The organism is Pseudomonas sp. PA15(2017), assembly GCF_001945395.1.
Lineage (GTDB): Bacteria > Pseudomonadota > Gammaproteobacteria > Pseudomonadales > Pseudomonadaceae > Aquipseudomonas.
Genome location: NZ_MSXV01000058.1, coordinates 250317 through 305238, shown reverse-complemented (window position 1 = coordinate 305238; position 54922 = coordinate 250317). Strand labels below are relative to the sequence as shown.

Here is a 54922-nt window from a genome sequence, read left to right as displayed (position 1 = left end):
GTGAGGCGGGGCAACTGGCTCATCTGGTCGATTACCTCTTGTGGCCATTGGCGGTATTGACCCTGCTGCTGGGTGTGACTGGCGCGCTGGCGGCGCGTAGCCTCGGCCGGCTGATCGGCTACCTGGTGATCGTGTCGGTCGGTACCCTGTTGGCGGGTGTCGCACTTGGCAGCGTGCAGAGCCTCGGTGCAGCGCTCTACTACCTGATTCACAGCACCTGGATCTGTGGAGGCCTGTTCCTGCTGGCCGATATGCTGGCCCGTCAGCGCGGCGAAATCGGCCTGCGTCTGCGCAAGGGGCCGCAGCTGCTGCAAGCCAAATTGCTCGGCGGGCTGTTCTTCATCGGCGCGATTTCGGTCGCCGGCTTGCCGCCGTTCTCCGGTTTCCTGGGCAAGCTGATGCTGCTGCGCTCAGTGGAAACCGGCTGGCAGGCTTTGGTGCTCTGGCCGGTGGTGCTGGTGGGCGGCCTGGGCATGATCATCGCCCTGGTGCGTGCCGGCAGCACGTTGTTCTGGCGTTGTACGGGCGAGCCTGCGCCAAATGCCGAGTTCGATCGCGTCCGCGTGCTGGCGACCATCTGCCTGCTGGCGGGCGGTCCGCTGCTGGTCGCGGCAGCGCAGCCGGTTCACGCGTACACCCAAGCCGTCGCCCAGCAGTTGCTGGATGTAGACAGCTACCTGCAGATCGTGCGCGGAGGTGAGCGATGAGCCTGTCCCGTCTATTTCCCCATCCCATGCTCACCGTGCTGCTCACGGTGATCTGGCTGTTGATGGTCAATGCACCCAGTTTCGGCCATTTGCTGCTGGGCGCGTTTCTCGGTTGGGCCATCGCTCTGCTGTGCAGCGGCTTCATGCTTGACGTGCCCAGGCTGCGCCGCCCGTTGCTGCTGTGCCGCTACCTGCTGATGGTGCTTTGGGACATCGTGATCGCCAACCTGCACGTTGCCCGCCTGGTACTCGGGCCCACGCGCAAGCTGCGCCCGGCGTTCGTCGAGGTGCCCATGGAAATCGAGAACGAATTCATGCTCTCGGTGCTGGCCTGCATCGTGTCGCTGACACCTGGCACCGTGTCCTCGGGCCTGAGCAGCGATCATAAGACCCTGCTGCTGCACGGCCTGGATGTGGCCGACGACCAGGCGCTGATCGCCGAGGTCAAGTCACGCTACGAAGCCCCGCTGATGGAGATTTTCGAATGCTCGCCTACGTGATTCCCTTCTGCATGGCACTGATGGGCGTCGCCGTGACGCTCAACGTGATCCGCCTGGTGCGCGGCCCGGACATGCCCGACCGGGTGCTGGCGCTGGACACGCTGTATATAAACGCCCTGGCGTTGATCGTGGTGTTCGGCATCTGGCTGCAATCGGATCTGTTCTTCGAGGCGGCACTGCTGATCGCCGTCATGGGATTCGTCGGCACCGTGGCAGTGGGCAAGCACCTGCTGCACGGCGAAATCATCGACTGAGGAGGTTATTGCCATGCCATTCTGGATCGAAGCACTGGTGGCGTTCTTTCTGCTGGTCGGCTGTTCGTTCGCACTGATCGGCGCCATCGGCCTGTATCGCCTGCCAGACTTCTTCACCCGCCTGCACGGCCCGACCAAGGCCACCACGCTGGGAGTTGGCAGCATGGTGGTGGCGTCAATGATCTTTTTCAGCAGCCATACGGAAGGGCTGAGCTTCCACGAACTGCTGATTACCCTGTTCCTGTTCATCACCGCACCGGTCAGCGCGCACATGCTTGCCAAATCGGCGATGCAGGAGAAGGTCAAGCTGGTACGGCGTACCCGCGGGCGTCCCTGGGAATCCTGAACCGGGCTGCTACCTTGCTGCCCAACTGTGCCTGCCGGCAGAGTCGAGCAGAGCCTAGACTGCGTCTGTTCCCATTCCTTGTGAGGTTCGGCAGATGCAGTGGCAGCCAAGGGCGGCAACCGCCGCCGATATCGAAGCGCTCCTTGCGCTGATCCTCGAACATGGCCCCAACCCCTGGAACCACCTGCCGCCGGCCGAAGTGGCTGCTCACCTGCAGGGCATCGCCGATGGCAGCAGCCATGCGCTGCTGGCCGTGAAGTAAGGCGCGCTGCTGGGGTTCGTCAGCCATGTGCGTACCCGGCGCTTTCGTTCTCACCAGCCTGACAGTCGTATCGATGCCGAGCACGCTTACACCTGCGAGGCAGTGACCCATCGTGATGCCGCGGGGCAGGGCATCGGCTCGGCGTTGCTGCGCCAGGTGGTGGCGGACATCCAGGCAGCTGGCATTGCCGATATCTACATCGACCGCCATGAGGAAAACGCCGCCTCGGCCGGGATGATGCGCAAGGCCGGCTTCGTCGAGATCGCCTCTTTCGCCGATCCCGAGCGCCGCCCCAATGGCTCGCGGAACACCACTCTGTGCCGCTGGCAGGCGCCTTAGTGGGCCTGTTCGGCCATCAGCGCACGTGCCAGACCTTCGGCGACACGGATTCCGTCGACGCCTGCCGACAGGATGCCGCCGGCATAGCCCGCGCCTTCCCCGGCCGGGAACAGACCGCGTACGTTGAGGCTCTGCAGGTCTTCTCCACGAGTGATGCGCAGTGGCGATGAGGTGCGCGTTTCGATACCGGTCAGCACCGCGTCGTGCAGGTCAAAGCCCCTGATCTGTTTGGCAAAAGCCGGCAGCGCCTCGCGAATCGCTTCGATGGCGAAGTCCGGCAGCGAGGGGGCCAGGTCACCGAGCTTGATGCCCGGCTTGTAGGAAGGCTCGACGCTACCCAATGCGGTGCTCGGCTTGCCGGCGATGAAGTCACCGACCAGTTGGCCAGGCGCCTCGTAGTTGCTGCCGCCGAGTACGTAAGCGTGGGATTCCAGGCGCTCCTGCAGTTCGACGCCAGCCAGCGGGCCGCCGGGATAATCCTGCTCCGGGGTGATGCCGACCACGATGCCCGAATTGGCATTGCGTTCGTTACGTGAGTACTGGCTCATGCCGTTGGTGACGACCCGGTGCGGCTCGCTGGTGGCCGCTACCACGGTGCCGCCCGGGCACATGCAGAAGCTGTACACCGAGCGGCCGTTCTTGGCGTGGTGCACCAGCTTGTAATCGGCTGCACCGAGTTTCGGGTGGCCGGCATATTTGCCGAGGCGTGCACGGTCGATCAGCGACTGCGGGTGCTCGATGCGAAAGCCCACCGAGAATGGCTTGGCCTCCATGAATACGCCACGCTCGTGCAGGGCACGGAAGGTGTCGCGCGAGCTGTGGCCAAGGGCCAGGATGACGTGGCGGCTGTGCACCTGCTCGCCGTTCTCCAGTTCGACACCAACCAGTTGGCCATCTTCGATCAGCACGTCGCTGACGCGCTGCTGGAAGCGCACTTCACCGCCAAGGGCCTTGATCTCTTCGCGCATGGTGGCCACCACACCGGTCAGGCGGAAGGTACCGATATGCGGCTTGCTGACGTAAAGGATCTCCTCCGGCGCACCAGCCTTGACGAACTCTTCCAGCACCTTGCGCCCGTAGTGGTTGGGGTCCTTGATCTGGCTGTACAGCTTGCCGTCGGAAAAGGTGCCGGCGCCGCCCTCGCCGAACTGCACGTTGGACTCGGGATCGAGCACTTTCTTGCGCCACAGGCCCCAGGTGTCCTTGGTGCGCTGGCGCACTTCCTTGCCACGTTCCAGCACGATGGGCCTGAGGCCCATCTGCGCGAGGAGCAACGCCGCGAAGATGCCACATGGGCCGAAGCCGATCACCAGCGGGCGCTGGGCAGGGTGCTGTTCGGCGCTGACGCTCAGCGGCTTGTAGCTCACGTCCGGGGCGATGCCGAGATTGCGGTCATTGGCCAGGCGTGCCAGCAGCGCGGCCTCGTCGCGCACGTTGAAATCCAGGGTGTAGATGAACGGCATGTCGCCAGACTTCTTGCGGGCATCGTAGCTGCGCTTGAACACGCTGAATGTGAGCAGTTCGTTGTCATCGATGCCCAGGCGCTCGACCAGGGCCGGGCGCAAGGCGTCATCGGCGTGATCGAGGGGCAGTTTCAGTTCGGTGATGCGCAGCATGAGATCGTCCTTTCAGGGCCGGAGGCAACCCGGCAGCTTTTTCGAGGGCGGCGATTATGGACGAAAAACCTCAGACAGGCTGCAGTTCGCGTAATGCAGTCGACGGGTAGCTACGTGATCCGATGTGTCGCGAGTCTTCAGCGCCACGTCACTGAACAGACGCTCATGGTACGCAAGGGAAGCTCGCATGCATTCGAACAGGACGCTCAAACTGGGGTATTTGGCAGGATTGATCACGCCCTTGTGGCTGATTCTGGGCGTGGCCGCCGCCGGTTCTCTTTATCCGGGTTACAGTCACATCGATCAGGCCATGAGCCAGTTGGGTGCCGAAGGTGCACCCACGCAAAGCCTTTCGCCAGTGATCAACAATTTCCCACTCGGTGTGCTGTTTATATTGTTCGGTACCGCCGTGGCGCTGAGTTTCCGCAGCCGTTGGGCGCGCCTGAGCGGCCTGCTGATCATGCTTCATGGCCTGGGCAGCTTCGGCACGGGCTACTTCGCCTGTGACCCGGGTTGTGCGCCCGAGAACCCTTCGGCCAATCAGAACCTGCACAACCTGGCAGGGCTGATCATGGCTTTCAGCCTGTTGCTGGCGGGTGCGCTCTGGGTATGGCTGGGCCGCCGCCTGCTCACCTCGCCAGGCTTCGCCGTGTTTTCGCTGTTCTGCACGCTGGCATCCCTTGGCGCCTTGCCACTGATGGCCGCTGCACTGGAGAGCGGTCACGGCTTTGGCCTGTATCAGCGCATCAACTACGGTGCATCGCTGCTGTGGGTTGCCGGGCTGGCATGGATGCTGATGCGCCGTCCCTGCACCTGACTCGCGTTTGCTTACGATTTGTCGATGTTCCCCATCCGCGGAGTTGCTAGGGTCTTAAGCCTATCTTCTGTAGGTATATCGAGGTGCGTGATGAGCAGACGACCCTGGACCGAGGGAACGCCGGCGAGTGTGTTGCTGGCCACTGACCTCAGCGTGCGTTGCGACCGCGCGTTGGACCGTGCGGCGCAACTGGCCGGTGAATGGCAGGCGCTGCTGGTCGGCGTTAATGTGCTGGAAGGCGCCCAGGCGCCGGATCTGGTATTGGGCTGGGTGGGTGATCGGGATGACGCCAGCCTGGCACGTTTCGCCGAGCAGCAGTTGCAGGAGGATCTGTCGGGCCTGGACGTGCAGGTGCGTCTGCGTGTCGAACGGGGTGAGCCCGTCCAGAGCATTGCCAAGGCGGCACGAGAGACCGGTAGCGCACTGGTGATCACCGGCGTGGCGAGCAACGCGTTATGGGGCCGCCTGCTGCTCGGCTCGACGGTCGAGTTGCTGGCCCGGCAATTGCCGCAGCCCTTGCTGGTGGTGCGCCGCCGGCCGCGGGGGCGCTACGAGCGCATCCTCGTGGCTACCGATTTCTCCGATTCGTCGCGCCATGCGTTGCATGCGGCTGCGTGCTACTTCCCGGATCGCGAGCTGGTGCTCTATCACGCCACCGAAGCGCCGATGTCCGACCGTATGGAACGAGTGATCGATGAGCGGGCACGCCAGCACATCGAGGAGGGCGATTACGCCGCCTTCCTTGCCGCCGGCGAGCTGCCGGAGGAGGTGCGCAAGCGTACCCGCATTGTCATCGAACAGGGCTCGCTGGCCGCTTCACTGAATCACTACGTGCGTGAGCATGGCGTCGATCTGGTAGTGATGGGTACCCATGGGCGCAGTGGGCTGATGAACGTGCTACTGGGCAGTGCAGCCAGCGAACTGCTGCAGTGGGTGCCGTGCGATACCCTGATCGTGCGCGCGCCGCGCGCTGACGACTAAGCGCTGGTGCGCGCGTTCATCCATTGCTGTCGCTGCTCGGCAGTATGAAAGGTCCAGGCCACGAAGCGGCTCTGCTTCTGGCCCTGGCTCATTTCCACGGTGCGGGTGTCCACGGCGCCGACCTTCTTCAGCGTGGCGTGTACGCCGGGCAGGTTGCCGGCCTTGGAGATCAGCGTGCTGAACCACAGCACCTGGTCACGATGCTCGGCGCTTTCGCCGATCAGACGCACCACGAACGCTGCTTCGCCACCTGGGCACCACAGCTCGGCTGCCTGGCCGCCAAAGTTGAGCACCGGCAGTTTGCGCTTGGGATCGAGCTTGCCGAGGTTGCGCCATTTGCGCTTGCTGCCGCTACTGGCTTCGGCTGCCGAGGCGTGGAACGGCGGGTTGCAGAGGGTCAGCTCGAAGCGTTCGTCGCTCTGCAGTAGGTTGGTGAAGACGTGCCCGGCATCGGCTTGCAGGCGTAGTTCGATCTGATCGTGCAAGCCAGTGTTCGCTTGCACGATGGCCGTTGCCGAGGCAATGGCCTCGGGCGCGATGTCCGCGCCCAGAAAACGCCAGCCGTACTCGCGGTTACCCAGCAGCGGGTAGATGCAGTTGGCGCCTACGCCGATATCCAGTGCCCGTACCGCTGCACCGCGGGGAATTTCACCACCGTTGTCATCGGTAAGCAGATCAGCCAGATAGTGCAGGTAATCGGCACGCCCCGGAATCGGCGGGCACAGGTAATCCGTCGGAATGTCCCAGTGCGTGATGCCATAGAACTGCTTGAGCAGTGCGCGATTGAATACCTTCACCGCTGCCGGGTTGGCGAAATCGATGCTCTGATTGCCATACGGATTGATGATCACGAACGCCGCCAGCTCCGGGCTGGCCTTGATCAACGCCGGGAAGTCATAGCGGCCCTGATGACGGTTGCGTGGGTGCAGCTGACCCTTTTCGGGTGACGGGGCGGGCGATTTCGGCGGACGTTTGGCGGGCATGCTGATGGGTCACACAAAGGGTGGTGGCGTATTTTCCCACAGGCGCCAGTGTCGCGCTTGCCCGCGTTGCACTGACCTCCCGCCAAACCCAGGAGCCGCCATGCGCAGCAGGCAGGACGCGCACTGACCCAGGTCAAGAGCCCGGCAACAGTCCAGCCCTAGACTGGCGCTATCTGGAGAAATGACAGGGAGGCCGAACATGGCCTATCTCAGTTGGAGCGATGATCTGAACACCGGTATTGCGGTGATCGATGGCCAGCACCGGCGCATTGTCGACATGATCAACGAGCTGTATGCCGCGCAGCAGAATGGCGTGCCGGAGGGTGTGGCACTGGTGATCGAGGAGCTGGTCGACTACACCACCTCGCACTTTGCCTTCGAGGAAGCGATGCTCGAAGAGGCAGGCTACGTGTTTACCAAGGCTCACAAGCGGGTGCACGACATCTTCATCAAACGGGTCGACGACTACCGTGCGCGTTTCAAGCAGGGCGAAGACGTCTCCGACGAATTGCGTAGCCTGCTCGGGCGCTGGCTGTTCGGCCATATCCGCAACGACGATCAGAACTACGTGGCCGCCGTGACTGAAAATTTGCGTCGCCTCGCTGCCGACAAAGCCGAAGACGGTTGGCTGAGCCGTGCCAAACGGCGCTTCTTCCGGGCGGCATAGAGATTGTCGCAGGCCATTGGCGCGCTTCTGGGGGCGCGCGCGATGCGTGGGAAATCACCGGCACGGCCCGTTCCCACAGCCCATGCGCCAATGTCCGGTCGCACCACTAAAGCGGAAATATCCACGGCACCATCACCACGCTGACGATCATCACCAGAATGCTGAACGGCACGCCGATACGCACGAAATCCCCAAAGCGATACTGACCAGGCCCCAGCACCAGGGTGTTCACCGGCGAAGAAATGGGTGTCATGAACGCTGCCGAGGCGGCGAGGGCGACGGTTATTGCGAATGGTAGCGGCGATACGCCCAGCGCCTGAGCGGTGGCGATGGCCACTGGCGCCATCAGCACGGCAGTCGCGGTGTTGGAGATGAACAGGCCGATCAGGGCGGTAACCGCGAACAGGCTGGCGAGGATCACCCGTGGCCCGGCGTTGCCGAGGGCGCCTACCAGACCGTTCACTGCCAGGTCGATGCCGCCGGTTTTCTGCAGGGCCAGGGCGAACGGCAGCATGCCGACGATCAGGATCAGGCTCGGCCAGTGGATGGAGCGGTAGGCGCTGGGCATGTCGATACAGCGGAAGGCACCCATCAGCAGGCAACCGATCAGCGCGGCCATGACGTTGGGTACCAGGCCGCTGATCATCAGCGCGACCATCACCGCCAAGCTCAGCAGGGCATAGGGCGCCTTGCGCGCGGCGGGCGCCACCTCGTCCACTTCGGCGGGCAGGCTGAGCACCAGAAAGTCACGGTTGAGGCTTTGCAAGTGGTGAATCTGCTTCCAGCTGCCGGCCACCAGCAGGGTGTCAGCGTGGGTCAGTTTTTCGTCCACCAGCAGGCCTTCCAGCGCCTGGCCGTGGCGACGCAGGCCGACCACGTTGAGCTTGTAGCGGCTGCGCAGCCCCAGCTCCTGAATGCTCTTGCCCGGCAGGTGCGACTCCGGCGGCATGGCTACCTCGGCCAAGCCCAGTTCGTGAGAATGCACGCTGTAGTAGGAGTTGCGCAGCGGCAGCGCTTCCAGGCCCAGTTCCTGATAGGCGCCGAGTACCGCAATGGCCGGGCTGGCCAGGTCGACCAACAGGACGTCGCCGGGCAGCAGCTGGGTGTTGCCGGTGGCCATCAGCAACAGGGTGCGAAATTGCCGCTGGCGCTCCACCGCAATCACGTTGATGCCATAGTGCGAACGCAGTTGCAGCTCGTCCAGCGCCTGGTTGGCCAGTGGCGAGTCGGCACGCACCCGCAGGCGCCGCTCGCGCTCGTTGAGACGATAACTGGCGGCCAGATCGGCGAGCGTCAGGCGTGGCGGTGCCGAGGCGTCGCTATCGACGTCACGCTGCAGCCAGCGCCGCGTGGCAAGCATGTAGAAAACCCCAAGCACCAGCACGGCGAGGCCGATGGGCGTGAAACTGAAGAAACTGAAACCCGGCAGGCCGGCACGCAGCAGCTCGCTGTGCACCACCATGTTCGGCGGCGTGGCGACCAGGGTCAGCATGCCACTGATCAGGCCGGCGAAGGCCAGGGGCATCATCAATCGCCCCGGCGCGATCTTCAGCCGCGCTGCCACACCGAGTACCACCGGAATGAAGATCGCCACCACGCCGGTCGAACTCATCACCGAGCCCAGCCCGGCCACGGCCACCATCAGCAGGATCAGCAAGCGGGTTTCGCTGCTGCCGGCCTTGGCCACCAGCCAGTCGCCGAGGCGATAGGCGATGCCGGTTCGCACCAGACCTTCGCCGATCACGAACAGTGCGGCGATCAGGATCACACTGGGGTCGGCGAAACCGGCCAGGGTTTCCTGGATGGTCAGCACGCCGGTCAGCGGCAGGGTGACGAGGATCATCAAGGCGACCACGTCCATGCGCGGTTTGTTGATGACGAATAGCACAACGGCCGAGAACAGCAGACCGAGTACCATCAGCAGATCGAGGTTCATTTGCGCTCCTTGCCGGGGGATTTTCAGAGCCTGCTTTCAACGCAGCGGTGTCGACGCGCAGCAGCCTTTGAGCAGGTTCTCAGGGATAGCCCAGCACCGCCTTGATCTTCTGCAGGTTGGCGGCGATCCAGCGCTTGTCGATGGCGCCCCAGTCGCGGATCAGATAATGGCCGGCATTGTTGCGCTCGCCATCCAACTGCTGGAATTCGCAGCGGATATCCAGTTCCTCCAGGGCGCTCAGGGTGTCCTGGGCAGTGCGCCGGGGCATGCCGGTGGCGGCCATCAGGGCGGGCACGCTATCGGCACTGCCGCTGTCGATCAGCCAGGCGACGTAGAGGCGGCGGTAAAAGCTGGTCTTGGTCTTGCTCACGTCCATTTGCATCGTCCGATCATGTGAAGAGTCGAGAGCATACTGCCTGATGCGACACGGCATGCCCATAAACGAAAACGGCCCGCCGGGTTGTTACCGCGGCGGGCCGTTTCTTCGCTGCACTGGCTTACAGGCTGGCGATCTTGCCGCGCTGCTCCAGCAGATTGGTCAGGGCCTGTTCGGCCTCGGCCAGCTTGGCGCGTTCCTTCTCGAGCACTTCGGCCGGTGCCTTGGCGACGAAACCTTCGTTGGCCAGCTTGCCGCCGACCCGCTTGGCTTCGCCTTCCAGGCGCTGGATTTCCTTGTCCAGACGCGCCAGCTCGGCTTGCTTGTCGATCAGGCCGGCCATGGGTACCAGCACCTGCATGTCGCCGACCAGGGCGGTAGCGGACATCGGCGCCTGTTCACCGGCAGCCAGTACCTTCACCGACTCGAACTTGGCCAGCTTGTTGAGCAGCGGGGCGTTGTCGTCGAGGCGGCGCAAGTCTTCGGCATTGGCGTTGGCGAGGATGACGTCGATGCGTTTGGCCATGGAGATCTTCATCTCGCCACGGATCTGTCGTACGCCGAGCATCAGTTGCTTGACCCATTCGATGTCGCCTTCGGCGGCCGCATCGATGCGCGTTTCATTGGCCACTGGCCACGGCTGCAGCATCAGCGTATCGCCGCTGACACCGGCCTGGCCCTTGATACGCTGCCAGATTTCTTCACTGATGAAGGGCATGAACGGGTGCGCCAGGCGCAGGATCACTTCCAGCACGCGTACCAGGGTGCGGCGGGTGCCACGCTGGCGCTCGATGGGCGCGCCCTCGTCCCACAGCACTGGCTTGACCAGCTCCAGGTACCAGGCGCAGTACTCGTCCCAGACGAATTCGTAGAGCGCCTGGGTGGCCAGGTCGAAGCGGAAGGCGTCGAGGTGGCGGGTCACGTCCTGCTCGCAGCGCTGCAGTGCGGAGATGATCCAGCGGTCGACCGGCGACAGATCGACAGCTTCGCCGTTGATGCCGGTGTCCTGGCCATCGGTGTTCTCGATGACGAAGTTGGCGGCGTTCCACAGCTTGTTGCAGAAATTGCGATAGCCCTCGACGCGGCCCATGTCGAACTTCACGTCACGGCCGGTGGTGGCCAGCGAGCAGAAGGTGAAGCGCAGGGCATCGGTGCCGTAGCTGGCGATGCCTTCCGGGAATTCGGCCTTGGTCTGCTTGGCGATCTTCTCGGCGAGCTTGGGTTGCATCATGCCGCTGGTGCGCTTGGCCAGCAGGGTTTCCAGGTCGATACCATCGACGATGTCCAGTGGGTCGAGCACGTTGCCCTTGGACTTGGACATCTTCTGGCCCTGGCCGTCGCGCACCAGGCCGTGCACGTAGACGGTCTTGAACGGAATCTGCCCGGTCAGGTGGGTGGACAGCATGATCATCCGGGCGACCCAGAAGAAGATGATGTCGAAGCCGGTGACCAGCACGTCGGTCGGATGATGGCTCTTGAGCAGATCGGTCTGCTCGGGCCAGCCGAGGGTCGAGAAGGTCCACAGGCCGGAGCTGAACCAGGTGTCCAGCACGTCGTCGTCCTGGCGCAGGGCGATATCACCGAGCTTGTACCTGGCGCGTACTTCCGCTTCGTCACGACCGACATAGACGTTGCCGAGCGAGTCGTACCAGGCTGGAATACGGTGGCCCCACCACAGCTGACGGCTGATGCACCAGTCCTGGATGTCGCGCATCCAGCTGAAGTACATGTTCTCGTACTGCTTGGGCACGAACTGGATGTCGCCGCTCTCGACCACTTCGATGGCCTTTTCGGCCAGCGGCTTGGTGGAAACGTACCACTGATCGGTCAGCCACGGTTCGATGATGGTGCCGGAGCGGTCGCCTTTCGGCACCTTCAGGGCGTGGTCGTCGATCTTTTCCAGCAGGCCGGCGGCCTCGAAGGCGGCAACGATCTGCTTGCGCGCTTCGAAGCGGTCGAGGCCAGCGTATTCGGCGGGCAGGCTGGCATCGAGCAGGGCGTTGACGCTGCCATCGATGTTGAAGATCTGCGCGCCTGGCAGAACGGCGGCGTCCTTGTCGAAGATGTTGATCAGCGGCAGGTTGTGGCGCTTGCCGACCTCATAGTCGTTGAAGTCGTGGGCCGGGGTGATTTTCACGCAACCGGTGCCGAACTCGGGGTCGCAGTAATCATCGGCGATGACCGGGATACGGCGGCCCACCAGCGGCAGCTCGACATAGTGGCCGATCAGGTGCTTGTAGCGCTCGTCCTCCGGGTGCACGGCAACGGCGGCGTCACCCAGGGCGGTTTCCGGGCGCGTGGTGGCGACGATCAGGTAATCGTTGCCTTCGGCGGTCTTCTTGCCGTCGGCCAGCGGGTAGCGCAGGTTCCACAGGTGGCCTTTCTCGTCGTGACTTTCCACTTCGAGGTCGGAGATCGCGGTGTGGAACTTGGTGTCCCAGTTGACCAGGCGCTTGCCGCGGTAGATCAGGCCGTCCTCGTGCAGGCGCACGAAGGCTTCCTTGACCGCTTCGGAGAGGCCGTCGTCCATGGTGAAGCGCTCGCGCGACCAATCCACCGAGCTGCCGAGGCGGCGGATCTGCCGGGTGATGGTGCCACCTGACTCGGCTTTCCAGTCCCAGACTTTGTCGAGGAATTTCTCGCGGCCCAGATCATGACGATCGATGCCCTGAGCAGCCAGCTGACGCTCCACTACCATCTGGGTGGCGATACCAGCGTGGTCGGTGCCCGGCTGCCACAGGGTGTTGCGACCCTGCATGCGGCGGAAACGGATCAGCGCGTCCATGATCGCGTTGTTGAAGCCGTGGCCCATGTGCAGGCTGCCGGTAACGTTCGGCGGCGGGATCATGATGGTGTAGGGCTCACCCGAACCCTGCGGAGCGAAGTAGCCTTGCGCCTCCCAGTTTTCGTACAGGGCGGTTTCGATGGCGTGGGGCTGGTAGGTCTTGTCCATGCGCGGCGGGACCCTTCTGGCGTCTGATCGGAAAAGCCGAGCAGTATAACGGAGCGCCGCACAGTTTTCTTCCGCTCTCGCGGCTATCGGTCGAGCGGAAAATGCCGTTATCGCAGGGGGAAGGTCAGCGACGCGGAGGCAGCAGGCGATTTAAGCGCGCCTGCAGGCGGCGCTTGAGTTCGGCCTCGATCTGCGGCACGAAGTCGTCGATCACATCCTGCAGCAGCAGCTGTGCGGCGGCGCGCAGCTCGGTGTCCAGGCGGTTGATCTCGTTGTCACGGCCAATGGCGCGCTGCACGGTCTGGCGCAGCTCGTCCTCGGAAGCGATGCCGGCGGCGCTGACCGGAGCGGCGGATTGTGCGGCGAGTACCGGCTCGGGGGCGCGCACCACGTCGGAGAGCACAGGGATGTCGTCCGGGTCGAACTTGTCGGTCAGCAGCGGTGGGTCGAGATCGTCATCGAGCAGTTCGCGAATCGATTCGAGATCGCTCAGCAGGGCGCCGGGTTTGTGGGGAGGGTTCAGGTTGTCCATGGCAGGGGTCTACAGTTCGACACGTTTGGGATCATAGCCGCGCTGCCGGTAACTGCGGAAATTCTCCCGGCAGGCGGTCAGCAGGTCGGGTTCCTGGTTGACGATTTCGATCACCCGGCTGAAGCGGTCGATATGCGGGCTGAGCGCGCTGCTGAGGTTGATCAGCACCGCTTGCTGCGCCGCTGGCTCTTCGTCCAGGCCGATCACCACTGGCCCGTGCGGATCATCCTGATGCAGGCCATGGGGGATGAAGCTTTCCTGACGGACTCGCCAGAGCAGCTCATCGAGCTCGTGGCATTGCGCGCTGTCGCGACCACGCAGGAACACCGGCAGGCCGGCTCGCCAGGCTTTGCCGGCGAGTTGGCAGGCAGCGCGCAGACGTTCGGCTGGAGTGGCCGACGACAGTACATAGAATTCGATTCGGGGCATGGCGGCAAGTGTCGGGCTTCAAGCGGCAAGCTTCAAGCGAAAAGCGTATTGGGCAGTTTTGTGCAGTGCAGGGTAAGCCGCGGGCGAGGGTGGCCGCGGCGGTCACCCTCGGAGCGCTGGTGGTCAGGCTGGTACGCGGTCGAGCAGGTACTGGGTGAGCAGCGGCACCGGGCGGCCAGTGGCGCCTTTGTCCTTGCCACCGCTGACCCAGGCGGTACCGGCGATGTCCAGGTGAGCCCATTTGTAGGCTTTGGTGAAGCGCGACAGGAAACAGCCAGCGGTGATGGTGCCGGCTTTTGGTCCGCCGATATTGGCGATGTCGGCGAACGGGCTGTCCAGTTGTTCCTGGTATTCGTCGTACAGCGGCAACTGCCAGGCGCGGTCGTCGGCCTGGCGGCCGGCGGCGAGAATCTGGTTGACCAGTTCGTCGTCATTGCCCATCAGACCGGAAACATTGCTACCCAGCGCGACGATGCAGGCGCCGGTGAGTGTGGCGATGTCGATCACCGATTGCGGCTTGAAGCGCTCGGCATAGGTCAGGGTGTCGCACAGCACCAGGCGGCCTTCGGCGTCGGTGTTGAGGATTTCCACGGTCTGGCCGCTCATGGTGGTGACGATGTCCCCCGGCCGTGTGGCGCCGCCACTGGGCATGTTCTCGGCACAGGCCAGCAGGCACACCAGGTTGATCGGCAGTTGCAGTTCGAGCACGGCGCGCAGGGTACCGAACACGCTGGCCGCACCGCCCATGTCGTATTTCATTTCATCCATGCCGGCTGCCGGCTTGATGCTGATGCCGCCGGTATCGAAGGTGATGCCTTTGCCGACGAGGGCGTGGGGCTTGTCGCCTTTGTTGCCGCCGTTGTATTGCATGACGATCATTCGCGGCGGCTGCTCACTGCCCTGGCCCACGGCCAGGAAGGCGCCGGCGCCAAGGGCCTGCAGCTTCTTCTCATCGAGAATTTCGACCTTGAGGTTCTTGTGCGCCTTGCCCAGTTCCCTGGCCTGCTCGGCGAGGTAGCTGGGGTGGCAGATGTTCGGTGGCAGGTTGCCCAGATCCTTGGTCAGCGCCATGCCGATGGCGATGGCGCGCGCCTCGCGGGTGGCGCGCTCGACGGCGGCGGTATCGGCCTTGTCGGTGACCAGGGTGATCTTCTTCAAGGCACCGGGCGTTGCCTTCTGGCTCTTGAAACGATCGAACTGATAGCCGGCATCCGCCAGGCTTTCCACCAGCAGGCGGGCCTTGCCGTAGGCATCACGGCCTTTTACCTGCACATCCTGCAGGGCCAGCAGTGCATCGCTGCCGGCAAGATTCTTCAGCACGCCATAAACGGCAGCGATCAATTTGCGCAGTTGGCGGTCAGACAGTTCGGCGTCCTTGCCCGTGCCGACCAGCAGCACGCGCTCGGCCTTGAGGTTGGCCACGCCATGCGCCAGCAACGTCTGGCCAGGCTTGCCCGCCAGGTCGCCGCGCTTGAGCAAGGCGGCGATGGCACCGCCGCTGGCTGCGTCCACTGCCTTGGCAGTGGCGCCGAGTTTGCCGCCCTCACCAACAGGGATGACCAGGGTGGCGGTTTTCAGTGTTTCCGGGCGAGCGCTTTTGACGATAAATTCCATGCGTGGTGTCCCCAAGACAACGAGTCGCGAATGCAGGATGATTTACAGGTTTTACGCTAACGCCTTGTATCTAAAGGCTTTTAGGTGACTTCCTGTTTTTCGTGTACCGATTTTGTACCAGTTGCGTTAGTCGATAGCTTAGCCAGCTCTGACCAGTCGCCGTCCGAATTGATCCATTCAGCGTAGGTGCTCAGCAGCACTTCTATCGTGTGACCGAGCTGGTTGGCAATGAAGGCCACGTTCATCCCAGCCATCAGGCACATGGTCGCGTAAGTGTGCCGGGTATCGTACAGCCGACGCTGGCGGATGCCCAGCGCCTTCACGGCTGCCTGGTAGTAGCCATTCGGCCCGGTCGGGTCGACCATCTGTTCGCTCTGTTGCGCCGGCGGGAACACGAACTCGCCGGCCAGCTTGATGCTCTTGCTCACTTCCTTCGCTCGTTCCAGCGCATGCATGGCCCGGTCGTTCAACAGTACGTTGCGCGTCTTGCGGTTCTTGATGCGCTCGGCCACGCCGCCGTCGACCGCAATCCTGCATATGTGGGCGACGCGCTTCTTCAGATCCACCTCCTCCCATTTAAGCGCGCGTATCTCTCCTGGCCGCATGCCGGTGTAGAACGAGAACTCGATGTAGGCCGCATAAATCTCGGTTCGCTTGCCTGCCAGTGAGCTGTACAGCTGCTCGATCACCTGGTCGGCCTCGGCCTGGGTGAACGGGTTCAGCTTGCGCTTGCTCTTGCGTGGCAGATCCATACCGGCCGCTGGGTTTCGTTCCAGCAGGCCGTCATTCACCGCCGACTTGAACACGGCCCGGATCCTGATCAGCGCTGTGCGCTTCGCGTTCGGCGATTCCCACTCGGTGTTTGCCACTACCTTGCGGATGTCCGTCGTGCTGATCGCCGTGAGCGGCAGCGGCGCGAAGTAGGGCATCCAGTGGTTGTTGAGGGTGGCCAGGTAGTTTGCCCGCGTGCCGTTGACGATCTCGCGAGTGTTCAGCCACAGCTGGGCGTACTCGCCGAAGGTCGACGCGGTGCGGCTGGTGACGTAGCTGGTGTTCGGGAACAGGGCCAGGTACTTCTCGTCGTCCATCACGCCCAGCTTGATCAGCTTGACTACTTCAGCACGTAGATTGGTTGCAGCTTTGATGCCGGCCTGCGATTGCGAGAGGTGGCTGAGCGTCTCGCACCGCCGGACGGGGTCGGCGCCCTTCCAGCTGAATCGGATGCGGATGGTATCCCCAACGAACTCAACTCCGGTGGACAGGTCCAGGTGCTTTCCAGCCATTCGTCGTACCTTCTCTTGCTGTAAATGATGTCGCCGTTGATCTTGTTCCAGACGCCGTGGGGGATCTTGCCCTTGAGGCGCCTGGTCTGGAGTGCTCGGAAGGTCAGGCCGAGGTGTTCGGCCATAGCCCGCTCCTCGAGCTTGTCTGGCTCGAAGTCCAGCTGTTCGGCTGCGCTCATAGGGCCTCCCACTTATGGCGGTTGGCCGCTTGACGGCGCTGCGAACAGCGCCTGTGTTTGCCGGTGCTGCGTGGCCGGTCGCATTGGTCGCAGATCGGCGGCAGGTTGAGGTTCTGCAGGGGCAGGGCGCGCGGGGTGGTGCGGCGATAGATCGTCATGCGGCCTCCTGCAGCTGGGCTTCGGGGAACAGTGGGTTGGCCTGCAGCAGGGCGCGGTAGGGCGGCTTCGATACCGAGTTGCCGCACATGCGCACCTTGGCCTTGTTGCTGAACCTGCGGCCGTCGTGGCCGACGTCGATCTTGTAGTCGGCGCCGAAGCCCTGGATCAGGTACAGCTCGCGGGGCGTCAGCATGCGCATGCCGATATCGACGATGACGTACGGGGAGCCCTTGATGGTGACCGTTACCAGGGCGAGGCGGTCGCGCGTGGTGATGGTGGCTGCCGGGTCCCGGCAGTCGTAGGTGTTGTCCGAGCCGTAGTAACCCATCAGGAACGCGGCCACGCGCTCGGCGCCTTCCTGGTGCTCTGGCGAAAGAGTGCATTGCATCAGTGCCAGGTGTGTGCCGCCGGCGGTGATCGCCGGCGCCTGGTCGCGCAGATCTTCGCCAGTGCTGTTCTGGCGCAGTGTCACCAGGCTGGCCGTCACGACGTTCTGCTGGCTGCAAGTCGTGGTCAGGGCAGTGGCGGGCTCGTTTGGGTGCCGGCCCAGCGTGGTGTTGTAGCCTCCGTTGTGCTGCGCCAGGTAGGCCACGCCGACAGCGCGGTGGTTCTCGGTGAGGATGGCGCCGGCCGGCTGCTCACAACTGGTCGGCTTGCCGCTGTAGGCCGGGCCGCCGGCACCGACCAGCACCGGAGCGACCACGGCAAAATGGCCGCCTTTCACTTCGCTGCAGATGGTGCGCCCGGGCTCGCCGGCGGACATGTTGCGCTGGCTGCTGCCGTTGGCATGCTCGGTGATGAACGGGGCGAGCAGTGGCTGAGCCACCGCAAAGCCCTGGCCGCCCGTGATAGTGGCGGCTGGGTCGTAGATCGATTGCCCCCGGAAGTCGGCGCCACCGTGGTTCACGCTGACGATGAAGGGATCTGCGTGCTCGAGGAGGAACTTGCGCACGCCCTTGCGCAGCCGCTCCATCGTCTTGCCCACCAGCGGGCGGCGCACGCCGGCGGCCTTGCCTTGTTCGGCGTCGAGGAAGATCGACGGGCAGGGCAGGCTCCAATCAATGTACGTGGCCACCGGCACCCAAGGCAGCTGACCAGGGGCTGGATGCTTGGCGTGTGTTGCCTGTGGCCAGTTGATCGGCACGCCGTCGCGACGGGCGATGAAGAAAAGGCGTTCGCGAGTGGTGGCGGCCCCGAAGTTGGCAGCCACCAGCTTGTCGTAGTGGCAGGTATAGCCCTTGTCGCGCAGCAGGTGCAGGAAGCGCGCCCAGGTTTTGCCTTTACGCTTCGGATCCGGCATCAGGTACTGATTCTGCACGGGCACGCGCTCGCCGACCTCGGCCACTCGGTTTACGGCTTTGCCTGTGGCAGGGTCGGTGATCATTTCGAGCGTGACGACTCGGCCTGTGCTCGGGCAGCGCTTCGCGATCAGCGGCCCCCACTGCAGCACCTGCATGACGTTCTCCATGGTGAGCATCAGGGGCAGGGTTTGCCCCACCCACTTGATGACCATCCACGACAGCGAGCGGCTTTCCTTGCTGCGGGGCTGGCCGCCGCGGGCCTGGCTGTGGTGCGTGCATTCCGGGCTGGCGTGCAGGCGGCCGACAGGGCGGCCCTGGGTTGCAACGCGCGGCTCGACCAGGCGGATGTCTTCGCGGTAGTGCGTGGTTTGCGGGTGGTTGACGATGTGCATGCTGACGGCGTCATCGTCGTGGTTGATGGCGATGTCGACGCACTCGCCCGTGGCTTCTTCCATAGCCTCGGACGCACCACCACCGCCGGCGAACAGGTCGACATTGAGGTATTGGCGCAGGTCGAGGGGCAGCTGTGCCTGGTAGACGGCTTCGGCGAGGTTGTGGCGGCGGAATGAGGTCATGCCGCACCTCTCGAGGTCAGTGGCTTGGTGTATCCCGCGCATGCTGGTGATTGCTGCACGGTGGCGGCCTGGAAGCGCGACGGGCTCCAGTCGCAGCTCAGGTCTTCGGCTATGTGGCCGAACATGGCGATGCAGCGGCGTGCGTGGCGGCAGTCGCCGCAGGTCATGCCTTCGGGCAGGTCCATATCGTCACCGGTGCGGGGCAGTGGGGGGCGTTCAGACATGGCGACCCCCTTGCATACCGGCTGTCTGCGCAGCAGTTGTTTCAATCTGCAGAGCTTGCCCATACCCCACGACAAGCTGCGCGTGCGGGCGGTTGTTGAAGCGGAGCGATGGGCTCAATGTGCGCGCCCGGCGTAAACCTGTCAGGGGGTAGGCGGCAGCTGCATTGCTCTGAAAGAGTCGCTGGATGCTGCTCATGTCCTGGCCCTCGCGCGTTGGGTGCTGCTGAGCAGGCTCATCAGCCGCTGGAAGTAGCGGTCGCGGGCTTCCTCTGCACTCCATGGCTTGATGTGCCACGCGGGCAGCTCGATGCCCTGGATGCAGTCCCAGGCGTCGGGGTGGGCGGGCATGAGGTCGCGGCGCTCGACGGCGAGCATGTACATGTCGGCCTCTTTCACCTGGTCGGGGAGCTCGGGATCAAGGTCGAAGCGTTCGCAGATGGCGAGCCAGATGCGTTGCTCGACCTGGCCGTACACGTCATCGACTGCCATGTCCTGGGCGTAGCCGCGCATGGCCAGCTTGAGTGGGCGCGTCATTTCGCCGATGTAGGCTTCGGTGGCGTCGTGGAGCAGGGCGTGCAGTTGGTGTTCGGGCTCGACCAGCTCGTGTACGCGGTAGGAGTGCTCGGCAACCGAGTAGTGCTGGCTGGTATGGCCGTTGAAGCGGCAGAGCCGGGCCAGGCTGTGGGCGATATCGGCGGGGTGAATCATTTCCGCCGTAGGGGTGAGCAGCTCGAAGCGGATGCCCTGGTTGGTGAGGATCCACGTCATGCTGGCACCCCTGCATTCACTCGCAGTGCGGCGCATAAGATGCGCGCCTCGTGATTGGCGTCGTCTAGCGCGTTGTGCTTAACGCCCTGGAACTTGATGTCGGCCTTCGCGGTGGGATAAAGCGCACAGATCGTGCGCAGGTCGCGGTCGTTCCAGAAGTCCCAGGGGGGCGGGAGCTGGGCCGCGTCGTAGGCGTTGCGAAGGATGACGTTGTCGAAGCTGCTGCCGTTGCCCCAGACCCGGCGATCGTCACGCTCGGGGGCGTGGGCTTCGATGAACTGCCGGACGGCGGCCAGGGCGACACCGATATCTAAGCTCTCCTGCGAACCGTCGACTTCGCGGCGGGCCTCTGCGTCCTGGCGCATCCACCACTTGACCGTATCGGCGTTCAGCGTGCCGCCCAGGGCAGTGTGCGAATTGACGTAGACGCGGGTATAGAACCGGCCGACGATTTCGCCGTGCTTCACGCAGGCGATGCCGATACTGGCGATGGCAGCGGTGCTGCGGTTGTCGAAGGTTTCCAGGTCTGTCACGAAGTGGGTTTCGTTGATCATGCTGCAGCCTCCTGCTTGGCGACGTGCTGCATGGCTGCCTCGTAGCTCATCAGCATGCGATGGCCGGGGCTCTCGGCGACTTCGCTGTTCGTCAGATACAGCGTGTGTTGTTTGTCCAGCGCGTCGCCGGGCTGCCAGTTGTCGACGATCTTGCTGAGCCCCAGCGCTTTGGCGATGCGGTCGGCGTTGCGGGTTTTGCCGCAGGCCTGCGGGCCCTGGACGATCACGCTGCGTCCGCCGGCGGCTGGTGCTGCGGGCGCGGTCTCTAGTTGCTGCAGGCGTGATACCAGAGCCTGCAGCTGTTCGCGGGTGGCGTTGGTGTCGCGTTCGCGTTGGGTGTTGCCCAGGTGCTTATGGACTTCGGCAGCCTTTTCCAGCTGCTTGATCGCGCGGCGAACCCACAGCAGCTCGTGGTCGCTCAGGCAGCGCTGGGCGAAGAGCTTGACCCGGGCGTCCGCGTCTTGGCTGATCGACTCGAGGGCGTGCTGGTGGTCGTGAATCAGGTTCAGCCGCTGGCCCTTGAGGCTGGTGATTTCCAGCGCCTGCTCATTGATGGTTTCTTGAAGTCCATCAATCAGTGGCTGGCGGGCTTGGCTGCCGTCTGAATAGCCTCTGGCGCGAATGCGCATTCTGGCGATGCGTATGAACGCTGAGGTGAAGATTAAGCCGATGCCAAGGCCTGCGATAAGGCAGATGATGATTAGGTGGTTGGTGGAGTGCATGTGCTGTGCCTCGAAGGTGGTAGGAGGCCGGCGTGGTAAGCGCCGGCCGGTTGGTTTAGATGCTGGCTTCGTAAAGCGGGATATCGCCGATGGCGCCGTGGATCTGCTTGCGGACGGCGCCGTAGGCTTCCTCGAGCACCTTGTCCGGGCGCACCAGCTCGTACCACATGCTCAGGCGGCCCTCGGCGATGCGGTAACGGAAGCGAGCGCTGATCAGGAAGGCGTCGCCGCCCAGGAAGGGCTTGATGCCGATGTAGAACAGCTCGGGGATGTTGAGCTGGCCGGTTGCGCCGGCGCTGCCGTCGATTTGTTCGTTGTAGGTGAGCTGCACCTGGCCGTTGTCGAGGCGGGTGCCCTGGCGGAACGTGATGTTCTTCTGGGCCTGAAGCGTGCGGCTGATTTCGAGCATGTCCGCGGCGCTCGGGGCGTTCTTATCGTCTTCGTTCTGAACGATGTCCTTCACGTTGTCTTCGATGAACTGGGCGAAGTCCGCCTGTGGGAGGCGCTTGCGATCCATCTCTTTCCAGTTGCCCCATTCGACGGTGAGCGGGCACGAGTAGGTTGCGGTGTGATCGCCCCAGGCTGCCGCCTCGGGGGTGTGGTAGTCGAAACGCGCCTGGAAGGTGCGGCCATTGGGGCCATTGCAGAAGATTGCGGTTGCCGGGCTGGCGAAACGGGTCACGTAATCCACGAAGGACGGCACGTCCAGCAGGGTGAGGCGCTGGCGGATGCGAGTCGGCGCCGGCAGCAGTTTCTCCAAATCTTCGAGCGCTACATCGTCCGGGCGCAGCGCGAGCGGCTGGGGAATGCCCTGGACGTTAAACGGCTTGCCGAGGGTTTGAGCGAGTACGACCAAGTGCTTGAGTGCTTCTTGCATGAGTGTGCTCCTGTGAGCGGTTGGGGGCTGGTGTTAGTCGGCGGCTTTGCGCAGAGGGGCCGGGGCTTCTTCGTCGACGGAGCGCAGCTCGAGGTTCTGCTGTCGCGGATCGCGGCGGCTGATGTTCCCCTCGGGGGTGAGGAAGAACAGCGACGTGCCACGCGCCAGTACCGGCTCCTTGCTCTTCACGTCGGCCTTGATGGTCATCTGGCCAGCGCCTTCGGGCTTGTAGGTGAGCTTGATGGTCAGCTCGCCTCCCTTGTTGGTCAGGCGGATGGCATCGATCAGGGCGTGCTGGACGTCGGTCAGTTCGTCCAGCAGGCCGCCGCCTTCCACATCCCGCAGCGTGTCGATGAATGGGCGTTTACTCATGTGCTGTGCCTCTTGGTGGTGGCCTTGGTGGGGCCGGTTATGCCGCGTTTTTGGCGGCGTGTTCCTGTTGGCGGTCGAGCCATTTGGCGAGGTGGGTCAGGTAGATGACCCAGGGTGACCGCTTGGAATTGGGGTCCAGCCTCCAGAGCTGCAGCTGGAGGCCGCCGGCGGCGATCTTGCGGCGCAGGTACGCGACGCTTTTGATGTGCGGCAGGTGGTCGACCAGCAGCTGCTCGGCGGTGATGTAGTTGGCCGAGTAGCGTTGGCGCAGTTGCTCGAGCGTGTTTTGCGGGGCCTCCGTCATGGCTTGGCCTGCGGCTCGAAGCGCGTGGCGACCAGCTGGACCAGCCCCTCGATGGACTTGGCGCGCTGGCGGTACACCGGCTCGCCGCTGGCGTTGACGACCAGGGCGAGGTAGGGCGACTGGGTCTGCGGCTCCAGCGAGACGTAGGGCAGGTGGCCGAGCGGAGTTACGCGCACCAGCTCGGCGTACAGCCGGCCCAGCTCTTCGCGGTGCGGGTAGGCGGCGTTGAGGCGCTCGATGGCCTCGGCGCTGGTGGCTGCCAAGGTTTTGCCGCTGAGCGCAGTAGGGTGCTCGACATGCACGCTGGCCAGCTTGAGGGCGCCGATAGCGTGGCTGATTGGGCTGTTGCTCATGCTTGGCTCCCTGCCTGACGCGGCGGCTTGGTGGTGACGGTGATGCCCAACTGCTCGGCCAGCCAGGCCACGCCAGCCTCTGTGGTCATGACCACGCCGTAGTGGCTGTAGGTGTTGAGGTTCTTGTTCCAGCGGCTGCGCGGGTCGATGAACATCCGGCCCTCGGTGCGTGGGCCGATCAACAGTTCGCCGGCGGTGCTGAGAATGCGCAGCTCACGCAGGCGGCTGCGCAGTTCACGGTCGCGGAGGCCCAGCGCCTGGGCGGTGGCTTTCAGGTCGCGGTTCATGGGGGTTACCTCAGGCGGCGAGATGCTGGATGTGCTCGGCGAGCGAGAGGTACACGTCCTGCGGGCTGCCTGAGACTAGGTGCGTGCGGTTGCCGTGCACGGCGATGCCGGTGTGCAGAGGCGCGCCCTCGAAGTTACCCGTGTGCACATTGACGATGGTGCCGGTGGTGAGCGTGGTGCTGCCGCCTTGGCGGCACACCGTGCGCAGGGTGCGTTCGTCCTCTGTGCCCAGAGTGGCCGTGGGGCTGTGGGCAGGCTCGCGTTCAGGGCAAGGAATACCGGTGTCTATCCGGCCGTTGGCCAGGTCTTCGATGAACAGCTTGGCCTGGTTGAAGAAGCCGGCTTCGTGCGGGTCGAGGGTCAGTTCGCCGGTGATGTCCGCCAGGGTGGCGCGCAAGCGAATGCGGTGCTCGCTGCATTCGGCGTCGATATGCACGCGAATGGCCTGGCTGCTGTCGCCTGGGCGAGCCAGCTTGAGGATGACGCTGCCGCCGTGGATGAGCGCGGCGCGCAGCAGGTCGTTCGATGCAAGGGTAAGGATGAGGTAGATCACGCCGCACCTCCTTCAAAGCTACTGAAGTCTTCGAAGGCGGGCAGAGTGGTGCTGCGCAGTTGGGGGCGGCCGCAGACGATCATCACCAGTTGGCCGGTGGCCTGCTGGATGCTGCGAACGATGGTGGGGTTAGAGGCCGCTGCCGGGTGGATGATCACCGGGCAGCGGGTTTTGCTGTGCTGTGCCTGATTCATTGCCGTAAACCCTTGGTAAGTGGGTACGGCAAAATTAGCAATAGCTAATCGCTAATGCAATAGCGTTTGCTAAATAAATTTAAGCATCTGCTAAACAGGCTCAGGGATGTGCCTTGAGGCCTTCAGAATTCCTGCAACGTAGTGAATCTTGCTGATCTTAGTTTGGTCGATGATCAAGGGGGGGAAGCCTGAATTGACGCTGTCGAACCTGTACTGCCCGTCTCGGTGGTAGATGAACTCCTTGATCATCGATTGGCCATCCAGAGTCTGCACCAAGACCTCATCACCGTTTAGGTATGCGTGGTTAGGTTCAATCAGGACGTATTCACCATCCTTGATCCGGGGGTGCATGCTGCTTCCAACTACTCGCAGCCCATAAGCATTCTTATCGTCGCTATTGACATTTAAGTAGCCATCTCCGTGGCCTGCAGGGTAGTCCATCGCTTCAAAATGCCCGTTGGGTCCGAGTTGTGCCTTACCAACAACAGGCACGGGGGCCAGTCGCTGCTTGATTCGTTCGTACTCTCTCCGCGAATCCTCAACGTACGCTGCAGTCTCGTTGATCTTCGCGTTGAAGAAGGCAGGGTGTGGAAGATTGTGCTGTTTGAGCCCTAGGTTATGCCAGCGCTCAGTCAACTCATTACGCTGATCTGTGGAATACGCACCTGTGATGAGCAGGCCATGCGGGAGCTGGAGCTTCTGCTCCAGATTGGTCGCGGAGCGCTCGCCCATGTTGCGGTGCCCATTGAGGAGCTGAGAGATGTACGACGCATCCAGGTCATGAGCATTCGCGAAATCCTTATGGGAGTTTTCTCCAATCAGGGCTTTAAGGATGGTCAGGCGTTTTTCAAATATGTCCATTTCTTAATTCTGTAATTCCGTTAGCAAACTGTAAATTACGGTTTGCTATTGCGATAGCAATTAGCGAATGCTAATGTCGCGGCACTGGAGGCAGCTATGACACTCATCGATTTCATAAAGGGTCTGGACAAGGAAGCTTTGGAAGGCTTCGCAGCTTGCTGTGGAACTAGCCTTGGGCAGCTCAAACAAGTGGCCTATGGGCATCGCAGGGCCTCCGCCGCTCTTTCAATCTCTCTTGATAGGGAGACGGGTGGTCGTGTTCCGTGCGAAGAGACCCGGCCAGATATTGACTGGGCCTATCTGCGCGGCAAGGCCGCATAATTATTGACTAACAGCCCCTCCGGGCACAGCAAGCAACACAGGTACAGGAGGGGAGCCAGCCCTGGGGCCTTACCAGCAACCCAGGGCTGGCACCGGGCAAATAGCCCAAGAGCAGGAAACCTGACGCCACGGCGGCAGGTGCAATAGAGGCCGGAACCAGGGTTCCACTTACCAAGGTATTCACCCTGGCCCGGCGTTCCGGTAGAGCGGTTACCAGCCGCTCCGCCTCAACAACCGAATCACCCGGGGCACAGCACGTACATCGGGATTTTCGGCTGCTGTGGCCATAGGATAGGGCGTCGCCTGACCTGTGGCTATGGTAGTTAGCGGGGTTTACTACCAATGAGCACCAGCACAGAGATTACGGGCGGGCCAGTGCGGTCGCTCGCGGCGGCGATCGATCTGGATTGCCGCGAGTTCAAAGGCGGTCACACGGCGGTGTGCGCCATCCTCGAGGAGCCTTACGGCCCTTTCCAGAAACGCCTCTCCTGTTCCTACCCTGAGCACCACCTCAACACCCTGCAGCTGGCCCGTGTGGTCGAGCTGACGCGCGGGCCGATGGTGCGCGAGTGGTTCGAGCAGGTGTTCGGCGTGGTGACGTACCAGCCCAAGCCGGTGCAGGCTAGCCAGGATGCGCTGAAGGCGTTGAGCAAACTGCTCGACAAAGAAGGCAAGTTCGTCGGCAGCCTGGTAGGCGGCTCGGCGGACGGCAAGTGGGAGGCGCACGAAGTCGAGGTGCTCGAAGAGCATGGCTATGCGCTGATCGGCAAGCTGCTGGGCATCATGGCAGGCGCGCGCGAAGCGATGGAGGGCCGCAGCCATGGCTGATGCACTCGACCTGGCGAGCGAACGCGAAGAGCACCTGCGGGCTGGGGCGATCCTGGCTCACCGCAAGGCAGTAGCACCGGCGTACACCATCAGCGCCGAGCACTGTGAGAGCTGCGGTACCGAGATACCGGCGGCGCGGCGGCTTGCGGTGCCGGGGTGCCAGACGTGTGTGGATTGTCAGGCATATCGGGAGGTGCGCCGTGGGTGAATCCCAGATCAAGCCCTGCCACTGCTCGTATGAGGGCGCGCTGGCTGGCATCAACCACCAAGGCGTTTACTTGTCGCTGACCTGTCCAGAATGCCGCCGCTCGGTTCAGGCCTTCACCATGGAAGGCCTTGTGGAGTCTTGGAACAAGCCGGCTGAACCCAAGCGCCAGGGAGAGCAGCCATGATGGTTGCTCGCGGCCAGGCGTCTAACCAAGTCCCTGATGCTGGAACCGGTCACCTGCATACTCAGCGCTATGGCATGGCCGGAGAGATCTACCGCTGTCCTCAACATAGGTCAGGTGATTGCGGGATGTGCGGAGGCACCGGCTACCGCTCCGTCTGCAACCGCACAGAATGCCACGAGCACGGATGTTCGTTCGGTTCGTGCGGCAGCAGCAAGGCTCTATTCGACGCTCAGGAAGCCAGTATGAAGCTTACCCGGCAGGGAGTGCAGGGCGAATGACCAAGGCTTCAACTTCCCCGGCCCCCATCGCTGCCTGGGCGCGGCGGTATATCGAGAACTTCAAACTGGCCCTGGTGCCGATACCCGAGGGCGAGAAAGGCCCGACTGGTAAGGGCTGGAACAAGCCAGGCGGCTATATCACGGACGCGGCGAAGGCCGAGGCGCACTGGACGAAGCACCCGAAACAGAACATGGGTGTGTTGCTCGGTGCGAGCGGCGTTTGCTCGCTGGACGTCGACCACGTGGAGTGGACGCGCCAGGTGCTGAGCGACTTGCTCGGCATGAGCCTGGATGACGTAGCCGCCGAGCACGCGACCAGCGTGGGCAATCCTGAGCGCTTCCGCATCATGTTCGCGGTGCCGGCCGGCAGCGAGTTCAGCCGGCATTCGCTGGTGTGGCCCAACCCTGACGACCCGGATGGTTCGAAGCACAAGCTGGCCATGAAGGCGGTGAAGCGCGCCCAGGAGATTGGCGACAAGGGCTTGGAAGCGGAGATGCGCGCCAAGGCCAAGGCACTGGCACCGGTCACGGTGTTCGAGCTGCGTGGCGGCGATGTGCAGGACGTGCTGCCGCCCTCGATCCACCCTGGTACCGGCCAGCCCTATACTTGGCGCACGGCGCCGGCCGGCGATGGGTTCGGCGAGCTGCCACGCGACCTGGTGAATGTCTGGAACAAGTGGGACGTGTTCAAGCGCATGGCGCTGGACTACTGCCCGTGGGCGCCGAAGGCGCCAGAGCCGGCGGCCAAGAAGGCTGCGACCTCGGCGCCGGCCGACGGGAAAGGCGAGTCCGTGGTGGATGCCTATAACCGCGCCTATGACGCCGCGGGCCTGCTGCAGGCCGCCGGTTACATGAAGCGTGGCAAGAAGTGGCTCTACCCGGGCAGCTCGACGGGCCTGCCGGGGATCTCGATCAACGATGAAGGCCGGGTGTATTCGCACCACGGCGCTGACCCCTTGGCGAACGGCCACTGGAATGACCCGTTCGATGTGTTCTGCGTACTCGAGCACGATGGCGACCAGAAGGCGGCGGTGAAGGCCGCGGCGAAACTGCTCGGTGTGGATCACGCGAGCAAGCGCAAGCAGGTGACGAAGCAGAGCGGGCCGAAGGCAGATGCGCCGCCTGCGGACGCAGGGCCCGAGTTGCCGCCGCAGGCTGATGACCTTCCCCCGGCCCCATCTGACGCAGAGGGCGACAGCGAGGCCGGCACCACCAGCACCGGGGGCGCGGGGGGAGGCTTCTCGCTGGCCTGGCTGCTGCGGCGTTATGCGCTGATTGAGGGCACCACTCATGTGTGGGATATCGATGCGGCGAAGAAGATCAAGAAGTCGGGCTTCATCGCGCACATCGGCAAAGAGTCGTTCAAGGAGTGGGAAGCGGTCACCGACAAGCGCAAGAAGCGGGTGAGCGAGGAATGGGTCAAGGATAACGAGCGCACCCAGGCGCTGGCAGGCAAGGCGCTGGGCGACTTCTCGATGCCGATGATGACGCGCTATGTGTACATCGACGGGACGAAGGACGCCTGGGACTACGCGAAGAAACGGCGGATCGCCGAGGGCGCGGTGAAGATGGCCCTGGGCGATGCGTACAGCTTGTGGCTGAACAGCCCGGATCGGCGCGTGGTGGATATGAACCACATCGTATTCGACCCGACGATGACGCATGACCCCGAGGTGTACATCAACACGTTCGAGGGCTTGCCGCTGCAGCCTGAGCGCAACGATGCGGCGTGCGAGAACCTGATCTGGCTGGTGTCGTTCCTGTGCAACCACGCCGAGGACGCCACGCAGTGGCTGTCGCGCTTCCTGGCTTACCCGCTGCAGCACACGGGCGCGAAGCTGGATACGGCGGTGCTGATGCATTCGACGACCGAGGGCTCGGGCAAGAGCCTGTTGTTCTCGGTGGTGATGGGGCGCATCTACGGGCAGTACTCGGCGACGGTGGGGCAGACGCAGCTGGAAGGCTCGTTCAACGCCTGGCAGAGCGGGAAGATGTGGGCGGTGTTCGAGGAGGTTGTGAGCCGCGACCAGAAGTACAACCAGGTGGGGAAGATCAAGCAGCTGATCACCGGGCAGACGGTGCGCATCGAGTCGAAGTTCGTGAACGGCTGGGAAGAGGCGTCGCACATGAATGCGGTGTTCCTCTCGAACGAGATCGTGCCGTGGCCGATCAGCGACAGCGACCGGCGATTCCTGGTGATGTGGCCGGAGGCGAAGCTGCCGGAGGAACGGCAGAAGGCGATCAAGCACGAGCTGGATAACGGCGGCGTCGAGGCGTTCTACGCCTGGCTGCTGGCCTACGACCTGGGTAACTTCGACAAGCAGACCAAGCCGCCTGTGACGCCGGCCCGCGATCGCCTGGTGGCGTTGAGCCGGGCGCCTTGGCAGACGTTCATGCACCTTTGGCGCCTGGGGGAGCTGGGCGCAAACTTGTGGGGGGCGTGCTTGAGCAGCGACCTGTATTCGCTGTTCCTCGAGTGGTGTCAGCGGGGCAAAGAGCACTCGATGAGCCAGACGAAGTTCTCGCTGTTCATCACGACGATGGACGTGGAGAAGACGCGGGCCATCCCCTGGACGGATCGCAATACGCGGCGCTTCGCGGCGTTCTTCTTTCCGAAGGATGAGGAGTCCTTCCTGCCACCAACCACGACGGCGGCCGTGCTGGGCAAGCATGTGGTCGAGTGGCGCGATCGCGCCCGCAAGGCCGGCTGGAACGTGGACAAATGGGATCACGTACAGCAGGTGGCGGCATGACTACGGCCAAAAGTGTGTTGGGTGTGTTGGGTATGTGTTGGGTTGGTTTGGGCAACCCAACACACATTGCGCCCAGTAAATCCGGGCGTTGTGGCGCTGTGTGTTGGGTGTGTTGGGTTTACGCGCCCGCGCGCGTGCGTATGCGAAAAAAATCACTCTCCCTCTCATGGGCTAACCCTTCAGGCGGCTGCGTTTTTTCTCCACGCGAGACCCTGAAAAACCTTACCAACCCAACACACCCAACACACATTGCTTTAAAGCATTGTTCTGAAAGGGGTTTAGTTGTGTTGGGTGTGTGTTGGGTTGAGCGATTTTGTGTTGGGTTGAGTTTTGAGCGGGGGAATGGGCGATGAATGAGGTGATTGAAGCGCTGTTGCTGGCGTGGGGCAACGAAGTGATCAGCCCGGCCCTGGATGTGAGCATCCGCTCGCCATTGGGCACGATGGATGAAGAAGGGGCGCGTGGGGTTGGTGGGTCGCGGTGCCTGTCGAGCGTGGAGTGCGAAGTGGCAGTGAGCCGGGCTTCGGCTGCCGTCGACCGGGGCATCACGCTACTGGCCGCCGACGAGGTGGACGGTGGCCTGGGGTCGAAGGGCAGGGCGCTGCGGTATCTGGCCTTGGTGCGTTACACGTCGCGCCCGAAGCTGGTCGTTGCTGCGCAGTGCCACACGCTGGGCATCAGTATGCGGACGTATCGCACCCGCGTTGGGGAACTGCATCAGGAGCTGGCCAAGGTGCTGCCGGGCGTAGTGGCTGAGCGGGACGTGGCAGAGCGTGGCACCGATGCGGCTGCGGAGGCTCGCACGCGGGCGCGCGGCGTGCGAACGGCTGGCAAGGTCGAGGCTAAGCGCCTGGAGCTGTTGAAGGCCACCGGCAGGGCGATTCGGGATGCCTATCGTGCGGGGCTGAAAGCCAATGGCCTATGACCGTTCGTCGGGGTGGCTTGTCGTGAACCGTGCGCGAACCATGCGTGAACCCTGCGTGAATCGTTCAAGCGAAAACAGCCCGTTGCGGGCGTTGCATGTCGGGGGGTAAAAGGTGCCCAGGCTTTATTGCGGTGCCCGCGATAAACACCCTGCACGGTGCTGTGCAACTCGACGGTCGCTCCCCGCGCCGTCACCGCCCCCTCGGGGGCAACCATTCCGAAGCCCTGCCGATCTGGCGGGGCTTCTTCGTTTCAGGCCCTTGGCCGCTTGGGAGTATTCATGATGGCCGAGCCAACAGTCGTAGCGGCTGGTGTCGCCGGTGCGCTGGGTGCCGGGCTGTCCGGGTTCTTAGCAGGCGTTGATGGCAACGCCGCCACCGGTGCGCTCTGCGGGGCGCTGGTGTTCGTCATGGCGCGCCCTGACCTGAAGCTGCTTGAGCGAATCGTGTACTTCTTCGTCAGCTTGTTGATGGGCTATCTGTTCAGCCCGGCTCTTTCCGAGCTGGAGTTCCAAGGTATCCGGCCGTTCGCCTATTCGGGGCCGGCTGCATTCGCGGCGGCGGCGCTGGTAGTGACCGTGACCGTGGTGGCGATCAAGAAGCGCGGGCCACCGCCGCCCGTAACGGGAGACGCTGATGGCTAGTTTGATCATGACCCAGGCCACCTTCTGGTTGTGCGTGGTGCTGTTCGTTCGGTTGTTCACCTTCCAGCGCGGCGCCCTTCGCTTTCGGCGCGGTATGTCGTGCCTGGCGTACGTGGCGGCGGCCAGCGCCGGTGCTGCGGTGATCCACATCCTGCAAGGCGACTTGGTGTTGCCCGGGCATGCATGGCCGCTGGTGGTGCTGCTCGCGATCTTCACCGGGTTGGTAGTGCGGGCTCGTGGCAATCTGGCCGCGGTGCTGCGGCCTGGGGCCGGCTGGAATGGCCTTGAGCGGCGCCGCGGTAATGAGGGGTAGGATCACGGCCGACGATCTTGACGATGCGCTGGCCGCCCTCAAGCAACTGGAGCCGAAGCTTGCTAACGCGGCGTTAGCCGATGCGCTGAACCACACGCTCAACCAGGCCGAGCCATTGGTTCGTGCCGAGATGCGCGACGTATTCGACCGCCCGACGCCGTTCACGCTGAACTCCATCCGCAAGATCAACGCACGGCCCAACAATCTGGAAGCCGCGCTGTGGATCAAGGATGACAAGGACGGCGCGGCGACCGGCAAGCAGTTCGCCCCTGAAGACTGGGTGGCACCACAGGTGTTCGGTGGTGGTCGCCAGAAGCGGGCGTCCGAGACCTGGCTGCGTCAGGCGGGGATTCTTCCCGCCGGGCTGTTCGCCGTGCCTGGTGCAGGGGCGCGCCTCGATCAGTACGGCAACATGCAGCGCGGCCACATGATGCAGATCCTGTCCGGGCTGAAGGCGCTGAACCGATCTGGCTCGGATCACAGCGCGACGGCAAGTCGTCGATCGCTGCGCAAGGGACACGCTCTGGCGTTCTTCGTGATGAAGCGGGGCAAGACGCCTATCGGCATTGCTGAGCGACGCGGCAAGTCGGTGAGCATGGTCATCGCCTTCGTGCGTCAGCCGCAGTACCGCGAGCGCCTGGACTTCCATGGTGTGGTGCGACGAGTCGCCGAGAACGATGCGCAGCTCGAAGCGAACATCGACAAGGCCATCGCCGATGCCCTGAGCGGTCGGCTGCCGACCAACTTCAGCCGTCGCCGTGGCGGGCGCCGGGCAGGGTAGTCGGGGCGCCGTGCCGGCCGCGAAAGGGCCGGGGGCCCCTAGGGCCGCGGGGCTCGTAAGGGTAATTCGAGCCCCGTTCTCGCGCTAGTGGATGGCGCTGAGAGTTAGTTAACAGGGGTTAATTCGGTTAATCCCCCGGGGTAATTCTGGTTAACAGGTGAATTCATGACGGTCATGACAAAGGCTGAGTTCGCGGATAGCCGCGGCTGGTCTCGGCCGTATGTATCCAAGCTCGGAAAGCAAGGCCGCCTGGTACTGGCTGAAGGCGGCAAGGTCGATGTGGAGAAGACCCTGGCGCTGCTCAATGACACCGCAGACCCGAGCAAGGCCGGCGTCGCTGAACACCATCGCCAAGAGCGGGTAGAGAAGGGGGTATACGCGCATATCACACCCACCGCCCCGGCAAGCCCAGCAGCGGCCAGCGCGGTTGCTGCTCCTGATTACCAGAAGGCCCGCGCGCGGCGTGAACACGCCCTGGCCCTGTTGGCCGAGGACGAGCACCTGAAGACACGCGGCCAGTTGGTCGAGCGTGCATTGGTCGACTCTGCCGCATTCACCGCTGCCCGCGCGCTGCGTGATCTGTTGATGGGGATCCCCCCAAAGATCGCGGGCGAGTTGGTCACCCTGACAGACCCCTGGGAGATTGAGCGCCGCCTGACGCAGGCGTTGCGCCGGGCTCTCGAAGATGCCGACCGCCTGTTGCAGATCGATGCCGAAGTCGAGCAGGGCGGCAAGGAGCCGAATTGATGGAACAGCCGTATGCCGACGGTACCGCCGCTTACCTGGCTGCTTATCGCAGAGGGCTGCTGCCAGATCCTGAACTCTGGATCGATGAATGGGCCGACAAGTACCAGATTATCCCAGCGGACACCGGAGCGGCTGAGCCTGGCAAGTACCACACCGACCGCACGCCATATGCTCGCGAGCCGCAGCGCTGTCTTTCACCGGTTCACCCGGCCAAGCGCATCGTGACCATGATCGCCTCGCAGCTGATGAAGACGCAGATCGCGCTTAACTGGATCGGCGGCTGCATCCACATGGCCCCGGCCAACTTTTTGGTCTTGCTGCCGACGGACAAGCTCAGCAAGCGTGTCTCCGGCCGGATCGATAAGAACATCAAGGCGGTGCCTCTGCTGACCGAGCGGGTCGCGAAATCGCGCTCGCGCGACTCGCGCAACACTCTCGACACCAAAGAGTTCGAGGGTGGCGCTCTGTATTGCGCCACCGCGGCATCGGCGTCCAACCTTGCAGAGCTCTCGGCCCGATACGTTTACGGTGACGAGATAGACCGCTGGGAACTGGACGTCGATGACGATGGCGATCCGGTCAAGCAGGCTGAAGCGCGAGGCTCGACATTTGGCCGGCGCGCCAAGTTCTACTACTCCAGCTCGCCCACCATCAAAGGCGTGTCGCGCATCGCAGACCTGTTCTCGATGGGCGATCAGCGGCACTACTACGTGCCATGCCCTCACTGCGGCACCATGCAGGTGCTCGAGTGGGAGGGGCTGAAGTACACCGACGATTACAAGCTCGTGCAGTACCAGTGCATCACGCCTGACTGTGCCCTCATCGACGAGCACCACAAGTCGCAGATGCTCGCCGCCGGCGAGTGGCGCGCCCATGCCAAGGGTGATGGCGAGACGGTCAGCTTCACCATGAGCGCCCTGTACGCCCCCGCTGGCTGGGTCAGTTGGACTGATCTTGCCAAAGAGTATGACGAGGCCAAGAAGCTTCGCGATAACGGTGACCCTGGCACCATGCAGGTGTTTTACAACACCCGCCTGGCTCGGCTCTGGGACAGCGCCGAGGAAATGACCAAGGCATCGGAGCTGCGCAAGCGAGCCCAAGACGAAGGCCATTTGCTCGGCCGAGTGCCTGAAGGCGGTTTGATTCTCACGGCATCAGTCGACACCCAGCACAACCGGCTTGAGCTGCTGGTTATGGCCTGGGGAGCCGGTATGGAACGCTGGGTCGTGGACTTTCAAGTGATACCAGGTGACCCAGCCGACCTGCGCACCTGGAACGAGCTGGACGAGCGGCTCAAGCAACGATATCGGCACGTGAATGGCGTCGATATGTCGATCTGCGCGACCTGCATCGACTCCGGTGGCCACCACACCGCTGAGGTCTACCAGTTCACTCGCCTGCGCCGCTGGCGGAACGTTCTTGCGGTCAAGGGTGCCAGCCGCCGTGGCTGCCCAGTTCTGGCTCAACGCCCGTCGAAGGTCGACCTGACCTGGCAGGGCAAAACCGAGAAGCAGGGCGCCGAGCTGTGGATGATCGGCACCGACACCGCCAAAGACTGGATCTACAACCGATACGAACTCCCGGCCGGCCCGGGCGCGCTGCACTTCTGCTCGGATTTGCCCGATGAGTTCTTCGACCAGTGTGTGGCCGAGCGTAAGGCCATCCGCTACGTGAAAGGCTTCAAGCGTGTCGAGTGGGTCAAGGCGAAGTCCGAACGAAACGAGGCGCTCGACCTGCTGGTTTACAACCTGGCTGCAGCGAACTTCCTCGGTTTGCATCGATACCACGAGCACCAGTGGGCAGCGCTCAGAGCGGCCTTGTGTCAGGGGGATCTGCTAAGCCAGCCCGCTGAGCCAAGTAACCCGCCGTCCGAGCCGGTTCCAAAGGCCACGCCGGCGCCTCCTCCGACGTCGTCGGCTCAGCCGGCCAGCGCCGCTGTACCAACAAAACCGGCTGCACGTCCTGCTGGGCGCCGTACCGCCAGTAGCAGTTACCTAAAACGACGATAACCACACCAAGCGAGGCCGCCATGACCGAAGCCAAACAACGCCTGGCTGATGTCAGGGCGTCCATCAAAGAGATCTTGGAAACGGGCCAGTCGATCCAGAAGGGCGACCGTCGCCTGGATCGAGCAGCCCTGGCCAGCCTGCGCATGCTCGAGGAGCAGTACGCCGCGGCCGCTGCCCAGGAGGCCGCATTGGCAGCTCGTCGCCCCAGAGTCGTTCGGCTCTACAGCAGAGGCAAGGGAATCTGATGGATCGCACTCGAGTAGTCCCCAAGCGGATTCGCAACAGCTATGAGGGCGCCGGTACCGGGCGACGTGCCAAAGGCTGGGATGCCCCAGAAGGCGCGCTCAACGCCATCGCGTTGCCGGCCCTGCCGCAGTTGCGCAAGCGTTCACGCGCTGCCGTTCGCAATGACCCTTACGCTTTCAGTGCGATCAGCAAGCGCGTTAGCAACATCATCGGCACCGGCATTACACCCCGCGCCTCCATCAAGGATGCCGCTATTCGCCGTGAGCTCCGCCAGCTCTGGGAGGACTGGACTGACGAAGCGGACGCCGATGGCCTTGCTGATTTCTATGGGCAACAGGCGATCATCGCTCGGATGGTCGAAGAGTCCGGCGAATGCTTCGTGCGGCTGCGTTACCGGCGCCCGGAGGATGGCTTCGCAGTGCCGTTGCAACTGCAGGTGCTGGCCGCGGAGTACGTGCCGCTGGATCGAAACTTTCGCACCCGGTCTGGCAACCCAGTACGGGCTGGCATCGAGTTCAACGCCATCGGCCAGCGCGTCGCCTACTGGATGTACAGCAGCCACCCGGGTGATGCCCTGTCTGGTTCGCTTGGTTACAACGTGTTGAACCGCGTGCCGGCTGACCAGGTGCTGCACATCTTCGAGCCAACCGAGGGTGGCCAGCTCCGCGGTATTCCGCGGCTGACCCCGGTGCTGCTTCGCTTGAAGTCGCTCGACAACTACGACGACGCGGTTCTGTTTCGCCAGGAGGTGGCCAACCTCTTTGCTGGCTTCATCACCCGTAAGGCCGCCGAGAACGGCCCGCCCGCGCTGGATCCGATTACCGGCCAACCCATCGTCGCCGATCGCGATGGTGCACCGCTGGTAGGCCTTGAGCCTGGATCCATGCAAGAGCTGATGGAAGGCGAGGAGGTGACATTCTCCGACCCACCAGATGCTGGCGGGACCTACGTCGACTTCATGCGGCAGCAGCTACAGGCATCAGCTGTCGGCGTTGACCTGCCTTATGAGTTGCTGACCGGCGACATGGGCGACATCAGCGATCGCGTGCTGCGCGTGCTGCTCAACGACTTCCGCCGCCGCATCGAGCAACTGCAGTTTGGGGTGTATGTGTTCCAGCTCTGTCGACCTGTGCGCCAGGCATGGATGGATGCCGCCGTGCTTTCCGGCTCCATCATTTTGCCGGGCTATGCCCAGCGGCGCCGTGAGTACCTGCGCACACGCTGGATTCCACAAGGCCACCCCTACATCCACCCGGTACAAGACGTGGACGGCAAGCTCAAGGAAATCAACGGCGGGCTGGCCAGCCGCAGCGAAGTGGTGTTGCGCACTGGTTACGACGCCGAGCAGATCGACGAAGAAAACGCCCAAGACGCTGAGCGCGCCGCCAGCCACGGCCTCACCTATGACAGCACACCAAGCCCGGCCCAGCCGGCCCCACGAGAGGAAGATGAATGAAATCGCTTAGTAACTATTGGGCGAGCCTCTGCCTCGCTCTGGTAATGCAAGGGGGCCGTGCCCTGGCGTTACCTCGGATCCTGAACCTCGGCCCACAAGAGCAGCAACGCGATCACTGGTATAGCGTCCGTGCAGTGGGTGAGGGTAGCGGCCGGGTGATCGAGGCCATGGTTTACGGCGAAATTGGCTACTTCGGGATTACTGCCGAACAGTTCGTGCGCGACCTGCGCGAGATCGACGACGGCGTATCCCGCATCGTAGTCAGCTTTGCCACGATCGGTGGCGACCTTATGGACGGTATAGCAATCCACAACGCGCTCAAGGATCTGGGCGAGCGTTGCGAAGGCCGCATCGTCGGTGCTTGCTACAGCGCAGGCACCGTCGCGGTGTGCGGCGCCCACCGCGTGACCATGGCCGAAAACGGCCTGTTCATGATCCACAACCCCAACATCGATTGGCTGCAGGGTGTGGAAAGTGCGGAGCTGCGTGCCTACGCCGACCTGCTGGACAAGACCCTCGAGCTGATCGTGACCTGCTACCGAAACCGCTTGCTGAGTGTCAGCGATGAAGAGCTGCGCAGCATGATCGCCGCCACTACCTGGATGACGGCGGCAGAGGCTCAAGCCGCTGGGTTTGTGGATGAGGTGCTGTCCGGCGTCACCATCAAGGCAGCGGTTGCCAACGTCAAGGTGCTCAACCGCTACCAGAATGCACCGCCCGAGGCGGCGGCGCTGGTGAGCAACGATCTGCCGGATGACCCAGCGCAGGAACCGACGCCGGAGCCCGATCCCGCTCCAGATCCTGACCCCGCGCCAGAGCCCGAGCCAGAGCCCGACCCTGTCATCCTGGCCGAGCAGATCACCACGGAGTGCGCTGCTGCCGGCTTGAGCAACATGGCCTCGGTGCTGATCAAGGCTAGCGGTCTGGCTAGTGCGGCAGCGGTTCAGCAGCACCTGGTGCGCGCCAAGGCCATCAAGGCGCTGTGCGTGGTGGCCAGGATGCCCGATGAAGCAGGGCAACTGATCAAGGATGGGCTGAACGAGGAGCAAGCCCGCGTGAAGCTGTTCGACAAGCTGGTCGCCAACAGCGACAAGATCCAGATCGACAACAAGCCGCCCCTTCCTGAAAACCTGCCCGCGCCCACGGCGAAGGCTGTCGACCCTGGCGTGATCTACGCCAGCCGCAAACCCAAGGCCTCATAAGGAGGAAACATGACTATCCAAACCGAAGGCGCTCACGCCGGGGAATTCCTCCTGTCGGAGGCGCGCGGCTATCGCAGCCGCGAAAACATCGTCATCAGTGCCGGAGCTGGAAAGCTCTTGGCCGGGACACTGATCGCCATTCTTACCTCGGCGAATGCCGGCCAGGCCACGGCAGCTGCTGGCAACACCGGCAATGGTGTTCTTAATGGCATCTCTGTTACTAGCGCGGCCGTCTCTGGGGCCTACCGGGTGGAAGTAACCTCGGCGCCTGCGGATGGCGCCAAGTTTACCGTCAGCGACCCCACTGGGAAGGAAGTGGGAAAAGGCGTGGTCGGTACTCAATTCGTCAGTCCGGGCTTGACGTTCGACTTGGCCGAGGGCGCTACCAAGTTCGTCAAGGGTGACGCATTCACCATCGCCGTTAAGGCAGGTCTCGGCGAGTGGGTGCCCTACGACGACGGTGGTGACAATGATGGCCGCCGTGCAGCCTCTGGTGTTCTCTGGGCCGGCGTGGACGCTACTGAAAACGATGTGCAGGCCGTTGCAATCGTTCGCGACGCCGAGGTGATCGACAGCCTGGTCATTGGGCTCGACGCCCCGGGACAAGCCGACCTTCTGGCCGCCGGTGTAATCGTCCGCACCTCTAACCCAGACTATCCCACACTCGGCGAGTAACCCTCCGCCCCACCTGACACCCTGAGCCCCGCAAATGCGGGGCTCGTCATTTTAGGAGCCTGACATGGCTGAGATTACGATTTTCGAAGATGACGCCTTCAGCGTCACCAACCTGCTGACTGTGATCAATGAAGAGCACGTGGTGCCTGGCCAGATCGCGGCCGCTGGCCTGTTCGAGGAGCAAGGCAGCACCACGGTAACTCTGCAGATCGAGAAGGACGGCTTGACCCTCAAGCTGGTTGAGGCCAAGCCTCGCGGTGGCATTCCCCAGGTCGTCACCGGCGACAAGCGCAAGATGATTCCTTTCAACACCGTGCACCTGCCAGAAACCTTCAGCATCTACGCGGACGAGATCCAGGGCATCCGTGCTTTTGGCTCGCGCACTGAACTGCAATCGGCTGAAGCGGTGGTGGCGGCTCGCATCCGCAAGTGCCGCCTGCAGATGGAACTGACTCACGAGTACCAGCGGATCGGCGCGATCAAGGGCCTCATCCTCGACGCGGATGGTACGACCGAATTGCTGGATATCTATCACGCTTTCGGTATCAAGCGCCCGGGTGCTTTCTCATTGGGCCTAGATAAGCCCGACACCGATGTGAGCGTTGTGCTGACTGAGGTGCTGGATAAGCAGGAAACTGCGCTAGGCACTACCCCATCCAGTACCTCTCGTGGCTACGCGGGCAAAGAGTTCTGGGCCAAGCTGATCGCTCACAAGAACGTCCGTGAAACCTACCTCAACACCCAGCAGGCAGCAGCGCTGCGCGGTGATCGACGTGGCACGTTCGAGTTTGGCGGGGTGATCTGGGAGCGCTACAAAGGCCAATTGGGTTCGAAGCATTTCGTCGACCCCAAGGAGGCGCACATCGTGCCTGAAGGCGTACCAGGGCTGTTCATCACCGCCTTTGCCCCAGCGGACTACATGGAAACGGTGAACACTCTGGGTCTGCCGTTCTACTCCAAGCTGGAGCGCATGCCGTACGACAAGGGCATCGCGGGAGAGGCGCAGTCCAACCCGCTGCACCTGTGCACCAAGCCGCTGGCTGTGCGCACGGTCACCATCTGACGTGGCCGGCTTCGGCGAGTCGATGGCGGCAGTCGATGCCGCCATCGAAGACAGCCTGACCGACGGCACCGCCGACTTCCTTGCCAGCAACGGCACCCTGCAGCGGCAGGGCCTGGCCATCATGCTCGACAAGGAGGTCGAGCGGTTCGACCAGGTGAGCGGCGGCGTCAGCCGTGCGGTGACCATCAGCGTGCGCAGTGCTGCCCTGGGGCAGTACGACCGCCAGGGCGCCTTCAAGCTAGACCGCTGCCAGTGGGGTGCCGATGGCAAGACCTGGTACCTCGACGGCATCGTGAGCGATGACAGCGCCTGGATCACCTTCTACGTGGTGCCCTGACATGCCTACCGACATGCAATCCGAAATCATCGCCGAGCTGATCAAGCGGCTGGGTGTTGTCGATTCCTTCGGCGCCGAAGTCATTGAGGACAACGTGCTGCGCGTGATCGATGCCGAGGACACCGCGGGCCTGCGTGATGACTTCATCATCGTCCAGCCCGGCCAGACCGAGGAAGTCGAGCGAAAGGTACCCGGCACCGTCCGTGAATCCGTGACGTTGAATGTCACGGCCATCACCCGTCGGCGGCCGTCTGGCTCTCTGCTTCGTACTGCGAGGCTCGGTATCAAGTGCGCTTTGCCCGGGCCGAAGGCTGGGCTGACAACCCAAGGCGTGCAGACAGTCACCTTCCTACCTGAAACCCCTATGCCGGCCGGCGAGGGCCGGCGCTGGGCATGCCACGTGATGCCCGTCCAGGTCACCTACGTGCAGCCCCTCAAATGAGGAACCCGTAATGCCCAAGATCACCATCACCACCCCGTTCAACTACCAGACGGGCGCGGACACAAAGCACTACCCCAAGGGCGAACAGGACGTGCCGCAAGCCGTCGCAGACCACGCAATCGCCAAAGGCTTCTCGCCTAAACCTAAGGGTGAGAAGAAAACCGAAACCCCAGCGGCGCCGGCCACCAAGGCCTGAACCGTTTCCCCTCAAAATCGAGGAGCCCCATATGACCCAGATCGACCGTTCTTTTGTCGGCGAAGGCATCATCTACGCCCGCAAATACCAGTCGCAGGATCCGCTGATCGATATCGGCAACTGCGACACCTTCACCCTGGCCTACACCGTCAACCGTGTGACTCTCCCCAACTACCGCGGCGGCGGCGGTAACCGCAACGGGCGAAGTCCGGTGACCGACGTGCAGGCCACCATCGGCATGTACGACATCACTGCAGAGAACCTGGCGCGCGTCACTCGCTCCACGCTGTCTGCGGTGCTCACCACCGCAATCGTCGACCAGCCGCTGGTCAGTGGCGGCGTGGAAGGTGAGCTGATCCCCTTTAAGTACCTGCCTGACCTGAGCAAGACCGTCGCGGTGAAGGGGGCCGATGACGGTGTTCTGGATCCCGGTACCGACTACCTGCTGACGCCGCACGGCATCATCGTCACCGGCAGCGGCAAGATCACCGCCGCGGGCATCAAGGCGTCTTACACGCCGTTGGCGCAGGCTGCAGTGCAGATGCTCAACGGCAGCGAAGGTGAGTTCGAGCTGTACATCGCCGGCCTCAATGATGCCCAAAGCGGTGAGCCGTTCAGCCTGCGCCCCCGCCGCATCAAGTTCGGCACGATCGCTCAATTGCCGATTCTCGGCACTGAGTACTTGAAGCTGGAAGCCCCGGCCGAGCTGCTGGCCGATCCGCTTGTACTGAGCAACGACATCAGCAAGTTCTGCGAGATGCAGATCGTCGACAAAGTCGCGTGATAGACCTGGCCAAGGATGGCCCCCTGTTTCCCCTGTGATGCCTGTGAGTGGTAAATTCGGCTTTTGGAAAGCTGGACGGATACAGCATGGAAACTGGCTCGATACTTTTTGCAATCGGCTTTTCGTTAGCGATCTACTTCATCCCTACAATAATTGCCTCCGGCCGATCACACCCTAATCTGGTGGCAATTTTCGTCCTGAATATTTTCGGGGGATGGACTGTAATTTGCTGGATCGCTGCATTGGTCTGGGCATTTATATCCCCACCCAAGGTCGTCACCCCTGCTGCCCCCATCCCGGTCACACTTTCTCCCGCTGTCGATCCTGTCGAACTGCGTATTGGCCAGCTTGAGCGTTTAGCCCGGTTGAGAGCTGAAGGCGCGCTGACCAATGAAGAGTACGAAACCCAAAAGCGGAGCCTGCTTGGCTAACACAGGCTCGGTACCATATTCAGAAAACCCGCTTCGGCGGGTTTTTTTATGCCTCGGAGAAAAGCATGGCAATCAAGGATCGCTTGATCCAGTTCATCCTGCGCGGCAAGGACGAGCTGTCGCCTGAGGCCAAGAAGTCGGCGGACGCGCTTCAAGCCCTGCGCAACGAAGCTGCCTCGCTGAATGAACAGCTCGACAGCGCAAAAGGCGAGCGCGGCCTGGTGCGGGATATGCTGGCTACCCAGCGCGCGCTTGAGCAGTCGCAACGGGTGCTGACTCAAACCGACGAAAGCATCAAGGAACTGCGCGCAGCGCTGGACGAAAACCCCGGTGGGGCTGGCCTGAAGCAGTCCTTGAAGGATGCAGACAGGGAGGCCGCGCGGCTGCGCCGTGTTATTGCTGGCCTTTCCAGCGACCTGGGTGAGCATGAGAAGGCCGCAAAGGCCGCTGGGTTGGATACGAGCAAGCTCGCTGAAGAAGAAAAGCGCCTCGCCCGGGAAGTTGATGAGGCCAAGAAGGCGCTGAAAGCCAACGGCCAGGAACTTCGGGAGCTGGAGCGTGAGCAGGCGCGAGCCAGCCGGACTGCAGCGGAGCACGCCAGCCGAGTTGGCGCAGTGCGAGAGGCTATGGCCAGCGGTGGCCGGCAGATCCTCGGCTACGTCGCAGCGTATGTATCGCTCAACGCCGTATTTGGGTTGGTGCAACGTGGCCTGAATCTTGTCGCGTCAGGCATTCGTGCGGTCGTCACCGATGGTTCTGACAAGGAACAGGCGCTCGCCCAGCTCGAAGCCGCCTTGGTGTCCACTGGCAACGCAGCGGGTTTCACTGCCGCGCAGTTGCTCGAGATGGCCGATGGCTTTGAAAAGTCATCCTTGCTTACTGCCGAGCAGGTCCAGGCAGCTCAGACTCGGCTGCTTTCTTACACTGACATCGTCGGCGACCAGTTCCCCAAGGCGATGCAGATCCTCATCGATCAGCAGCAACGGCTCGGTATTAGCGCGGAGCAGTCCGCCGAAATTGTTGGTCGTGCATTGCAGTCGCCAGTCGAGGCCATGTCAGCCTTGGGGCGGCAGGGTTTCAAACTGGAGGACGGTCAGAAGAGCCTGCTGAGGCAGTTGGTGGCGACAGGCAAAACTGCCGAGGCTCAGGCGGTCATCATGGATATGATGACCGAGGCTTACGGTGGGGCTGCAGCTGCAGCACGCATCAACACTGCGACAGGTCTTTGGAAAGGCTTAACCGATACCTTCGGTGACTTCGCGAGCCGCATCGGTAAAAGCGGCGCGTTCGACTTTGTTAAACGCAAGCTGATCGAGGTTGCCGAAGCCATTGAGCAAATGGATAAGGACGGCCGGTTAGATGCTCTGGCCGAGGCGCTCAGCAATGCGTTCATTCAGGGCGCTGAGAAAGTTGAAGCTTTTGCCAAAGAGCTTCTGAATGTCGACTTCAAGAAGCTAACCGACGACAGTTCGGAATGGCTCAATCAGTTTGGGCAGAGCATCGACAAGACAGTGTCGGCGCTGCAGATGATCACTGCCCCGATCCGCGTCGCTGCTAACGTTCTGACCGGTTTCATATCAGCAGCTGGCACAGCCTTCACGGCGCTGGCTGGCACGTCGCTTTCAATCGTGGCGACTGTTGCCAAGGCAGTGCCTGAGGCGCTGGGCGGTAAAGCGCTGGTCGCAGGCATTGAGTCTGCCCGCGATAAGGTATTCAGCCTGATGAAGGGGCTGGCAGGCCAGGTCGCGCAGGACGGTCGTGATATCGCCGATACGTGGAATGGCGTCGCTAGCACTGCTGAGCGAAGTGCCGAGCGCCAGGTAGCTGCCGCTAAATCAGCCGCAGCCGAAACCAGCAAGGCGATGCGGAAAAACGGCGAGGATATCGCGTCATTCTTTCGTTCGAACATCACCACTCTGGAGCAGGCGCTCGCTGCTATCAATTTCTCCGAGAGCGCTGCTGATCTGGATGAAGTCGCTGAGGGCCTGAAGAAGTCCAAGCTAGCGACAGATGAAATGGCCGCGGCTATGACCGCCCTGGAGCAAAAGCGCGGGTTCGCTACTGTTGGCGCTGATGTAAAGCGCGCGTCTACCGAGCTAGAGTATTTGCGAGCAGAGCAGGGTCGCCTGCAGGAGTCGTATCGTGCGGGGCGCATCTCGCTGCAAGAGTGGCAGGACGGGCACAACGCTGCGGCTGTAGCCATTCGAGAGCTGGGCGGGGCCGCCAAGGCAACTGGGTCTGAGGTAAAAGGCGCTGCGGCCAGCCTGGAAACGCTTGCCGATGTGCAGGCGGCCATCAGCAGCGCCAAGACCGCCGTCGACATTCGCAATATCAACACTGCGCTGAACAAGCTCTACGGCGATGGTGTGATCACCGCCTCGCAGTACAACGAGGAGGTCAAGAAGGCAGCGACCCGGCAGGCCGAGCTGAAGAAAGCGGTGGAGGGCGGCAAGAAAGCCCAGGACGATAAAAACCAGTCCGACAAGGACGCCATCGTCACCAGCGAGCAACTGCGCCGCGAGTCGGGCAAGCGCATGGAAGCCGAACGCAAGGCCGGCGACGAGGCCATGCAGCAGCGCCGCAAGGAGTCCAGCGACGCCAAGAAGGACATGGGCGCCATGGCCGGCTTCTACGACGGCGTGATGAACGCCGCCCGCGGGCCGCTCGCCTCGCTGAGCGCCGCGGCGCTGGAAGCCTTCGACCGGCTGCGCGGTCTCAAAACCGCTGACATGAACATCGACACCAGCAGCCTGGATGCTACGACCGACTCCCTGCGGCGTGTTAGCAAGGCGCTGGGTGATGTGCGCGCCAACATGAACAGCCCGTTCACCGGCCCGTTGGGTCGCTGGCAGTTGGACATGCAGGAGGCCAGCCTCAAAACGCAGCAGGCGTATCTGGGGCAGCAGGCTCAGCTGCAGCGCCTGATGGAGAGCTACGACCGGGGCAGTATTACCACCCGCCAATTCGAGAGCCGAGCACGCGGCCTGCGCAACGCGCTGAGCCTGCTGGACGATGCAGACCTCAGCAGCTTGGACGGGGCGATCAAGTCCGCCCAGGACAGCATGGAGCAAATGGGGCACTCGACGCGCTCGACGTTGGAAAGCCTGCAGGATGAGCTGGACGGCTTGCAGGGGCGCACCGAGGACATCGAGCGCCGGCGTTTCGCCGCGCGCCGGCGCGAGCTGGAAGCCCAACTGGCCGAAGCCAACGCGGGCGGCAACAGCCAAGCGGTGGCGAATGCCAGCCGGGCCCTGGGCATGCTGCGGCAGATCGAGGCCGAAACCGCGCAGCAGCGCCAGGCCGATGAGCAGAAGAAGCGGCAAGAGGAACTGGCCAAGGCGAACCCCGCCCCGGCGGCACAGCCTGCTGCGCAGCAGCCTTCCACCATCGTGCGGCTGGAGCTGCCCGGCCGGGCGCCGGTAGACGTCGCGGTCGGCAGTGCAAACGATGAAACCAACCTGCTCGCCATCCTCGAGGATGCCGGGCTGAGGACGCGGTAAATGCCCAACCAGATCACCCTGGCCGGTATCGCACTCGACGACCACCACGAGTGGACGGATGAGTTTCAATGGAGCGCCATCGAGCAGGAACAGGAGCGATCGCTCAGCGGCGCGCTGATCGTGCAGGAAGGCCTCAAGAAGTACGGCAGGCCCATCACCCTGGCGGCGAACAATGCGGCCTGGACGCCGCTCGCCGTCGTTCGGCAGCTCGAGGCGCTGCGCGATCAGCTCGGCCTGGTCATGCCGCTGGAGCTGGCTGACGGTCGAGCCTTTCACGTGATCTTTAACCGCGTGGACGGTGACCCGCTGGAGGCGCAGCAACTTGTGCGAGAGGTCGAGCCCAGGCCTGAGTCGGATTACCTGATCACGTTGCGGCTGATAACCGTGGCGCCGCCCCCAGAGCCCGCTGCATCGCCTTGAAGGCGCCGCCCGGATCGCACATTCCCACACCCGCCACGGCGGGTTTTTTTATGCCCGGAGATTGGCTGGCATGACCATCACTAGCAACGACGTGAAACTGCTGGAGTCCCAGCGCCTGACAGATGCCGACGATGGTGGCGGCCGCGCGACCGGCAAGGCCATCGTCGATGGCCAGGTGAACAATCTGTTCCCGGACATCAGCCGGCTCGACCGCACCATCGGCCGCATCAACCTGCGCAAGGTCAGCGCCGGGGTGATGACCGAGAACGCCGATGCTTACCTCGGCGCTCACGGCATCGTCACGCAAGGGCCGGCAGATCCGCGCGTCAACGTGCTGCTGTTCAACACCGGCAGCCAGACCGATGTGCGCACCGATGCCCAGGACCTGATCGAGAGCTACGTGGCTGCGGCTTCGACGGCTCAATTCGACCTGCTCGGTACTCAGCTGGCTGGCCAGCGTGCAATCGCATGCGTGCAGCGCGAGGAACAGCGCATCCCGGAAAGCGGCGATGTGTTCCAGCTCGCCACCGCCACGGCTGCCCAGTACGTGCGCGTGGTTGGTGTCGAGTCGCGCCTCGAGCAGTTCACCTACGACTACGGCAATGCCAACTTCGTGAACTTCACCCGCCGCCGGCTGGATCTGCAACTCTCCGCGCCGCTGCTGACCGCCTTCCCGGGTGGCCAGGTGACGCCGGCCGGCACCACGGCCACTGCGCTGGATGGTGCCGCCAAGGCCCGCGTGCTGAGTACTCAGGTCGCAGACGCGGCGCGTTATTACGGCATCAGCCCGCTGGCCGATGCGGTGGCGCTGGGTGCGCTCACCGTGCGCGTGGAAAGCGTGTATGCGCAACTGGTACCGAGCACCACGAAGGAATCGGCGCTGGTCGACCTGCTGGGCGGCTATCAGCGGCAGCTCTACATTCCGGCAGGGCCAGCGCGCACGGTGAACCTGAATGTCGCGGTCGGCGCCGTGGCGGGCGAGTCGCGCACGTTCCTGGGTACCGGCTGCGCGCCGGGCACCCTGACGCTGACAGCAGGCGACGGTGTGTTCACCGATGACAGCAAGGGCGCGCTGCGCTACGTGAGTGGCAGCAACTGGATCACCTCCGGCCGTGTCGATTACCAGACCGGTGAGGTCACCCTGGTGCGCACCGGCAGCAGCTGGGCAGGCAACGGCAGCGCGGCCTACCGCCCAGGCGCAGCAGCCACAGGCGACACCATCACCGGTGAATATCGGGTCACGCTAGGCAATCGCGGTTACGTCTACACCCTGAACCTTGCCGGGGCCATCCCGCGGGCCGGTACGCTGTCTGTCTCCTACCTGGCCCTGGGCAAGTGGTATGAGCTGCGCGACTACGGCGACGGGCTGCTGACCGGCGAGGGCGCCGGCACCATCAGCATGGCCACTGGTTCGGTCAGCCTGACGCTGAACGCGCTGCCCGATGTTGGCAGTTCGTTGGTGTACAGCTACGTCAGCTCGGCTGATGACGCCATCACCAGCCATGCGGGCGCGGCAGTAACGCCGGAGATCGAGGTGCGCTACACGTTGCCCGGTGGCGGTATTCAGCCGGGTAGCCTGACGGTCTCGTTTACCGCCGGCACGGCGCTGACCCTGGCCGATGATGGCCTGGGCCAACTGAGCGGCAACGGCGGTACCGGCACCATCGTGTATGCGACCGGTGACCTGGTGATGAAGCTGAGCGCGCCGCCGGCCTCCGGCATCACCTATACGTTCCGCCGCGGCGCCGTCGACGACGCGCCGCTGAGCGTGACCAGCGACGGCAGCGGCATTGCGACGTTCACGATTCCCGGCGCGCCGCTCAAGCCGGGTAGCGTGCGGATCGACTGGCTGACCACGCGCCGCCAGTCGGCGCCGGCGATTAACTGGAAAGTGATCGAGAGCGGCAACGCGCTGCCGGTTTACGACGGCACCACCGAGGTCAGCAACACCGCCAGCGACAACGGCGCCGGCGGCTGGCAGGGCGGGCGCAATGGCTCGATCAATTACCAGACCGGCCAGTGCACCCTGCAGGTGGCTCGCCTGTATGACTACATCGAGTACACCTACAGCAACCGCGCCAGGAACAACACCACCGGGCCGTACACCGAGCCGGTGCTGGTCACCACGCCGGTGCAGCAGCGCGAGGGTTTCGCCGGCACGCTTTCGGCCAAGTCGCAGGCGGCCGGGGCCAGCTCGGACGAAGCCACGCACACCCAGGCACAGCCGCCGATCACGGTCGATCTGCTGCCTGGTGTGGGCGCCGCCATCGTGCCCGGCTCGCTGCTGTTCAGCTGGAACAGTTCGCTGTACACCGATCGCAGCGGGATCCTGTACCGCGACATCTCCAGTGCCACGAACGGCGGTATGGCGGTCGGTGCGGTGGACTACGTGGGCCGCACCGCGACCATCAACAGCTATGCCGGCAACGTGCTGGGCGCCGTGACGCTGCTGGCCTGCCTGACCGCGTCGACGGGCTTCGGCGTGACCGCAGCGACGTTCCGCACGCCGGGCGCCCCGCTGCGCGCTGGCAGCATGCAGGTGACCGCGGTGCGTGCGGACACCGCCCAGGTTGTGACCGCGGTGGCTGACCTGAACGGTGTGTTCGCGACCGGCATCATCCGCGGCACCGTCGACGCCGCCACCGGCATCGCCCGGCTGACGTTCACCACCAACCCCGACGATGAGTCGGGCGAGAGTGACGTGCCGGTGATCCCGCTGCTGACGCGCTACAACGCGGTGGTGCAAACGCGGCTGCCACTGGATGCCGGCCTGCTCGGCCTGGATCCGGTTCGCCTGCCGGCTGACGGCCGCGTGCCGATTTATCGCGAGGGCGACGTGCTGGTGGTCCACCACACGGCCGAGACGGTGATCGCGTCGCCCCAGGGCGGTGCAACGGTCACGCTCGCTAGGCAACAGCAGGCGAACATCGAGGTGGTGGACAGCGACGGCCACGTGCTGCGTGCCTCGTCCTTCGAGGGCGACCGCGAAAAGGGCACGGTGACCTGGGCCAACCCGCTGGTACTGCAGACCGAGAGCGGCACGCCGGTGAGCACGCCGCTGATCGTGCGCGATCGCGTCGAGCACATGGCGCTGTGCGTCGAGGTGCAGATCACCGGCCAGGTGGGGCTGAGCTCGCCCATACCGTGGGATCTACCGGCGGGCGAGGCGATGGTGTCTAGCGCCGTGACTTGGGGCGACCTGCAATCGCGGGTACACACCTGGTTCACGCAGCAGACCTGGAGCCAAGGCGCGCCCAACTGGGCAGATCGGCCGGAAGGCAACACCACTACGGCGAACTACAACCAGCTGAGCTACCCGCCGGTGATCACCAACATTGGCGCCATCGCCGGCAAGTGGGCGCTGGTGTTCACCAGCAATACCTCGTTCAACGTGGTGGAGCAGCAGCTCGGCGTGATCGCCACTGGCAGCACCGGCAGCGACCTATCACCCATCAACGCCTTGACCGGCCAGCCGTATTTCACGATCCGGCGCGAAGGCTGGGGCACCGGCTGGGCGGCGGGTAACGCCGTGCGCTTCAACACCGACTCGGCCCTCGGGCCGATGTGGGTGATCCGTACGGTCATCAGCGGGCAGGGCACCGTCAACGATGACCAGTTCAAACTTCAAATTCGCGGGGATGCTGACTGATGGCTGACGCAGTGCTTTATTCGCACCTTGATCCTGGTGCGCCCCCACTGAGGTTGGGGATGGTGGATTCTTCTGTGAACGGGGTGGTGGGTTGGTACAACCTGCTGTACCCCTGCCTGGTCACCGGCTATGGTTCCGGCGCCAACGCGAAGCCGGGGCAGGGGTGGACGCTCGTTTATGCCAACCTGCCCAACCACTTCACCCTGAAGTCGCCGGACGGAGTGTTCTACAGCTTTGGTAAAGGCCCAGGGGTCACCTACGCATATGCCCCAAAGACTCAGCTCTTCCTTTCGGAGATGGTGACGGATGCCACTGTATTTCCTCCGTCGGGGACGAATGTCCGCTCTTACGCACACTCCGTAGATTATTCAGCCAGCTCGGCCCGGCAATGGGTGGTTCCGGCTGCCTACTATGGGAGCGTAATGGCCAGCTGGTTTGTTCTCGCCAGGGGTTCCCAAGTCCATATCATCACCAACGCGAACCTCGACGACAGCACGGGCATGGCAGGGTACGGGGATAACCCAGGTGCGACTCAGGGGTACTACGGGTCGAACTATTTCTTCGGGAATTTCCTGTTCTCTAACCCGGAGATCCCGAAATCTGGCCCTGGAAATCACATGGCCTTGGGTGGTTCATATGAGAATGATATGAACAACTTCAGTTCTGAGAGTAACGGCGGCTACATCCTTCAGTATGGGACGCGGTTGCGTAACCCTTTCACCGGAGCCGTAGAGACGGCGGGTATGCCTACGATCCAGGCCCAATGCAACTTGAACACCGGATATAACGGCAGCAAGCTAGCAGTGCCTCCTTACGCCCCCGACATGCAATTGTGTCCCCACCAGGTCTATGACCCCGCTTTGGGCTATATCGCGCGTCTGCCTGGACTGCTTCGGGACGAGTACTATAGCCATCGGCAGGCCAGGGAAGTGAGCAGGGCCTTGGGGAAAGGCGGCACGCTTGCCGAGTGCCTAATCCCGTTCGAGTACAACGGCGATCAGGTGTACATGATCCCTACCCAGTGGGGCACGTCGTTTACCTGCCTGAAAGAGAAATACTGGAATGCTTAACTTCCGCCCGCTGGCCAGGAAGGTCATGTGGAGTCGGGCTTTTGCGTCCCCGCTCGCTCCCAGGTATGGGCGAGTATTCCCTTTGGGGAAGAAGCCCCTCAACGCCCTGAGGCCGAAACTGATCTTCGTGCCCATCTCTGTAGAAGTGCGCCGGGAAGGTGAGCCTTCGCCGCGTTGGCTGGTTACGCTCCAGCGTTCGGACACCAACCAGTCGTTGGCCAACTTCTACGACGGCGGCCCCAACCCTCAATACCTGAGCCGGGCGGTGATCTACCGCGAGGTGCTGGCCCAGGCCTATGAGTACAGCGAGCCGCGGCTGGGGATGTCGCGCTGGCCAACCCTCAGCGAGACGGCCAACCACCTGCTGTTTAACCTGACCGAAAGCGATGGCGGCAATCAGGTGCCAACCGTTGATGCTCGGCTGAAAGCGGCCGCCACGGTCGATTCGGTCTGGGCGTCGCGCGAGACGGTGATCGTTGAGCGCATGGACGATGGCCAGTGGCGGGTGGCCGGTTATGGCCGCACACCCGATGACGGCCTGGGCGACATCGACCTGAAGGTCACCACGTCCGGGACGGTCTACGCGATCGCGCTGGATGACTTCGGTGTCACCTTCGTGCCGGGCCTGGCCGTAGCGGTTAACGATCGCGTTCGGCCGGCGGTCTTTGGTGGCTGGGTCTACGAAGTGACCGAGCCGGGCGAGCTGCCGGCGACCGAGCCGGAGTGGTGGCCAGCGGTTGGTGAAAACCCGTCACGCCCACTGGGCACTGCGCGAGCGATCGCCGTGCGCTACTTCCGGCCCTTGGCCCATGGCCCGGTGCCTGTCGAGAGAATCTGATGCTTGCAATCACTGTGGGTGGTGGCTGGGGCCGTGCGGTTTCAGCTGATCGCCGGGGCGTGCCTATGTCTTGGGGAGCGACCCGGGCGGCTGACCTCGCCGCCGGTACGCGGTGGGAGATCGCCAGCGTTCAGGACGGTGCAGACCAGGGCGCGGCCTGGGCGATGGTGCCAGCGGCAGACTTGTCGCGCGCCTCGGCGTGGCTCGAGGCCGCGCGCCGCGATGGCACCGTGCAGCGCTCGCCCTGGGTGGATGTGCCGCGCAAGGATGCGCTGCTTGACGTGGGCTGGGATCACACCATACGGCCCGTGGAGCTGGGGCTGCGGCTGATCTACAACCCGATGCCCGCCCGCAAGGAGCTGCTGCTGAGCGTAGGGGTGCGGCGGGTCAATGAGTTCGGCCCGCGGTATGACGCGGCCACCGCCCTGCAGGACAGCCTGTACGTGCCAGGTACTGGCCCGCTGGTGTTCTCGTTCGGCGGGCGGCCGTACTTCCCGTCGACGGCGCCGCAGGTGTACTTCGATTTTCGCTATGAGCCCGAAACGCCGCGAATCCAGCCGGCCGATACCGGCAGCGTCGCAGTGCAGTGGTCCAGTGCCCGGCGCCTGAACCTCGGGTACCGGGTGCCATGGGGAAGGGCGCGGGTGCTGGACGGCGCCCTCACCGGCATCGAGTACGTGGACTACCCCGGGCCGGTGAAGCCGATACCGGTGCCGCCACCTGATCCCACCATTCTGGATACATACATGATCGCCAATACCGTCAACCTGGTGGTGCTGCCTTCGCGCACGCCGCTCGAGGCGAAGAACTTGCGGGTCAGCCTGGACGCCGACAGCTTTAGCTGGAAGTTCAGCGCGGACATCTTCACCCAGGCCGCTTTGAATCTCGTGCGGCCTGGCGTCGACGGCCAGCGCGAGGTAGAGCTGGATATCAACGGCTGGCGGTGGATCCTCATCATCGAGCGCTACAGCCGGCAGCTGAAGTTTCCGACCGAGGCCTATAGCATCACCGGCGCTACCCGAACCCAGCTGCTGGCCGAGCCGTACGCGCCGCTGCGTACCTCGCTGAACAGTGCGCCGATCACGGCCCGCCAGGTGGCCGACAACGAGCTGCTCAATACCGGCTTCACCATCGAGTGGGACATCGAGAACGTCGGCCCCCGTGACTGGACGTTCCCGGCCGGCGCGCTGAGCTACCAGAGCCAGACGCCGATGCAGGTGATCGCCCGCATCGCCGAAACGGTGGGCGCCATCGTTCGGCCTGCCCGCGACAGCGACACGCTCGAGGTTCGACCCCGTTACGTGGTGCCGCCGTGGGAGTGGGGCGTGCCGGATGCGCCGGTCGACCGCATCATCCCGCCTGCGATGCTGACCCAGCTCGACGGCGAGTGGACGCCGCAGCCGGCCTGGAACGCCTGCTATGTGTCGGGTACCAGCCACGGCGTGTCGATGCTGGTCCGCCGTGCCGGCTCGGCCGGTGACAATCCGGCGCCGGACGTCTTCGACGACTGGATCACCGGCGAGGAAGCCAACCGCGCTCGCGGTGTGCATGAGCTGGCCAAGGGCGGCGACATCGAGATCGTCGGCTTCCGCCTGCCGCTGTTCCACGCAAGTGACGATCACGGCGTCGGCCTGGTGCTGCCCGGCATGCTCTGCCGCGTGCCGGAGTCTTCCGGCGCCTGGCACGGCGCCTGCCTATCGACCGAGATCAGTGCCGAGGGCACCGGCGCCGTGCGCGTCGCGCAGAACCTGAAGCTGGAGAGGCACTACTGATGGCCACCGTGAACCCCTGGAAGCGTTTCATCGGGCTGCTGCCCGGCGGCGTGCGCACGGTTGCCATTGTGCGCAGCATCGACACTACCGCCGGCATCAGCACCGTAGAGCTGCGCACGGGCACCCGGATCGCCGTGCGCGGCGTGGACGTGCCCAGCGGCAGCAAGGCGTATATCGCTGACGGCACGATCACCGGGCCGGCGCCGAATCTGCCGCATTACGACGTCGACGTGTAACCCCAACTCAATCATGAGGAGCCAGCGATGCAGCCGGCCTGTATAGACCTGCCCGTAACTAAAGGCACCGTGCGCCAACCACTGCTGCTGATGCAGCCCCTGTTCGCTTACCCATCGATTGCCGGCATCCTCGAGGAGGCGCCGCTGCGCCTTTCGGTACCGGCGCATGGCCTGCCCGGCGACTGGCCGGTGTGGCCGGAGAAAGTCATCGGCTGGCCAGCGCTCAACCTCGACCGCATGCGCGAGGCGGGCCGCCTGGCCAGGGTGATCGATGCCGACACCATCGAGTTCAACGAGCTCACCGCCAACGGTGAGCGCATCACTGGTGGGCGCCTGGCCTACCGGCTGCCCATCGACCTGACCGGCTGCCGCGCCGAACTGGTGATCAGCCCGGCTGGGCTCTCGCCCATCGTGTTCAGCACTACCGGTAGCGGCCTGTCGATCACCGGCCCGGGTCGGCTGCTGCTGGATATCAGTGCAGCCCAGTCCGTTGGCTTCGCGTGGGAGTCCGCGCCGTACGCGCTGCGCATCACCTGGAGCGATGGCAGCGAACAGGAGTACCTGCGCGGGCGCGTGATCAACGGGGGCTGTTGCCATGGCCGATGAATCGCCCCTGGTGGTGATCGAGCTGCAGCCGATCGCCGTGATGGTCCAGCCGCAGCAGGTGGCTGTTGTCGCCGTCTCGGCTGGCGGCCAAGGCCCGCCCGGCCCGCCAGGCATTGGCGGTGCCCAGATCAGTGCCGAACCGAACAACCGACTGACCCAAAAAGCGGATGGGCTGCACGTCTCCGACGACTTCCAGCCCGACCCGCTTGCTCACTACATCCTCGCAAAAGGCTGAACCCTATGACTATGGAAACTCGCCTGATCGCCTTGGCCACTGCCATCGGCGCCGACATCAAGAACCTCACCGCCAAGCAGGGCGACCTGACCAGCCTGCCCACCCAGGCCAAGGGCAACCTGGTGGCGGCCATTGCCGAGCTTTACAGCCTGCTGGGGCAGGCCGGCGCTGTGATCGACGACACCGCCGGCGACGGTGCGACCAGCGTCACCTGGTCGGCGGACAAGATTCACGACACCATTGAGCTGGCCAAGATCGCCGTAAAGGATTCGATCCTGGGCGGTGCGTCCGAGGCCTACGACACGCTCAAGGAGTTGGAAGAACTCGCCACGGGCAACGCTTCCGCCGGCGCGGCGCTGGCTGCAGCCGTGGCAAATCGCGTGCGTTATGACGATGCGCAAACTCTAACCGTCGCGCAGAAGCTGCAGGCCTGCACGAACATCGGCATCGGCAACCCCGAGACCGACTTCGCCGCGGCCTACGCCACGGCCAAGGCGTGACCCATGACACTGGTAGCGCGCGTGGTCGCGCTGGCCCAGGCGGTGGCGGCTGACATCAAGGCTATTCAGGTCTCGCTTTCCGGCCTTGGGACGGCCGCCCGCAAGAACGTGACCACCTCGGCCATCGACAAGACCCCTGATCGGGTGCTGCGCACGGGTGATGGCGGCTGGATGGGAGACGTACCTACAGCAGAGCTGAACTTCAATCTCGACGACCGTACGTTGCGGGGCTGGCGTTACTGCGCAAAGAACACCACCACCGGCACTTTCCCCCCTGGCGTCAACTATGGCCATGTCCATACCTTCGGGAATACCGGGGACGCGGTGAGCCAGGAACTGTGGGCCTTCGAGGGTGCCAGCCAGACTTACACGCGCTGGTATCGGCAGTGCTTTGGCG

At 63.5% G+C, this 54922-nt stretch carries 62 protein-coding genes and 1 pseudogene (1 of these 63 running past the window's edge); 40 read left to right on the top strand and 23 right to left on the bottom strand.

Going from position 1 to position 54922, the window contains the following annotated elements; translation table 11 throughout:
- The 5 genes and pseudogenes from BVH03_RS23165 to BVH03_RS23145 all read left to right on the top strand — a co-directional run.
- Positions 1–707, top strand: the end of a protein-coding gene (locus BVH03_RS23165; RefSeq protein WP_075963375.1) for a monovalent cation/H+ antiporter subunit D. Its footprint begins 796 nt before the window's first position; only the last 707 of its 1503 coding nucleotides appear in the window; the start codon falls outside the window, past its left edge; the stop codon is at positions 705–707.
- On the top strand, positions 704–1207 hold the full coding sequence (locus BVH03_RS23160; RefSeq protein WP_075963374.1) for a Na+/H+ antiporter subunit E: 504 nt from the start codon (positions 704–706) through the stop codon (positions 1205–1207). Before BVH03_RS23165 ends, BVH03_RS23160 begins: the two co-directional genes overlap by 4 nt.
- A complete protein-coding gene (locus BVH03_RS23155) occupies positions 1192–1461 on the top strand; it encodes a K+/H+ antiporter subunit F (protein WP_013792415.1) in 270 nt (89 codons plus the stop codon). The genes BVH03_RS23160 and BVH03_RS23155 overlap by 16 nt, the downstream gene beginning before the upstream one ends.
- A 13-nt stretch (positions 1462–1474) precedes the next feature.
- The gene (locus tag BVH03_RS23150; RefSeq protein WP_075931340.1) at positions 1475–1807 is read left to right on the top strand and encodes a Na+/H+ antiporter subunit G; all 333 of its coding nucleotides are present in this window, start codon (positions 1475–1477) and stop codon (positions 1805–1807) included.
- 94 nt (positions 1808–1901) lie between these two features.
- A pseudogene (locus BVH03_RS23145) lies at positions 1902–2408 on the top strand (N-acetyltransferase family protein).
- On the opposite strand, the gene BVH03_RS23140 reads toward BVH03_RS23145, so the two are convergent.
- Positions 2405–4024 carry an NAD(P)/FAD-dependent oxidoreductase gene (locus BVH03_RS23140; RefSeq protein WP_075963373.1) on the bottom strand — a complete coding sequence of 540 codons (1620 nt, stop codon included), beginning with the start codon at positions 4022–4024 and terminating at the stop codon, positions 2405–2407. The pseudogene BVH03_RS23145 and the gene BVH03_RS23140 overlap by 4 nt on opposite strands.
- A gap of 187 nt (positions 4025–4211) precedes the next feature.
- On the opposite strand from BVH03_RS23140, the gene BVH03_RS23135 reads away from it, so the two are divergent.
- Both BVH03_RS23135 and BVH03_RS23130 read left to right on the top strand, forming a co-directional pair.
- Positions 4212–4841, top strand: a complete 630-nt coding sequence (locus BVH03_RS23135; protein ID WP_075963372.1) for a DUF998 domain-containing protein — start codon at positions 4212–4214, stop codon at positions 4839–4841.
- A 90-nt stretch (positions 4842–4931) separates the two neighbouring features.
- Positions 4932–5822, top strand: a complete 891-nt coding sequence (locus BVH03_RS23130; RefSeq protein WP_075963371.1) for a universal stress protein — start codon at positions 4932–4934, stop codon at positions 5820–5822.
- Here BVH03_RS23130 and rlmF read toward each other — a convergent pair.
- Positions 5819–6805 (bottom strand): 23S rRNA (adenine(1618)-N(6))-methyltransferase RlmF, encoded by a 987-nt coding sequence (rlmF, locus tag BVH03_RS23125; RefSeq protein ID WP_075963370.1) that lies wholly within the window; start codon positions 6803–6805, stop codon positions 5819–5821. The two genes, BVH03_RS23130 and rlmF, sit on opposite strands and share 4 nt — an antisense overlap.
- A gap of 199 nt (positions 6806–7004) precedes the next feature.
- Between rlmF and BVH03_RS23120 the strand changes: the two genes are divergently transcribed.
- Positions 7005–7472, top strand: coding sequence for a bacteriohemerythrin (locus BVH03_RS23120; RefSeq protein WP_075963369.1), 468 nt, complete (start codon positions 7005–7007; stop codon positions 7470–7472).
- A gap of 106 nt (positions 7473–7578) precedes the next feature.
- Here the strand turns inward: BVH03_RS23120 and BVH03_RS23115 are convergent, their stop codons facing one another.
- The 21 genes from BVH03_RS23115 to BVH03_RS26590 form a co-directional block, all read right to left on the bottom strand.
- Positions 7579–9408: an SLC13 family permease gene (locus BVH03_RS23115; RefSeq protein ID WP_075963368.1), complete on the bottom strand. Its 1830-nt coding sequence runs from the start codon at positions 9406–9408 to the stop codon at positions 7579–7581.
- Positions 9409–9487: 79 nt separating this feature from the next.
- Positions 9488–9784, bottom strand: a complete 297-nt coding sequence (locus BVH03_RS23110; protein ID WP_075963561.1) for a helix-turn-helix domain-containing protein — start codon at positions 9782–9784, stop codon at positions 9488–9490.
- A 121-nt stretch (positions 9785–9905) separates the two neighbouring features.
- Positions 9906–12737 carry a valine--tRNA ligase gene (locus tag BVH03_RS23105; RefSeq protein WP_075963367.1) on the bottom strand — a complete coding sequence of 944 codons (2832 nt, stop codon included), beginning with the start codon at positions 12735–12737 and terminating at the stop codon, positions 9906–9908.
- A 124-nt stretch (positions 12738–12861) separates the two neighbouring features.
- Positions 12862–13269: a DNA polymerase III subunit chi gene (locus tag BVH03_RS23100; RefSeq protein ID WP_075963366.1), complete on the bottom strand. Its 408-nt coding sequence runs from the start codon at positions 13267–13269 to the stop codon at positions 12862–12864.
- A gap of 9 nt (positions 13270–13278) precedes the next feature.
- On the bottom strand, positions 13279–13698 hold the full coding sequence (locus BVH03_RS23095; protein WP_075963365.1) for a DNA polymerase III subunit chi: 420 nt from the start codon (positions 13696–13698) through the stop codon (positions 13279–13281).
- A gap of 123 nt (positions 13699–13821) precedes the next feature.
- Positions 13822–15312: a leucyl aminopeptidase gene (locus tag BVH03_RS23090; protein ID WP_075963364.1), complete on the bottom strand. Its 1491-nt coding sequence runs from the start codon at positions 15310–15312 to the stop codon at positions 13822–13824.
- Between the two features lie 80 nt (positions 15313–15392).
- Positions 15393–16595, bottom strand: coding sequence for a tyrosine-type recombinase/integrase (locus tag BVH03_RS23085; RefSeq protein ID WP_075963363.1), 1203 nt, complete (start codon positions 16593–16595; stop codon positions 15393–15395).
- A 175-nt stretch (positions 16596–16770) separates the two neighbouring features.
- Positions 16771–16932, bottom strand: a complete 162-nt coding sequence (locus tag BVH03_RS26525; protein ID WP_168175667.1) for a hypothetical protein — start codon at positions 16930–16932, stop codon at positions 16771–16773.
- Entirely contained in the window at positions 16929–18809 is a 1881-nt protein-coding gene (locus BVH03_RS23080) for a DNA cytosine methyltransferase (protein WP_075963362.1), read from the bottom strand. The genes BVH03_RS26525 and BVH03_RS23080 overlap by 4 nt, the downstream gene beginning before the upstream one ends.
- On the bottom strand, positions 18806–19033 hold the full coding sequence (locus BVH03_RS23075) for a hypothetical protein (protein WP_075963361.1): 228 nt from the start codon (positions 19031–19033) through the stop codon (positions 18806–18808). The genes BVH03_RS23080 and BVH03_RS23075 overlap by 4 nt, the downstream gene beginning before the upstream one ends.
- A 192-nt stretch (positions 19034–19225) precedes the next feature.
- The gene (locus tag BVH03_RS23070; protein WP_075963360.1) at positions 19226–19801 is read right to left on the bottom strand and encodes a phosphohydrolase; all 576 of its coding nucleotides are present in this window, start codon (positions 19799–19801) and stop codon (positions 19226–19228) included.
- Entirely contained in the window at positions 19798–20355 is a 558-nt protein-coding gene (locus BVH03_RS23065) for a 3'-5' exonuclease (protein WP_075963359.1), read from the bottom strand. The genes BVH03_RS23070 and BVH03_RS23065 overlap by 4 nt, the downstream gene beginning before the upstream one ends.
- The gene (locus tag BVH03_RS26200) at positions 20352–20984 is read right to left on the bottom strand and encodes a hypothetical protein (protein WP_143486052.1); all 633 of its coding nucleotides are present in this window, start codon (positions 20982–20984) and stop codon (positions 20352–20354) included. The genes BVH03_RS23065 and BVH03_RS26200 overlap by 4 nt, the downstream gene beginning before the upstream one ends.
- A gap of 148 nt (positions 20985–21132) precedes the next feature.
- On the bottom strand, positions 21133–21954 hold the full coding sequence (locus BVH03_RS23055; protein ID WP_075963358.1) for a YfdQ family protein: 822 nt from the start codon (positions 21952–21954) through the stop codon (positions 21133–21135).
- 33 nt (positions 21955–21987) lie between these two features.
- Positions 21988–22326 (bottom strand): hypothetical protein, encoded by a 339-nt coding sequence (locus BVH03_RS23050; protein ID WP_075963357.1) that lies wholly within the window; start codon positions 22324–22326, stop codon positions 21988–21990.
- Between the two features lie 37 nt (positions 22327–22363).
- On the bottom strand, positions 22364–22630 hold the full coding sequence (locus tag BVH03_RS23045) for a pyocin activator PrtN family protein (protein ID WP_075963356.1): 267 nt from the start codon (positions 22628–22630) through the stop codon (positions 22364–22366).
- On the bottom strand, positions 22627–22983 hold the full coding sequence (locus tag BVH03_RS23040) for a hypothetical protein (protein ID WP_075963355.1): 357 nt from the start codon (positions 22981–22983) through the stop codon (positions 22627–22629). Before BVH03_RS23040 ends, BVH03_RS23045 begins: the two co-directional genes overlap by 4 nt.
- Positions 22980–23270 carry a hypothetical protein gene (locus BVH03_RS23035; RefSeq protein ID WP_075963354.1) on the bottom strand — a complete coding sequence of 97 codons (291 nt, stop codon included), beginning with the start codon at positions 23268–23270 and terminating at the stop codon, positions 22980–22982. The genes BVH03_RS23040 and BVH03_RS23035 overlap by 4 nt, the downstream gene beginning before the upstream one ends.
- 10 nt (positions 23271–23280) lie before the next feature.
- Entirely contained in the window at positions 23281–23823 is a 543-nt protein-coding gene (locus BVH03_RS23030; RefSeq protein ID WP_075963353.1) for a hypothetical protein, read from the bottom strand.
- Positions 23820–24017 (bottom strand): hypothetical protein, encoded by a 198-nt coding sequence (locus BVH03_RS23025; RefSeq protein ID WP_075963352.1) that lies wholly within the window; start codon positions 24015–24017, stop codon positions 23820–23822. The genes BVH03_RS23030 and BVH03_RS23025 overlap by 4 nt, the downstream gene beginning before the upstream one ends.
- A 90-nt stretch (positions 24018–24107) precedes the next feature.
- Positions 24108–24878, bottom strand: a complete 771-nt coding sequence (locus BVH03_RS26590; RefSeq protein ID WP_256574793.1) for a S24 family peptidase — start codon at positions 24876–24878, stop codon at positions 24108–24110.
- A 96-nt stretch (positions 24879–24974) separates the two neighbouring features.
- Between BVH03_RS26590 and BVH03_RS23015 the strand changes: the two genes are divergently transcribed.
- From BVH03_RS23015 to BVH03_RS22860, 32 genes are all read left to right on the top strand, one after another.
- A complete protein-coding gene (locus tag BVH03_RS23015) occupies positions 24975–25199 on the top strand; it encodes a YdaS family helix-turn-helix protein (RefSeq protein ID WP_075963351.1) in 225 nt (74 codons plus the stop codon).
- Between the two features lie 342 nt (positions 25200–25541).
- Positions 25542–26027: a hypothetical protein gene (locus tag BVH03_RS23010; protein ID WP_075963350.1), complete on the top strand. Its 486-nt coding sequence runs from the start codon at positions 25542–25544 to the stop codon at positions 26025–26027.
- On the top strand, positions 26020–26235 hold the full coding sequence (locus BVH03_RS23005) for a TraR/DksA C4-type zinc finger protein (protein ID WP_075963349.1): 216 nt from the start codon (positions 26020–26022) through the stop codon (positions 26233–26235). Before BVH03_RS23010 ends, BVH03_RS23005 begins: the two co-directional genes overlap by 8 nt.
- On the top strand, positions 26228–26419 hold the full coding sequence (locus BVH03_RS23000; protein ID WP_075963348.1) for a hypothetical protein: 192 nt from the start codon (positions 26228–26230) through the stop codon (positions 26417–26419). Before BVH03_RS23005 ends, BVH03_RS23000 begins: the two co-directional genes overlap by 8 nt.
- 274 nt (positions 26420–26693) lie before the next feature.
- Complete coding sequence (locus BVH03_RS22995) at positions 26694–29450, top strand: bifunctional DNA primase/polymerase (RefSeq protein WP_075963347.1); 2757 nt, start codon at positions 26694–26696, stop codon at positions 29448–29450.
- A 349-nt stretch (positions 29451–29799) separates the two neighbouring features.
- Positions 29800–30375 (top strand): hypothetical protein, encoded by a 576-nt coding sequence (locus tag BVH03_RS22990; protein ID WP_075963346.1) that lies wholly within the window; start codon positions 29800–29802, stop codon positions 30373–30375.
- 279 nt (positions 30376–30654) lie between these two features.
- On the top strand, positions 30655–31017 hold the full coding sequence (locus BVH03_RS22985; RefSeq protein ID WP_256574791.1) for a putative holin: 363 nt from the start codon (positions 30655–30657) through the stop codon (positions 31015–31017).
- Positions 31010–31330 (top strand): phage holin family protein, encoded by a 321-nt coding sequence (locus tag BVH03_RS22980; protein ID WP_075931302.1) that lies wholly within the window; start codon positions 31010–31012, stop codon positions 31328–31330. The genes BVH03_RS22985 and BVH03_RS22980 overlap by 8 nt, the downstream gene beginning before the upstream one ends.
- Positions 31302–32111, top strand: a complete 810-nt coding sequence (locus BVH03_RS22975; protein WP_371915386.1) for a hypothetical protein — start codon at positions 31302–31304, stop codon at positions 32109–32111. Before BVH03_RS22980 ends, BVH03_RS22975 begins: the two co-directional genes overlap by 29 nt.
- Positions 32112–32276: 165 nt before the next feature.
- Positions 32277–32858, top strand: coding sequence for a terminase small subunit (locus BVH03_RS22970; protein ID WP_075963344.1), 582 nt, complete (start codon positions 32277–32279; stop codon positions 32856–32858).
- Complete coding sequence (locus BVH03_RS22965) at positions 32858–34867, top strand: phage terminase large subunit family protein (RefSeq protein WP_075963343.1); 2010 nt, start codon at positions 32858–32860, stop codon at positions 34865–34867. Before BVH03_RS22970 ends, BVH03_RS22965 begins: the two co-directional genes overlap by 1 nt.
- 20 nt (positions 34868–34887) lie before the next feature.
- Positions 34888–35112 (top strand): hypothetical protein, encoded by a 225-nt coding sequence (locus tag BVH03_RS22960; RefSeq protein ID WP_075963342.1) that lies wholly within the window; start codon positions 34888–34890, stop codon positions 35110–35112.
- Positions 35112–36569: a phage portal protein gene (locus tag BVH03_RS22955; protein WP_075963341.1), complete on the top strand. Its 1458-nt coding sequence runs from the start codon at positions 35112–35114 to the stop codon at positions 36567–36569. The genes BVH03_RS22960 and BVH03_RS22955 overlap by 1 nt, the downstream gene beginning before the upstream one ends.
- Positions 36566–37771: a head maturation protease, ClpP-related gene (locus BVH03_RS22950; protein WP_083640147.1), complete on the top strand. Its 1206-nt coding sequence runs from the start codon at positions 36566–36568 to the stop codon at positions 37769–37771. Before BVH03_RS22955 ends, BVH03_RS22950 begins: the two co-directional genes overlap by 4 nt.
- Positions 37772–37780: 9 nt before the next feature.
- Positions 37781–38446 carry a head decoration protein gene (locus tag BVH03_RS22945; RefSeq protein WP_075963340.1) on the top strand — a complete coding sequence of 222 codons (666 nt, stop codon included), beginning with the start codon at positions 37781–37783 and terminating at the stop codon, positions 38444–38446.
- A 64-nt stretch (positions 38447–38510) separates the two neighbouring features.
- Positions 38511–39509 (top strand): major capsid protein, encoded by a 999-nt coding sequence (locus BVH03_RS22940; protein WP_075963339.1) that lies wholly within the window; start codon positions 38511–38513, stop codon positions 39507–39509.
- A 22-nt stretch (positions 39510–39531) separates the two neighbouring features.
- Positions 39532–39846 (top strand): hypothetical protein, encoded by a 315-nt coding sequence (locus BVH03_RS22935; RefSeq protein ID WP_256574789.1) that lies wholly within the window; start codon positions 39532–39534, stop codon positions 39844–39846.
- Position 39847: 1 nt separating this feature from the next.
- On the top strand, positions 39848–40288 hold the full coding sequence (locus BVH03_RS22930) for a hypothetical protein (protein WP_075963337.1): 441 nt from the start codon (positions 39848–39850) through the stop codon (positions 40286–40288).
- 10 nt (positions 40289–40298) lie between these two features.
- Positions 40299–40484 carry a glycogen branching protein gene (locus tag BVH03_RS22925; protein WP_075963336.1) on the top strand — a complete coding sequence of 62 codons (186 nt, stop codon included), beginning with the start codon at positions 40299–40301 and terminating at the stop codon, positions 40482–40484.
- A 31-nt stretch (positions 40485–40515) separates the two neighbouring features.
- Positions 40516–41268, top strand: coding sequence for a hypothetical protein (locus BVH03_RS22920; RefSeq protein WP_075963335.1), 753 nt, complete (start codon positions 40516–40518; stop codon positions 41266–41268).
- Between the two features lie 86 nt (positions 41269–41354).
- The gene (locus BVH03_RS22915; protein ID WP_075963334.1) at positions 41355–41699 is read left to right on the top strand and encodes a superinfection immunity protein; all 345 of its coding nucleotides are present in this window, start codon (positions 41355–41357) and stop codon (positions 41697–41699) included.
- 65 nt (positions 41700–41764) lie between these two features.
- The gene (locus tag BVH03_RS22910; protein WP_075963333.1) at positions 41765–45199 is read left to right on the top strand and encodes a phage tail length tape measure family protein; all 3435 of its coding nucleotides are present in this window, start codon (positions 41765–41767) and stop codon (positions 45197–45199) included.
- Positions 45200–45619, top strand: a complete 420-nt coding sequence (locus tag BVH03_RS22905) for a hypothetical protein (protein ID WP_083640146.1) — start codon at positions 45200–45202, stop codon at positions 45617–45619.
- A gap of 70 nt (positions 45620–45689) precedes the next feature.
- Positions 45690–49268: a hypothetical protein gene (locus tag BVH03_RS22900; RefSeq protein ID WP_075963332.1), complete on the top strand. Its 3579-nt coding sequence runs from the start codon at positions 45690–45692 to the stop codon at positions 49266–49268.
- A complete protein-coding gene (locus BVH03_RS22895) occupies positions 49268–50338 on the top strand; it encodes a hypothetical protein (protein WP_143486051.1) in 1071 nt (356 codons plus the stop codon). The genes BVH03_RS22900 and BVH03_RS22895 overlap by 1 nt, the downstream gene beginning before the upstream one ends.
- Positions 50339–50420: 82 nt before the next feature.
- Positions 50421–51176 carry a hypothetical protein gene (locus BVH03_RS22890; protein WP_075963330.1) on the top strand — a complete coding sequence of 252 codons (756 nt, stop codon included), beginning with the start codon at positions 50421–50423 and terminating at the stop codon, positions 51174–51176.
- 65 nt (positions 51177–51241) lie between these two features.
- On the top strand, positions 51242–52948 hold the full coding sequence (locus tag BVH03_RS22885; RefSeq protein ID WP_083640145.1) for a hypothetical protein: 1707 nt from the start codon (positions 51242–51244) through the stop codon (positions 52946–52948).
- On the top strand, positions 52948–53184 hold the full coding sequence (locus BVH03_RS22880; RefSeq protein ID WP_075963328.1) for a hypothetical protein: 237 nt from the start codon (positions 52948–52950) through the stop codon (positions 53182–53184). The genes BVH03_RS22885 and BVH03_RS22880 overlap by 1 nt, the downstream gene beginning before the upstream one ends.
- Positions 53185–53211: 27 nt before the next feature.
- The gene (locus BVH03_RS22875; RefSeq protein ID WP_075963327.1) at positions 53212–53790 is read left to right on the top strand and encodes a hypothetical protein; all 579 of its coding nucleotides are present in this window, start codon (positions 53212–53214) and stop codon (positions 53788–53790) included.
- Positions 53780–54025 carry a hypothetical protein gene (locus tag BVH03_RS22870; RefSeq protein ID WP_075963326.1) on the top strand — a complete coding sequence of 82 codons (246 nt, stop codon included), beginning with the start codon at positions 53780–53782 and terminating at the stop codon, positions 54023–54025. Before BVH03_RS22875 ends, BVH03_RS22870 begins: the two co-directional genes overlap by 11 nt.
- Before the next feature lie 5 nt (positions 54026–54030).
- Entirely contained in the window at positions 54031–54525 is a 495-nt protein-coding gene (locus BVH03_RS22865; RefSeq protein WP_075963325.1) for a hypothetical protein, read from the top strand.
- 3 nt (positions 54526–54528) lie between these two features.
- Positions 54529–54922, top strand: a 394-nt coding sequence (locus BVH03_RS22860; RefSeq protein ID WP_218189568.1) for a hypothetical protein, incomplete at its 3' end; no start/stop codon positions are given.

Excerpts from the sequence above, each read along its gene's own strand:
- BVH03_RS26590 (WP_256574793.1), bottom strand. The coding sequence starts at position 24,878 with ATGGACATATTTGAAAAACGCCTGACCATCCTTAAAGCCCTGATTGGA.
- BVH03_RS23015 (WP_075963351.1), top strand. The coding sequence starts at position 24,975 with ATGACACTCATCGATTTCATAAAGGGTCTGGACAAGGAAGCTTTGGAA.
- BVH03_RS23120 (WP_075963369.1), top strand. The coding sequence starts at position 7,005 with ATGGCCTATCTCAGTTGGAGCGATGATCTGAACACCGGTATTGCGGTG.
- BVH03_RS23005 (WP_075963349.1), top strand. The coding sequence starts at position 26,020 with ATGGCTGATGCACTCGACCTGGCGAGCGAACGCGAAGAGCACCTGCGG.
- BVH03_RS26525 (WP_168175667.1), bottom strand. The coding sequence starts at position 16,932 with ATGACGATCTATCGCCGCACCACCCCGCGCGCCCTGCCCCTGCAGAAC.
- BVH03_RS23040 (WP_075963355.1), bottom strand. The coding sequence starts at position 22,983 with ATGAGCAACAGCCCAATCAGCCACGCTATCGGCGCCCTCAAGCTGGCC.
- BVH03_RS22920 (WP_075963335.1), top strand. The coding sequence starts at position 40,516 with ATGACCCAGATCGACCGTTCTTTTGTCGGCGAAGGCATCATCTACGCC.
- BVH03_RS23070 (WP_075963360.1), bottom strand. The coding sequence starts at position 19,801 with ATGACGTGGATCCTCACCAACCAGGGCATCCGCTTCGAGCTGCTCACC.
- BVH03_RS23115 (WP_075963368.1), bottom strand. The coding sequence starts at position 9,408 with ATGAACCTCGATCTGCTGATGGTACTCGGTCTGCTGTTCTCGGCCGTT.
- BVH03_RS22915 (WP_075963334.1), top strand. The coding sequence starts at position 41,355 with ATGGAAACTGGCTCGATACTTTTTGCAATCGGCTTTTCGTTAGCGATC.
- BVH03_RS22945 (WP_075963340.1), top strand. The coding sequence starts at position 37,781 with ATGACTATCCAAACCGAAGGCGCTCACGCCGGGGAATTCCTCCTGTCG.
- BVH03_RS22950 (WP_083640147.1), top strand. The coding sequence starts at position 36,566 with ATGAAATCGCTTAGTAACTATTGGGCGAGCCTCTGCCTCGCTCTGGTA.
- BVH03_RS22960 (WP_075963342.1), top strand. The coding sequence starts at position 34,888 with ATGACCGAAGCCAAACAACGCCTGGCTGATGTCAGGGCGTCCATCAAA.
- BVH03_RS23045 (WP_075963356.1), bottom strand. The coding sequence starts at position 22,630 with ATGACGGAGGCCCCGCAAAACACGCTCGAGCAACTGCGCCAACGCTAC.
- BVH03_RS26200 (WP_143486052.1), bottom strand. The coding sequence starts at position 20,984 with ATGCGCATTCGCGCCAGAGGCTATTCAGACGGCAGCCAAGCCCGCCAG.
- BVH03_RS22895 (WP_143486051.1), top strand. The coding sequence starts at position 49,268 with ATGGCTGACGCAGTGCTTTATTCGCACCTTGATCCTGGTGCGCCCCCA.
- BVH03_RS23150 (WP_075931340.1), top strand. The coding sequence starts at position 1,475 with ATGCCATTCTGGATCGAAGCACTGGTGGCGTTCTTTCTGCTGGTCGGC.
- BVH03_RS22880 (WP_075963328.1), top strand. The coding sequence starts at position 52,948 with ATGGCCACCGTGAACCCCTGGAAGCGTTTCATCGGGCTGCTGCCCGGC.
- BVH03_RS23075 (WP_075963361.1), bottom strand. The coding sequence starts at position 19,033 with ATGTCTGAACGCCCCCCACTGCCCCGCACCGGTGACGATATGGACCTG.
- BVH03_RS23155 (WP_013792415.1), top strand. The coding sequence starts at position 1,192 with ATGCTCGCCTACGTGATTCCCTTCTGCATGGCACTGATGGGCGTCGCC.
- BVH03_RS22905 (WP_083640146.1), top strand. The coding sequence starts at position 45,200 with ATGCCCAACCAGATCACCCTGGCCGGTATCGCACTCGACGACCACCAC.
- BVH03_RS23080 (WP_075963362.1), bottom strand. The coding sequence starts at position 18,809 with ATGACCTCATTCCGCCGCCACAACCTCGCCGAAGCCGTCTACCAGGCA.
- BVH03_RS23050 (WP_075963357.1), bottom strand. The coding sequence starts at position 22,326 with ATGAGTAAACGCCCATTCATCGACACGCTGCGGGATGTGGAAGGCGGC.
- BVH03_RS23065 (WP_075963359.1), bottom strand. The coding sequence starts at position 20,355 with ATGATCAACGAAACCCACTTCGTGACAGACCTGGAAACCTTCGACAAC.
- BVH03_RS22935 (WP_256574789.1), top strand. The coding sequence starts at position 39,532 with ATGGCGGCAGTCGATGCCGCCATCGAAGACAGCCTGACCGACGGCACC.
- BVH03_RS23130 (WP_075963371.1), top strand. The coding sequence starts at position 4,932 with ATGAGCAGACGACCCTGGACCGAGGGAACGCCGGCGAGTGTGTTGCTG.
- BVH03_RS23135 (WP_075963372.1), top strand. The coding sequence starts at position 4,212 with ATGCATTCGAACAGGACGCTCAAACTGGGGTATTTGGCAGGATTGATC.
- BVH03_RS23110 (WP_075963561.1), bottom strand. The coding sequence starts at position 9,784 with ATGGACGTGAGCAAGACCAAGACCAGCTTTTACCGCCGCCTCTACGTC.
- BVH03_RS23035 (WP_075963354.1), bottom strand. The coding sequence starts at position 23,270 with ATGAACCGCGACCTGAAAGCCACCGCCCAGGCGCTGGGCCTCCGCGAC.
- BVH03_RS23160 (WP_075963374.1), top strand. The coding sequence starts at position 704 with ATGAGCCTGTCCCGTCTATTTCCCCATCCCATGCTCACCGTGCTGCTC.
- BVH03_RS23100 (WP_075963366.1), bottom strand. The coding sequence starts at position 13,269 with ATGGACAACCTGAACCCTCCCCACAAACCCGGCGCCCTGCTGAGCGAT.
- BVH03_RS22980 (WP_075931302.1), top strand. The coding sequence starts at position 31,010 with ATGGCTAGTTTGATCATGACCCAGGCCACCTTCTGGTTGTGCGTGGTG.
- BVH03_RS22985 (WP_256574791.1), top strand. The coding sequence starts at position 30,655 with ATGATGGCCGAGCCAACAGTCGTAGCGGCTGGTGTCGCCGGTGCGCTG.
- BVH03_RS22865 (WP_075963325.1), top strand. The coding sequence starts at position 54,031 with ATGACTATGGAAACTCGCCTGATCGCCTTGGCCACTGCCATCGGCGCC.
- BVH03_RS22900 (WP_075963332.1), top strand. The coding sequence starts at position 45,690 with ATGACCATCACTAGCAACGACGTGAAACTGCTGGAGTCCCAGCGCCTG.
- BVH03_RS23090 (WP_075963364.1), bottom strand. The coding sequence starts at position 15,312 with ATGGAATTTATCGTCAAAAGCGCTCGCCCGGAAACACTGAAAACCGCC.
- BVH03_RS23105 (WP_075963367.1), bottom strand. The coding sequence starts at position 12,737 with ATGGACAAGACCTACCAGCCCCACGCCATCGAAACCGCCCTGTACGAA.
- BVH03_RS23085 (WP_075963363.1), bottom strand. The coding sequence starts at position 16,595 with ATGGCTGGAAAGCACCTGGACCTGTCCACCGGAGTTGAGTTCGTTGGG.
- BVH03_RS23095 (WP_075963365.1), bottom strand. The coding sequence starts at position 13,698 with ATGCCCCGAATCGAATTCTATGTACTGTCGTCGGCCACTCCAGCCGAA.
- BVH03_RS22990 (WP_075963346.1), top strand. The coding sequence starts at position 29,800 with ATGAATGAGGTGATTGAAGCGCTGTTGCTGGCGTGGGGCAACGAAGTG.
- BVH03_RS22925 (WP_075963336.1), top strand. The coding sequence starts at position 40,299 with ATGCCCAAGATCACCATCACCACCCCGTTCAACTACCAGACGGGCGCG.
- BVH03_RS23055 (WP_075963358.1), bottom strand. The coding sequence starts at position 21,954 with ATGCAAGAAGCACTCAAGCACTTGGTCGTACTCGCTCAAACCCTCGGC.
- BVH03_RS22870 (WP_075963326.1), top strand. The coding sequence starts at position 53,780 with ATGGCCGATGAATCGCCCCTGGTGGTGATCGAGCTGCAGCCGATCGCC.
- BVH03_RS22970 (WP_075963344.1), top strand. The coding sequence starts at position 32,277 with ATGACGGTCATGACAAAGGCTGAGTTCGCGGATAGCCGCGGCTGGTCT.
- BVH03_RS23140 (WP_075963373.1), bottom strand. The coding sequence starts at position 4,024 with ATGCTGCGCATCACCGAACTGAAACTGCCCCTCGATCACGCCGATGAC.
- BVH03_RS22875 (WP_075963327.1), top strand. The coding sequence starts at position 53,212 with ATGCAGCCGGCCTGTATAGACCTGCCCGTAACTAAAGGCACCGTGCGC.
- BVH03_RS23010 (WP_075963350.1), top strand. The coding sequence starts at position 25,542 with ATGAGCACCAGCACAGAGATTACGGGCGGGCCAGTGCGGTCGCTCGCG.
- BVH03_RS22955 (WP_075963341.1), top strand. The coding sequence starts at position 35,112 with ATGGATCGCACTCGAGTAGTCCCCAAGCGGATTCGCAACAGCTATGAG.
- BVH03_RS22965 (WP_075963343.1), top strand. The coding sequence starts at position 32,858 with ATGGAACAGCCGTATGCCGACGGTACCGCCGCTTACCTGGCTGCTTAT.
- BVH03_RS22885 (WP_083640145.1), top strand. The coding sequence starts at position 51,242 with ATGTCTTGGGGAGCGACCCGGGCGGCTGACCTCGCCGCCGGTACGCGG.
- BVH03_RS22910 (WP_075963333.1), top strand. The coding sequence starts at position 41,765 with ATGGCAATCAAGGATCGCTTGATCCAGTTCATCCTGCGCGGCAAGGAC.
- BVH03_RS22930 (WP_075963337.1), top strand. The coding sequence starts at position 39,848 with ATGCCTACCGACATGCAATCCGAAATCATCGCCGAGCTGATCAAGCGG.
- BVH03_RS22995 (WP_075963347.1), top strand. The coding sequence starts at position 26,694 with ATGACCAAGGCTTCAACTTCCCCGGCCCCCATCGCTGCCTGGGCGCGG.
- rlmF (WP_075963370.1), bottom strand. The coding sequence starts at position 6,805 with ATGCCCGCCAAACGTCCGCCGAAATCGCCCGCCCCGTCACCCGAAAAG.
- BVH03_RS23025 (WP_075963352.1), bottom strand. The coding sequence starts at position 24,017 with ATGAATCAGGCACAGCACAGCAAAACCCGCTGCCCGGTGATCATCCAC.
- BVH03_RS22940 (WP_075963339.1), top strand. The coding sequence starts at position 38,511 with ATGGCTGAGATTACGATTTTCGAAGATGACGCCTTCAGCGTCACCAAC.